This window comes from Amycolatopsis sp. NPDC043889 (assembly GCF_056435645.1).
In genome coordinates, this window is record NZ_JBWKEC010000028.1 from 1 (window position 1) to 56850 (window position 56850).

At 69.3% G+C, this 56850-nt stretch carries 52 protein-coding genes (1 of these 52 only partly in view); 32 read left to right on the forward strand and 20 right to left on the reverse strand.

Features of this window, described 5'->3' with window-relative positions; all coding sequences use genetic code 11:
* The first annotated feature begins 317 nt into the window (after window positions 1–317).
* The 6 genes from AC0685_RS33980 to folK all read left to right on the forward strand — a co-directional run bounded on the left by AC0685_RS33980 (window position 318) and on the right by folK (window position 6175).
* A complete protein-coding gene (locus AC0685_RS33980) occupies window positions 318–1151 on the forward strand; it encodes an ESX secretion-associated protein EspG (RefSeq protein ID WP_478229245.1) in 834 nt (277 codons plus the stop codon).
* 189 nt (window positions 1152–1340) lie between these two features.
* Window positions 1341–3746, forward strand: a complete 2406-nt coding sequence (gene ftsH, locus AC0685_RS33985; RefSeq protein ID WP_478229246.1) for an ATP-dependent zinc metalloprotease FtsH — start codon at window positions 1341–1343, stop codon at window positions 3744–3746.
* Window positions 3715–4329 carry a GTP cyclohydrolase I FolE gene (folE, locus tag AC0685_RS33990; RefSeq protein ID WP_478229247.1) on the forward strand — a complete coding sequence of 205 codons (615 nt, stop codon included), beginning with the start codon at window positions 3715–3717 and terminating at the stop codon, window positions 4327–4329. The genes ftsH and folE overlap by 32 nt, the downstream gene beginning before the upstream one ends.
* The gene (folP, locus tag AC0685_RS33995) at window positions 4326–5168 is read left to right on the forward strand and encodes a dihydropteroate synthase (protein ID WP_478229248.1); all 843 of its coding nucleotides are present in this window, start codon (window positions 4326–4328) and stop codon (window positions 5166–5168) included. The genes folE and folP overlap by 4 nt, the downstream gene beginning before the upstream one ends.
* Window positions 5161–5574, forward strand: a complete 414-nt coding sequence (gene folB / locus AC0685_RS34000) for a dihydroneopterin aldolase (RefSeq protein WP_478229249.1) — start codon at window positions 5161–5163, stop codon at window positions 5572–5574. Before folP ends, folB begins: the two co-directional genes overlap by 8 nt.
* Window positions 5575–5683: 109 nt before the next feature.
* Complete coding sequence (gene folK / locus AC0685_RS34005) at window positions 5684–6175, forward strand: 2-amino-4-hydroxy-6-hydroxymethyldihydropteridine diphosphokinase (RefSeq protein ID WP_478229250.1); 492 nt, start codon at window positions 5684–5686, stop codon at window positions 6173–6175.
* Between the two features lie 102 nt (window positions 6176–6277).
* Here folK and AC0685_RS34010 read toward each other — a convergent pair whose 3' ends face one another.
* Complete coding sequence (locus AC0685_RS34010) at window positions 6278–7219, reverse strand: MerR family transcriptional regulator (RefSeq protein WP_478229251.1); 942 nt, start codon at window positions 7217–7219, stop codon at window positions 6278–6280.
* A 60-nt stretch (window positions 7220–7279) separates the two neighbouring features.
* On the opposite strand from AC0685_RS34010, the gene AC0685_RS34015 reads away from it, so the two are divergent.
* From AC0685_RS34015 to AC0685_RS34045, 7 genes are all read left to right on the forward strand, one after another.
* On the forward strand, window positions 7280–7741 hold the full coding sequence (locus tag AC0685_RS34015) for a DUF3180 domain-containing protein (RefSeq protein WP_478229252.1): 462 nt from the start codon (window positions 7280–7282) through the stop codon (window positions 7739–7741).
* Between the two features lie 69 nt (window positions 7742–7810).
* Entirely contained in the window at window positions 7811–9808 is a 1998-nt protein-coding gene (locus tag AC0685_RS34020; RefSeq protein ID WP_478229253.1) for a DUF6779 domain-containing protein, read from the forward strand.
* A 142-nt stretch (window positions 9809–9950) separates the two neighbouring features.
* Window positions 9951–11120 carry a PrsW family intramembrane metalloprotease gene (locus tag AC0685_RS34025; RefSeq protein ID WP_478229254.1) on the forward strand — a complete coding sequence of 390 codons (1170 nt, stop codon included), beginning with the start codon at window positions 9951–9953 and terminating at the stop codon, window positions 11118–11120.
* Window positions 11121–11255: 135 nt separating this feature from the next.
* Window positions 11256–12182 (forward strand): Rossmann-like and DUF2520 domain-containing protein, encoded by a 927-nt coding sequence (locus tag AC0685_RS34030; RefSeq protein WP_478229322.1) that lies wholly within the window; start codon window positions 11256–11258, stop codon window positions 12180–12182.
* On the forward strand, window positions 12179–13087 hold the full coding sequence (panC, locus tag AC0685_RS34035) for a pantoate--beta-alanine ligase (protein ID WP_378442294.1): 909 nt from the start codon (window positions 12179–12181) through the stop codon (window positions 13085–13087). The genes AC0685_RS34030 and panC overlap by 4 nt, the downstream gene beginning before the upstream one ends.
* 12 nt (window positions 13088–13099) lie before the next feature.
* Window positions 13100–13594, forward strand: a complete 495-nt coding sequence (gene panD / locus AC0685_RS34040; protein ID WP_016337767.1) for an aspartate 1-decarboxylase — start codon at window positions 13100–13102, stop codon at window positions 13592–13594.
* Between the two features lie 4 nt (window positions 13595–13598).
* On the forward strand, window positions 13599–14378 hold the full coding sequence (locus AC0685_RS34045) for a type III pantothenate kinase (RefSeq protein WP_478229255.1): 780 nt from the start codon (window positions 13599–13601) through the stop codon (window positions 14376–14378).
* 38 nt (window positions 14379–14416) lie between these two features.
* Here the strand turns inward: AC0685_RS34045 and AC0685_RS34050 are convergent, their stop codons facing one another.
* Window positions 14417–15016, reverse strand: coding sequence for a class I SAM-dependent methyltransferase (locus AC0685_RS34050; protein WP_478229256.1), 600 nt, complete (start codon window positions 15014–15016; stop codon window positions 14417–14419).
* Entirely contained in the window at window positions 15013–15786 is a 774-nt protein-coding gene (locus AC0685_RS34055; protein WP_478229257.1) for a class I SAM-dependent methyltransferase, read from the reverse strand. Before AC0685_RS34055 ends, AC0685_RS34050 begins: the two co-directional genes overlap by 4 nt.
* 96 nt (window positions 15787–15882) lie before the next feature.
* On the opposite strand from AC0685_RS34055, the gene lysS reads away from it, so the two are divergent.
* A complete protein-coding gene (lysS, locus tag AC0685_RS34060; RefSeq protein WP_340685366.1) occupies window positions 15883–17394 on the forward strand; it encodes a lysine--tRNA ligase in 1512 nt (503 codons plus the stop codon).
* A 151-nt stretch (window positions 17395–17545) separates the two neighbouring features.
* Window positions 17546–17899 carry a histone-like nucleoid-structuring protein Lsr2 gene (locus AC0685_RS34065; protein WP_005165380.1) on the forward strand — a complete coding sequence of 118 codons (354 nt, stop codon included), beginning with the start codon at window positions 17546–17548 and terminating at the stop codon, window positions 17897–17899.
* A gap of 6 nt (window positions 17900–17905) precedes the next feature.
* On the opposite strand, the gene AC0685_RS34070 is transcribed toward AC0685_RS34065, so the two are convergent.
* Window positions 17906–18745: an AraC family transcriptional regulator gene (locus AC0685_RS34070; RefSeq protein ID WP_478229258.1), complete on the reverse strand. Its 840-nt coding sequence runs from the start codon at window positions 18743–18745 to the stop codon at window positions 17906–17908.
* A gap of 78 nt (window positions 18746–18823) precedes the next feature.
* On the opposite strand from AC0685_RS34070, the gene AC0685_RS34075 reads away from it, so the two are divergent.
* Window positions 18824–19405, forward strand: coding sequence for a TIGR03086 family metal-binding protein (locus AC0685_RS34075; RefSeq protein WP_478229259.1), 582 nt, complete (start codon window positions 18824–18826; stop codon window positions 19403–19405).
* On the opposite strand, the gene AC0685_RS34080 is transcribed toward AC0685_RS34075, so the two are convergent.
* Complete coding sequence (locus AC0685_RS34080) at window positions 19402–20160, reverse strand: (2Fe-2S)-binding protein (protein WP_478229260.1); 759 nt, start codon at window positions 20158–20160, stop codon at window positions 19402–19404. The two genes, AC0685_RS34075 and AC0685_RS34080, sit on opposite strands and share 4 nt — an antisense overlap.
* A 406-nt stretch (window positions 20161–20566) precedes the next feature.
* Here AC0685_RS34080 and AC0685_RS34085 point away from each other — a divergent pair, with 406 nt between their 5' ends.
* A complete protein-coding gene (locus AC0685_RS34085; RefSeq protein ID WP_478229261.1) occupies window positions 20567–23125 on the forward strand; it encodes an ATP-dependent Clp protease ATP-binding subunit in 2559 nt (852 codons plus the stop codon).
* A 278-nt stretch (window positions 23126–23403) separates the two neighbouring features.
* Entirely contained in the window at window positions 23404–25164 is a 1761-nt protein-coding gene (locus AC0685_RS34090) for an Hsp70 family protein (protein ID WP_478229262.1), read from the forward strand.
* Window positions 25165–25187: 23 nt separating this feature from the next.
* Here AC0685_RS34090 and pcp read toward each other — a convergent pair whose 3' ends face one another.
* Together pcp and AC0685_RS34100 are read right to left on the reverse strand one after the other, a co-directional pair.
* Entirely contained in the window at window positions 25188–25823 is a 636-nt protein-coding gene (pcp, locus tag AC0685_RS34095; RefSeq protein ID WP_340685372.1) for a pyroglutamyl-peptidase I, read from the reverse strand.
* A gap of 26 nt (window positions 25824–25849) precedes the next feature.
* Complete coding sequence (locus AC0685_RS34100; RefSeq protein WP_478229263.1) at window positions 25850–27265, reverse strand: M1 family metallopeptidase; 1416 nt, start codon at window positions 27263–27265, stop codon at window positions 25850–25852.
* A 150-nt stretch (window positions 27266–27415) separates the two neighbouring features.
* Between AC0685_RS34100 and AC0685_RS34105 the strand changes: the two genes are divergently transcribed.
* A complete protein-coding gene (locus AC0685_RS34105; protein WP_478229264.1) occupies window positions 27416–30601 on the forward strand; it encodes an AfsR/SARP family transcriptional regulator in 3186 nt (1061 codons plus the stop codon).
* Between the two features lie 61 nt (window positions 30602–30662).
* Here the strand turns inward: AC0685_RS34105 and AC0685_RS34110 are convergent, their stop codons facing one another.
* The gene (locus tag AC0685_RS34110; protein ID WP_478229265.1) at window positions 30663–31463 is read right to left on the reverse strand and encodes an ABC transporter permease; all 801 of its coding nucleotides are present in this window, start codon (window positions 31461–31463) and stop codon (window positions 30663–30665) included.
* Entirely contained in the window at window positions 31460–32437 is a 978-nt protein-coding gene (locus AC0685_RS34115) for an ATP-binding cassette domain-containing protein (RefSeq protein WP_478229266.1), read from the reverse strand. Before AC0685_RS34115 ends, AC0685_RS34110 begins: the two co-directional genes overlap by 4 nt.
* 137 nt (window positions 32438–32574) lie before the next feature.
* Between AC0685_RS34115 and AC0685_RS34120 the strand changes: the two genes are divergently transcribed.
* Together AC0685_RS34120 and AC0685_RS34125 are read left to right on the forward strand one after the other, a co-directional pair.
* On the forward strand, window positions 32575–33591 hold the full coding sequence (locus AC0685_RS34120; protein ID WP_478229267.1) for an endonuclease/exonuclease/phosphatase family protein: 1017 nt from the start codon (window positions 32575–32577) through the stop codon (window positions 33589–33591).
* A 25-nt stretch (window positions 33592–33616) separates the two neighbouring features.
* Window positions 33617–34453, forward strand: coding sequence for a hypothetical protein (locus AC0685_RS34125; protein ID WP_478229268.1), 837 nt, complete (start codon window positions 33617–33619; stop codon window positions 34451–34453).
* Here AC0685_RS34125 and AC0685_RS34130 read toward each other — a convergent pair.
* Window positions 34446–35258: an SIR2 family NAD-dependent protein deacylase gene (locus tag AC0685_RS34130; RefSeq protein ID WP_478229269.1), complete on the reverse strand. Its 813-nt coding sequence runs from the start codon at window positions 35256–35258 to the stop codon at window positions 34446–34448. The two genes, AC0685_RS34125 and AC0685_RS34130, sit on opposite strands and share 8 nt — an antisense overlap.
* Window positions 35251–35559, reverse strand: a complete 309-nt coding sequence (locus AC0685_RS34135) for an antibiotic biosynthesis monooxygenase family protein (protein WP_016337748.1) — start codon at window positions 35557–35559, stop codon at window positions 35251–35253. The genes AC0685_RS34130 and AC0685_RS34135 overlap by 8 nt, the downstream gene beginning before the upstream one ends.
* 60 nt (window positions 35560–35619) lie before the next feature.
* Between AC0685_RS34135 and AC0685_RS34140 the strand changes: the two genes are divergently transcribed.
* The gene (locus tag AC0685_RS34140) at window positions 35620–36810 is read left to right on the forward strand and encodes an FAD-dependent monooxygenase (protein ID WP_478229270.1); all 1191 of its coding nucleotides are present in this window, start codon (window positions 35620–35622) and stop codon (window positions 36808–36810) included.
* A gap of 362 nt (window positions 36811–37172) precedes the next feature.
* On the opposite strand, the gene AC0685_RS34145 is transcribed toward AC0685_RS34140, so the two are convergent.
* Window positions 37173–38612 carry a M1 family metallopeptidase gene (locus AC0685_RS34145; protein WP_478229271.1) on the reverse strand — a complete coding sequence of 480 codons (1440 nt, stop codon included), beginning with the start codon at window positions 38610–38612 and terminating at the stop codon, window positions 37173–37175.
* On the opposite strand from AC0685_RS34145, the gene AC0685_RS34150 reads away from it, so the two are divergent.
* On the forward strand, window positions 38611–39408 hold the full coding sequence (locus AC0685_RS34150; protein WP_478229272.1) for an alpha/beta fold hydrolase: 798 nt from the start codon (window positions 38611–38613) through the stop codon (window positions 39406–39408). The two genes, AC0685_RS34145 and AC0685_RS34150, sit on opposite strands and share 2 nt — an antisense overlap.
* Here the strand turns inward: AC0685_RS34150 and AC0685_RS34155 are convergent.
* From AC0685_RS34155 to AC0685_RS34165, 3 genes are all read right to left on the reverse strand, one after another.
* Window positions 39390–39824: a thioredoxin family protein gene (locus AC0685_RS34155; protein WP_478229273.1), complete on the reverse strand. Its 435-nt coding sequence runs from the start codon at window positions 39822–39824 to the stop codon at window positions 39390–39392. The genes AC0685_RS34150 and AC0685_RS34155 overlap by 19 nt on opposite strands.
* Before the next feature lie 12 nt (window positions 39825–39836).
* Window positions 39837–40187 (reverse strand): rhodanese-like domain-containing protein, encoded by a 351-nt coding sequence (locus AC0685_RS34160; RefSeq protein ID WP_478229274.1) that lies wholly within the window; start codon window positions 40185–40187, stop codon window positions 39837–39839.
* Window positions 40188–40279: 92 nt separating this feature from the next.
* Entirely contained in the window at window positions 40280–41206 is a 927-nt protein-coding gene (locus tag AC0685_RS34165; RefSeq protein ID WP_478229275.1) for a LysR family transcriptional regulator, read from the reverse strand.
* A 186-nt stretch (window positions 41207–41392) separates the two neighbouring features.
* On the opposite strand from AC0685_RS34165, the gene AC0685_RS34170 reads away from it, so the two are divergent.
* Genes AC0685_RS34170 through AC0685_RS34180 form a run of 3 tightly spaced genes read left to right on the forward strand, consistent with a single transcriptional unit; the run spans window position 41393 to window position 44360 of the window.
* Window positions 41393–42079, forward strand: coding sequence for a tRNA-dependent cyclodipeptide synthase (locus AC0685_RS34170; RefSeq protein WP_478229276.1), 687 nt, complete (start codon window positions 41393–41395; stop codon window positions 42077–42079).
* 2 nt (window positions 42080–42081) lie between these two features.
* On the forward strand, window positions 42082–43395 hold the full coding sequence (locus tag AC0685_RS34175; protein ID WP_478229277.1) for a purine-cytosine permease family protein: 1314 nt from the start codon (window positions 42082–42084) through the stop codon (window positions 43393–43395).
* Window positions 43392–44360 carry a LysR family transcriptional regulator gene (locus AC0685_RS34180; RefSeq protein WP_478229278.1) on the forward strand — a complete coding sequence of 323 codons (969 nt, stop codon included), beginning with the start codon at window positions 43392–43394 and terminating at the stop codon, window positions 44358–44360. The genes AC0685_RS34175 and AC0685_RS34180 overlap by 4 nt, the downstream gene beginning before the upstream one ends.
* Window positions 44361–44565: 205 nt before the next feature.
* Here AC0685_RS34180 and AC0685_RS34185 read toward each other — a convergent pair whose 3' ends face one another.
* Window positions 44566–46008: a M1 family metallopeptidase gene (locus AC0685_RS34185; RefSeq protein WP_478229279.1), complete on the reverse strand. Its 1443-nt coding sequence runs from the start codon at window positions 46006–46008 to the stop codon at window positions 44566–44568.
* Window positions 46009–46176: 168 nt separating this feature from the next.
* Here AC0685_RS34185 and AC0685_RS34190 point away from each other — a divergent pair, with 168 nt between their 5' ends.
* A complete protein-coding gene (locus AC0685_RS34190) occupies window positions 46177–47331 on the forward strand; it encodes an MFS transporter (RefSeq protein ID WP_478229280.1) in 1155 nt (384 codons plus the stop codon).
* Here the strand turns inward: AC0685_RS34190 and AC0685_RS34195 are convergent.
* From AC0685_RS34195 to AC0685_RS34210, 4 genes are all read right to left on the reverse strand, one after another.
* A complete protein-coding gene (locus AC0685_RS34195; RefSeq protein ID WP_478229281.1) occupies window positions 47276–48238 on the reverse strand; it encodes a peptidoglycan recognition protein family protein in 963 nt (320 codons plus the stop codon). The two genes, AC0685_RS34190 and AC0685_RS34195, sit on opposite strands and share 56 nt — an antisense overlap.
* 88 nt (window positions 48239–48326) lie before the next feature.
* On the reverse strand, window positions 48327–49202 hold the full coding sequence (locus AC0685_RS34200) for an HhH-GPD family protein (protein ID WP_478229282.1): 876 nt from the start codon (window positions 49200–49202) through the stop codon (window positions 48327–48329).
* Window positions 49203–49390: 188 nt separating this feature from the next.
* On the reverse strand, window positions 49391–49885 hold the full coding sequence (locus AC0685_RS34205; protein ID WP_340685390.1) for a beta-class carbonic anhydrase: 495 nt from the start codon (window positions 49883–49885) through the stop codon (window positions 49391–49393).
* A 51-nt stretch (window positions 49886–49936) separates the two neighbouring features.
* Window positions 49937–51037 carry a LacI family DNA-binding transcriptional regulator gene (locus tag AC0685_RS34210; RefSeq protein ID WP_478229283.1) on the reverse strand — a complete coding sequence of 367 codons (1101 nt, stop codon included), beginning with the start codon at window positions 51035–51037 and terminating at the stop codon, window positions 49937–49939.
* A gap of 200 nt (window positions 51038–51237) precedes the next feature.
* Here AC0685_RS34210 and AC0685_RS34215 point away from each other — a divergent pair, with 200 nt between their 5' ends.
* The 5 genes from AC0685_RS34215 to AC0685_RS34235 all read left to right on the forward strand — a co-directional run.
* Entirely contained in the window at window positions 51238–52170 is a 933-nt protein-coding gene (locus AC0685_RS34215) for a metal ABC transporter solute-binding protein, Zn/Mn family (protein ID WP_340685391.1), read from the forward strand.
* Window positions 52170–53003: a metal ABC transporter ATP-binding protein gene (locus tag AC0685_RS34220; RefSeq protein ID WP_340685392.1), complete on the forward strand. Its 834-nt coding sequence runs from the start codon at window positions 52170–52172 to the stop codon at window positions 53001–53003. The genes AC0685_RS34215 and AC0685_RS34220 overlap by 1 nt, the downstream gene beginning before the upstream one ends.
* Before the next feature lie 99 nt (window positions 53004–53102).
* Complete coding sequence (locus AC0685_RS34225; RefSeq protein WP_478229284.1) at window positions 53103–53978, forward strand: metal ABC transporter permease; 876 nt, start codon at window positions 53103–53105, stop codon at window positions 53976–53978.
* A gap of 110 nt (window positions 53979–54088) precedes the next feature.
* Window positions 54089–55945, forward strand: a complete 1857-nt coding sequence (locus tag AC0685_RS34230; RefSeq protein ID WP_478229285.1) for a serine/threonine-protein kinase — start codon at window positions 54089–54091, stop codon at window positions 55943–55945.
* 9 nt (window positions 55946–55954) lie between these two features.
* Window positions 55955–56850 carry the 5' end (the start) of a serine/threonine-protein kinase gene (locus AC0685_RS34235; protein WP_478229286.1) on the forward strand. The gene runs 943 nt beyond the window's last position, so the window shows 896 of its 1839 coding nt (coding positions 1–896); its start codon is at window positions 55955–55957; its stop codon lies beyond the right edge, outside the window.

Consider the following 56850-nt stretch of genomic DNA (forward strand, 5'->3'; position numbering starts at 1 on the left):
GGAGCGGGGTTTCGGGGTTCTTTGGCGAGCTGGGCGTGGTGGTGGGCACCAAAGACCTCGTGGGGGACGGCGGGGGGTTCGGCGCCCGGACCGGCGGGGGGGGGTGGGGGGGGGGGTTGGGGGGGAAACCCCAACCCCCCACCCACGACCACCGCAGCCATCCGACTTTGCCGGGAACCGGGTTCCGGAGCCGCGGCCGTGTGCCGGTCGTCGATGATCGGCCGATCCGGCCGCCGACCGTCGTACCCCTTCGCTATCGTGAACCTCTGGGCGTCCCGAGGCCCATGAAGCCGAGGTGCCGGGAGGGCACGGAGCACATGCACCAGGAACACTTCACACCGATGGCGTTCGACTTCCTCTGGGAGTCCGCCGAGCTCGGCGACCTGCCGTACCCGCTGCGCGTCCGGTCGCACGGCGCGACCGAGCTCGAGCGCCGGGCGCTGCGCCAGCGCGTCGACAACGAACTCCAGGCCCGCGGAATCCGCGACGGCCGGGGAAGGCTGGAGCGGAGGATCGAGGACTGGCTGTATCTCCTCGCCCGCGGTTCGCTGACCATCGACGCCCTGCACATCCCCGAATTCCAGGCCCCGACCATCGCCGTGCTCGGCGCCACCGACGGCCGCGACGCGGTGATCGCGATCCAGGACCAGTCCGGGATCTGGCTGCGTGAGGCACCCGCCGACGGGCTCCCGACGGCGGTCGTCGACCTGCTGCCCCCCGGGCAGCGCGGCTCGGAGGCGTCCGTCACGCTGCCGATCGACGACGCCCGCCGCACCGAGCCGATTCGCGCCGCCATCAACCCGACGAAGCAGGCCGAGGAGCCCGAAGCGGCGAAGCCCCGCCGCAAGGACAAGCCGCGTGTCTCGCTCAGTGAACGCATCACCGCGGACCCGCGCGAGGCGTTCGGCAAGCTCACCGGCCAGCCGAGGCTGCGCGGCGGTCAGCTCGCAGCGAACAGCCGGTCCCACGTGGGCGCCAAGCAGCGGTCCCGGGTCCTCGGCTGGTTCGACACCGCCAGCGGCCGCTATCTCAGCACGTCACAGGCCGGTCCCGACGGACGCGAGTGGGTCACCGTCTCGCCTGCCGACGTCAAGACACTCCGAATGCGGCTGGGCGAAATGGCCGCCGGTGTGGCGGTCGACACACGGTAGGGTCCCGCTCCGGGAACCCTCGCGCGACGTCCGCCGTTTACGTCCGAGAGGCTCACCACCCTCATCCGTCCAGGCGGGCGGTATCCTGAGGGGCGGGTGTCGGAGCACCATGGGTCGTCAAGATCGTGATGGCGGGTATCACAGGAGCCGCCCAACCAGGAAGGGTCGAGGCCACCAGGGCCGAGTCGTATGAACCGGAAGAGCGTGCTCAAGAACCCAGTGCTCTGGATTCTCGCGGCGGTACTGGCGTTTCTCGCATACAACACGATCTTCGACAGTGATCGTGGCTACACCCAGGTGCCGATCTCGATCGCGAACCAGCAGATCACCGCGAACAACGTCAAGGAAGCCTCGCAAGAGGACAAGGAGCAGCAGATCAAGCTGCTGCTGAACAAGAAGATCGAGGTCGACGGCCAGCAGGTCGACCAGATCATCGCGCAGTACCCGGCGAACGTCGCGGGCACCATCTACGGCCAGCTCATCGGCCTCAAGAGCGGTGACAACCCGGTCAAGTTCACCACCAAGGTCACCCAGCAGAACGTCCTCACCCAGATCCTGATCTTCGCCATCCCGCTGGCGCTGGTGCTGGGCCTGCTGATGTGGATGATGAACAACGCCCAGGGCGGCGGGAACCGCGTCCTCAACTTCGGCAAGTCGAAGGCCAAGCAGCTCAACAAGGACATGCCCAAGACGACCTTCGGGGACGTCGCGGGCGCCGACGAGGCCGTCGAAGAGCTGTACGAGATCAAGGACTTCCTGCAGAACCCGGCGCGCTACCAGGCGCTCGGCGCGAAGATCCCCAAGGGCGTCCTGCTCTACGGGCCGCCCGGTACCGGTAAGACGCTGCTCGCCCGAGCCGTCGCCGGCGAGGCGGGCGTGCCGTTCTACACGATCTCCGGTTCCGACTTCGTCGAGATGTTCGTCGGTGTCGGCGCCTCGCGAGTCCGCGACCTGTTCGAGCAGGCCAAGCAGAACGCGCCCTGCATCATCTTCGTCGACGAGATCGACGCGGTCGGCCGCCAGCGCGGCGCCGGCCTCGGCGGCGGCCATGACGAACGCGAGCAGACGCTGAACCAGCTCCTCGTCGAGATGGACGGCTTCGACGCGCGCGGCGGCATCATCCTGATCGCCGCGACCAACCGTCCCGACATCCTCGACCCGGCGCTCCTGCGTCCCGGCCGCTTCGACCGCCAGATCCCGGTGTCCGCGCCGGATATGCGCGGCCGCAAGGCGATCCTCGAGGTGCACGCCAAGGGCAAGCCGATCGCGCAGGGCACCGACCTGGGCAGCCTCGCCAAGCGGACCGTCGGCATGTCCGGCGCGGACCTGGCGAACGTGCTCAACGAGGCAGCGCTGCTCACCGCCCGCCAGAACGGGCACGTGATCACCGACGCCGCGCTGGAGGAGTCCGTCGACCGCGTCGTCGGCGGCCCCGCCCGCAAGAGCCGGATCATCTCCGAGAAGGAGAAGAAGATCACGGCCTACCACGAGGGCGGGCACGCGCTCGCCGCGTGGGCGATGCCGGATATCGAACCGGTCTACAAGCTGACGATCCTGCCGCGCGGGCGCACCGGCGGTCACGCCCTGCTCGTCCCGGAGGACGACAAGGAGTTGATGACCCGCTCGGAGATGATCGGGCGCCTGGTCTTCGCGATGGGCGGCCGGACGGCGGAGGAACTCGTCTTCCACGAGCCCACCACCGGTGCCTCCTCCGACATCGAGCAGGCGACGAAGATCGCCCGCGCGATGGTCACCGAATACGGTATGAGCGCCCGGCTCGGCGCGGTCAAGTACGGCCAGGAACAGGGCGACCCGTTCCTCGGCCGCTCGGCGGGCCGCCAGGCGGACTACTCCCTGGAAGTCGCGCACGAGATCGACGAGGAGGTGCGCAAGCTCATCGAGACCGCGCACACCGAGGCGTGGCACGTGCTGAGCACCTACCGCGACGTGCTGGACGAGCTGGTCATCGAGCTCCTCGAGAAGGAGACGCTGACCCGCAAGGACCTCGAGCGGATCTTCGCGACCGTCGAGAAGCGCCCGCACATCACCATCTTCAACGAGTTCGGCGACCGGAAGCCGTCCGACAAGCCGCCGATCAAGACCCCCGGCGAGCTGGCCATGGAGCGCGGCGAGCCGTGGCCCCCGCCGGAGGAGAAGAAGGAGCAGCCGGTGCTGCAGCCGGCGCCGACCCCGGTCGGCACCGCGCAGGGCGGCGGCGACCTTCCCGGTGGCCCGCCGTACGCGCCGCCGGACCCGAACGCCAACCCCTACGCTCCTCCGCCGCCGGGCGCCTACCCCAACGGTGGTCGCCCCAACGGTGGGCCGAACGGCACCGGTCACTGGCCCCAGGCATATGGTGGGCAGCAGCCGGGCGGACCGGCAGGCGGTTACCAGGGTGGGCCCGTAGGCGGCCCGCCGAACTACGGGGCTCCTCCCGGATGGACCCCGGCCACGCAGCCGGGCGGCCAGCCGAACCAGCCCTGGCGTCCCGCCGAAGACCGCCCGCGTGAAGGCTGGTTCCCTGACCAGCCCGGCGGTCAGCAGGACGAAGGACAGCAACGGCGTGACGACGGACAGGACGACACCAAGCGGTAACGGCGCAAGCCCGGTCTTCGACCAGGACCGGGCCGAGAAGGCCGTACGCGAACTCCTGCTCGCCTGTGGAGAGGACCCGGACCGGGACGGTCTCTTGGAGACCCCGGCCCGGGTCGCTCGCGCTTACCGGGAAATGTTCGCCGGGCTCTACACCGAACCGGACCACGTCCTGGACCGCACGTTCGACGAGGCACACGAAGAACTCGTGCTCGTGACGGACATCCCGATGTTCAGCACCTGTGAACACCACTTGTTGTCATTCCATGGCGTCGCCCATGTCGGCTACATCCCCAATGAGCACGGCAAGGTCACCGGCCTGTCCAAACTGGCTCGCCTTGTCGATCTCTACGCCAAGCGTCCCCAGGTCCAGGAACGCATCACTTCCCAGGTCGCCGACGCGCTCATGCGCAAACTCGCGCCCCGCGGCGCGATCGTCGTGGTCGAGGCCGAACATCTCTGCATGGCCATGCGTGGCATCCGCAAGCCCGGAGCCCGGACGACGACGTCGGCCGTGCGCGGTCTGTTGCAGACTTCGGCGTCCTCGCGGGCGGAGGCGCTGGATCTGATCAAGGGCCGTCGATGACCGCCCTGCCCCGGCCCGGACGGTGCGCGGTGATGGGGATTCTGAACGTCACCCCCGATTCCTTTTCGGACGGTGGCCGCTATCTCGGGGTCGAGCAGGCGCTGGAGCACGCGCGCGAGATGTGGGCGCGCGGCGCGGATCTGATCGACGTCGGCGGGGAGTCGACGCGGCCGGGAGCGTCCCGGGTGGACGCCGAGACCGAGATTTCCCGGATCATGCCGGTGATTCGCGCGCTCGCCGCCGACGGGATCGCGATGTCCGTGGACACCACGCGGGCCGAGGTCGCCCTCGCCGCGGTCGAGGCCGGCGCGTCCGTCATCAACGACGTCTCCGGCGGGCTGGCCGATCCGAACATGGCGAAGGTCGCCGCCGAGACCGGTGTCCCGTATGTCCTGATGCACTGGCGTGGGCACAGCAAGGACATGAACGCGCTGGCGTCCTATGAGGACGTCGTCGTGGACGTGCGCGCCGAACTGCTGTCCCGAGTGGACGAAGCGCTCGCCGCGGGTGTCGACGGCGGCGCGATCGTGCTCGACCCTGGGCTCGGGTTCGCGAAGAACGCCGAACACGACTGGGCCTTGTTGAACGGCCTGGATTCCTTCCTGTCATTGGGTTTCCCGGTTCTCGTCGGCGCGTCGCGCAAACGGTTCCTCGGGCGCCTTTTGTCCGGAAAGGACGGAAAACCCGCTCCGCCGGACGGCCGCGAGAACGCGACCGCGGCCGTGTCCGCGCTCGCCGCGGCGGCCGGCGCCTGGGGTGTGCGGGTGCACGAGGTCGGCGCGAGTATCGACGCGGTGACCGTCGCGGCGGCTTGGCGGAAGGGGAGTCCTGTTGTCTGACCGGATCACGTTGACCGGATTGCGGGTCTTCGGCAGGCACGGGGTCTTCGACCACGAGAAGCGGGACGGGCAGGAGTTCGTCGTCGACATCGTGGTGTGGCTGGACCTCGGCCCGGCCGCCGCGTCCGACGACCTGACCAAGACGCTGCACTACGGCGAACTCGCGGAACTCGCGGCCGGGATCGTGGCGGGCGAGCCGTACGACCTCATCGAGAGTGTCGCCGGGAAGATCGCCGACGAGGTGCTGCGCGACGAGCGGCTGACCGCCGTCGAGGTGACAGTGCACAAGCCGTCCGCGCCGATCCCGCTGAACTTCGACGACGTCGCCGTCACGGTGTTTTCTGCGCGCGCTGACGAAAACGCGCAGACGGGGCGCGGCCCGGAGTCACCCCGGCGGCCGACATGACCGGCGCCCCGGCAACGCGTTTTCGGGCGGCCCGGCGGCCGCGAAAGAGGGCGCGCGCGGTGAAGTCTCCGATCGTGCGCTGCGCGCACTCACAGAGACGGCGGGAGCGATGAGCCGCGCGCTGCTCTCGCTCGGTTCCAACCTCGGGGATCGGCTCGCGTTCCTTCAGGCCGCCGTCGACGCGGTCCGGCCCGCGGTCGTCGCGGTGTCGTCGGTCTACGAGACGAAGGCGTGGGGCGTCGAGGACCAGCCGGACTTCCTCAACGCCGTGGTCCTGGTCGACGACCCGGCGCGGGATCACTGGGACTGGCTGCGCACCGGGCAGGACGCCGAGCAGGCGGCGGAGCGCGTGCGCGAACGCCGGTGGGGCCCGCGCACGCTGGATGTCGACATAGTGACCGTGGACGGGGTGCGCTCCGATGACCCCCGGTTGCTGCTTCCTCATCCCGGCACGCCGGAGCGCGCGAGCGTGCTGATCCCCTGGCTGGAGATCGAGCCCGATGCGGTGCTCCCCGGCCACGGTCCGGTCGCCGACCTCCTCGCCGCCCGCCCCCCTGCGGACCGCGATTCCGTCCGGCTCACGTCCCTGCCCCTCGCCTGACCCCCGCATTTCGTCCTCTGAATGCGGTAGTTCGCGCCACGAACCACCGCATGCGGAGGACTAAGTGCGCGGCGAGCCGCGGGTGGTAGCAAAGGTCCCTTGCTACCCCAGCGCGGAGCGCAGGGCGGCGATGATCCACTCGGCCTGCGCCATCTGCGAGGGGAACGACGGCCAGCCGTTGATCCTCCCCAGCAGCATCCAGTACCGCTCGGCGCGCGGGTCGGAGCTGATCGCCATCCCGTCGGTCAGCCGCTTCCGCCAGGCGGGGTCGGCCGGGTCCTGGCCGTTCCGCGAAGACTGCGTGAAGATCGTCTCCGCCAGCTCCCGGCCCTCGGCCGAGTCGGGCGCGAGGCCGGCTTCGAGCGCTTCGGTCGCCTTCGCGCTCCACGCCATCCACAGCTCCTGCTGCTTCGCGCCGAAGTCCGCTCCGTCCTGCTTCCGGAGCTGCGAGTGCCACTCGCTCATCCGCCGGATGGACGCGCGGAACTCCTCGTCCTGCACGAGTTCGGCGAACTCGATCCAGGCCTCCAGCTGCTCGGGCGTCGGGTCGTCGGGCAGTTCCGGTTTCGCCGAGCGCATCCGCTCGTAGAACTCCGGATCCAGTTCGAGCCCTTCGACCATGTCCGCCCAGAACTCGTCGAGCAAACGTTTGCGGTCTTCATCCGACATCGACGCGAGTTTGTTCATCAGTTCGACCTCCTCCAGTGGTGAATCCCGTTTGGCCACCGCTCGCAGGACCGCCCGGCGCAGCTTCAGCCGCCGGATCTGCTCGTCCAGGGCGGCGACGTGCTGGACCGCGAGGTCCCCGATGGTCGCTTCCCTGGTCAGCGCCCGCTCCACGTCGGCGAGGCCGAGCCCGAGCTCCCGCAGCGTCCGGACCAGCTCGAGGCGCGCCATCGCGGTGGCGTCGTAGAGCCGGTAGCCGGAGCTGGTGCGGTCGGTCGGGGGCAGGAGCCCCTCGTCGGAGTAGAAGCGGATGGTCTTCACCGGCAGGCCGGTCCGTTTGGCCAGCTCCCCGATGGTGAAAACCGCTGCGGTGCCCATATGCTTCATCGTCGACTCTCCAGTTGGTGGAGAGTCAAGCCTGCCAGGTAGCGTTGGACCATGCACTTCACCCGGCCACGTGAGCTGGCGGTGGCCGGCCTCCTGGGTCTGGTCCTGGCCTATCTGGTCTTCCAGGTCGCCTACGGATCCATCCCCGCGCTTCCGCTCTTCGCCGGAGTCACGCTGCTCGTCCTCGCGCTCTGCGAGTTCGTGCTCGCCTTCATCATCCGGTCGCGGATCAAGGAGGGCCGCGTGCTCGCCGCGATCTCCGTCGCCCGATCGGTGGCCCTCGCCAAGGCCTCTTCGCTCGCCGGATCCGCCATGACGGGCGTCTGGCTCGCGGCCTTCGCGTATCTTTTTCCGCGACGTGACGAACTCCTCGCGGCGAGCGGTGATCTCCGCTCGGCGACGGTCGGGATCGTCAGCTCGGCGGCGCTGGTAGCTGCGGCTTTATGGCTCGAACACTGCTGCCGGACCCCCGAGGGCGGTGATCGGGACAGCGATCCCGCGCCGACCGGTTAACGCTCGGGAGCCACCGCTCGAAGTACCGACTAGGTCTCGTTCGGATTACTAGAAGGTACGGTGTTGGGCATGACCGGGGTGGGTGACGACTCGCGCGGCCGCCTTGCGGGTAGGCCGTGGCTTGTCGTCGGCTTGGTTCTCGCCGTCGGCGCGACTCTCGCATTGGTGCTTTCCGACGACCTCCGCTACTTGCGTCTGGGGATCGTCGCGGCGCTGTGGGCCGCCTTGATCGGTGCGTTCCTGGCGGTCCGCTACCGCAAGCACGTGTCACAGAGCGAGGACGCCGTCGCCGAGGCGCAGGCCGTCTACGAGCTGGAGCTGGAACGCGAGATCGCCGCCCGCCGCGAGTTCGAGCTCGAAATCGAGGCGGAGACCAGGCAGGCCGCCGAGAGCCGCTCCCAGGAAGAGCTCGAAGCGCTCAGAGCCGAGGTGAGCGCTCTGCGTGAAAGCCTCCAGTCGCTCTTCGGCGGCGAGGTCCTCCTCGAACGCGTCGCGCTCACCGCGCAAGCCACCCGGATGCGGTCCCTCGACAACAAGCAGCTGATGAGCGCCGGATCCGAGAACGGCAACGGAAAACCCCAGCTCATGGCGGCCAAAAGCACCACGATCGACGTCGACGAGCGTGAGCGCGACCGCCCGACCGAGATGATCGACCGCGTCCTCGAGCCCGCCTCCGCGCGGGCCGGGACACCGCCCGCCGCTCGCCGCAAACCGGCGAACGGCCAGGTCAACGGCACCAACGGCTACGGCCAGAGCAATCAGGTCCAGCGGCCGAAGCCGGTCGACGAGTCGACTCGCCGCAGTATGCGCAAGGCGGACGCCCGCGCCTCGAAGGCGGCCGAAGCACTCGCCGCCGAAGCCGCCCGTCGCGAGCGGCTCGAGATGTCGAACCCCGGGATGTCGCCCGCCGAGGTCTCCCGGCCGATGCCGAGGGTCGACCCCCAGCGCAAGACCCCGCCGCCGGTGACCCCGGCCGAGGTGTCCCGCCCGTCCATGCCGGGTGTGTCGCGCGCGGAGGTCTCGCAGCCGTCGATGCCCACCGTCGCCCGGCAGCCCCAGCGCCCGGAACCCCAGCGCAACGAACCGCCCCGCCGCCCGCAGCAGTCTTCGCTGCAGCAGCGGCTCGACGCCGGCACCGTGCAGCGTCCTCCCGCGACGCGGCCCGAGGAGCAGACCCGCAAGCAGACGCCGCCGGTGAAGCCCCCCGCGCAGGCGAAGCCGGTCAAGAAGGTCGAGCCGGACCGTCCCCGCCCGAACCGCGAGCTCGGCCTGACCCGCCCCGGTATGAAGCCGGTCGAGCGGTCCAGGCCGGCCGGCGGCACGCCGCCGCCCGCGAACAAGCCCGCCGCGCCGGAGCCGATGGAGGCCACCGGCGAGTGGAAGCCGTCGTGGACGCAGGAGCGCCCGGTCTCCGACCTGAGCGCGGCGTTCCCCAGGAAGGACGACTTCCAGGACCGGCCGCGTCCCACGCCGCCGCCGAAGCCCCAGCCCTCGGTCTCCCTGCCCCGGCCCGAGCCGAGGCCGGAGCCGCGCCGTGAGCCGGAGCCGCCGACGCCGCCGTCGATCCCGGCCGTGTCCGAGCCGCCTCGCCGGGCCGAGCCCGTGCGGAAGCCGGAGCCCGAACCGGTGCGCCGTCCGGCGGCCGAGGCGCCGTCGCGGCACAGCTCGCCGCCCGCCGAGGAGCCGCCCGCGGTCAACCCGACGCTGCCCGAAGAGATCCGCCTGGCGCAGAACGGCGGCGGTGGACGCCGTCGTCGCGCGGCGGAAGACTCCTCGGTTTCGCTCACCCCGGCCCCGAACGTCCCCGAGCCCACCGGTGGCGGTCGTCGCCGTCGTCCGGACGGGGAGCCCCCGGCCTGGCAGAGCACCGAGTCCACAGGTGGCCGTCACGGCGGCAGGCGGGCGAAGCCGGACGACGAGGAGTCGTCCCGCAACGGGTCCTCGCGCAGCCGTCCGGAGAACTCCGCCGCGGGTTCCCACGCCTCCGGCCGGTCGGTGATGGATCTGCTCGCCGCCAACGGCGCGAACGAATCCACTCCGCGGCGCAGGCGGCGCGCCGAAGACTGACCGCGTCCGACAGGTGAACCAGCGATCGGCGTCGGCAGGGCCAGGTCTTCGGCCGGACGGGTTCACACGTGTGGCCGGTACTGTGTCGAACTTCAGCTCCACGTCCCGCTCGTGTCCCGTACCGACGGTAGGGTGACCCGCTGTGAGCGAGCCTTCCTCCCCGGCGCCCGGTTCCGACCGGACCCGCCGGTCTCGGTCGATCACCGTGCTGCTGCCGGTGCTCGGGCTGATCGCCGTCGCGCTGTGCGGACTGTTCGTCTTCGGCACGGTGACCGAAAAGGTCGGCCCGCTCGCGGTGGGGATCGGCGTGCTCGCGGCGCTGGTCCCGGTCGCCGTGGTGGTCACCGCGTTCCTGTGGGTCGACCGCTGGGAACCGGAGCCGCCGAAGCTTCTGCTGCTGGCCTTCGTCTGGGGCGCGTGTGTCGCGACGATCATCGCGCTGCTGCTCAACAGCGGTGCCGAGGCCGTCGGTGACCTGCTGCTCGGCACCGGCGTCGGCGGCAAGATCAGCGGACTGGTCTCCGCGCCGCTGGTCGAGGAGGCCGCGAAGGCCGCTTTCATCCTGCTGTTGTGGTGGCGCCGCCCGATCGAGTTCGACGGCGTCGTGGACGGCATCGTCTACGCCGGGTTCACCGCGGCGGGCTTCGCCTTCACCGAGAACATCTATTACTTCGGCCGCGCCTTCGCCGAGCACGGCTTCGGCGACGGCACGAGCGCCGGTGTGCTCGCGGCGTTCTTCCTGCGCGGTGTGCTCTCGCCGTTCACCCATCCGCTGTTCGCCGTGATGACAGGGATCGGGCTCGGTGTCGCCGCGAGCAGCAAGGTGCGCTCGCTGCGGATCCTGGCGCCGATCGGCGGTTACATCGTCGCGGTGCTGCTTCACGCGCTGTGGAACGGTGCCGCGCTGCTCGGCGGCGCGAAGACCTTCCTGAACGTCTACTTCCTGATCATGGTGCCGCTGTTCATCGGGGTCTTCTCGGTGGTGGTCATGCAGCGACGCCGTGAGCAGCGGATCGTCGCGGCGGCGCTGCCCATGATGGTCGACGCACGCTGGATCGCCCCGTCGGAGGTCGCGCTGCTGGCCAGCCTCTCCGGACGCCGGTCGTGGCGGAAACAGGCGCGGAAGCAGTCGGGGCGGGAGGCCGCGAAGGCCGTCAGCCGCTACCAGGCCAGCGTGACCGAGCTCGCGTTCCTGCGGCGCGGACGCAAGCTCACCGAAGACGCGAAACAGCGGCAACGTGAGCTGCTCCAGGTGCTCAAGACGTCGCGGGCCGAGGCCGTGCGGCTGGCCGACGGCGCGCCGCGCGGGTGACCACTGTCAGGTGAAGCTGGTCACGGGGGCCGGTTCAGACGCGGGCCGGAGGGTTACCCTCGCGCCGTCGTCTGGTACCCGCGACCGCAGAGCGGGACTGGAACGAGTTGAGGAGTTTTCGACCATGAGCGTCCACTGGCGCACGCCATGATGAGGCCCGCTCGCCTGGCCGTCGGCGTCGTTTCCGCGGGGCGGGTCGGCAGCGTCGTCGGCGCCGCGCTCACCCGGGCCGGGCACACGGTCGTCGCCGCTTCGGGCCTTTCCGACGCCTCGGTGCGCCGGGCGGAGCAACTGCTCCCCGACGTGCCCCTCCTGCCTCCTGACGAGGTCGCCCGCCGTGCCGACCTGGTTCTGCTTGCCCTTCCGGACGACGCGCTCGCCGGGATGGTGCGCGGTTTCGTCGCCACCGGATCCCTCCGGCCGGGGCAGATCGTCGTGCACACCTCCGGCGCGCACGGTATCGACGTCCTCGCGCCCGCCGCCGAGGCCGGGGCGCTGCCGCTGGCGCTGCACCCCGTGATGACCTTCACCGGCCGCGCCGAAGACCTCGACAGGCTGGCCACCTGCAGTATCGGCGTCACGGCGACAGAAGGTGACGAAGCGGCGTGGAACGTCGGCGAGGCGCTGACCGTGGAGATGGGCGCGGAGCCCGTCCGGGTCCCTGACGAGGCGCGGGCGCTCTATCACGCGGCGTTGGCACACGGCGCGAACCACCTGATGACACTGGTCGCCGACTGCGCGGAACTGTTGCGGGAGGCGGGAATCGCCCAGCCCGAACGCCTGGTGGCTCCGTTGTTGTCGGCGGCGTTGGATAATGTTCTGCGACACGGGGACCGGGCGCTCACCGGGCCGGTGGCCCGTGGTGATCTCGGCACCGTGCGCAAGCATCTCGCGGTGCTGGCCGAACGTGGCCCCGACATCGCCCCGAGCTACCGCGCGCTGGCCAAGCGCACGCTGGCGCGTGGCGACGCCGCCGGGCTCCTGGACGCTTCGGCCGCCGCCGAGCTCACCGAACTCCTCAGTGATCCAGCAGATCCCGCCGAAGGGCAGCAAAACCAGTGACCACACCGAAATTCGCCCGAGGCACGCTGCACACCTTCCAGCCGCCCGAGCAGGTCAGCCAGGTGACGCGTGCCCTGCACGGCGTCGGCCGCAAGGTCGCGCTCGTGCCCACGATGGGCGCCCTGCACGCGGGGCACCGCGAGCTGATCCGCCGGGCGAAGCGGCTGCCGAACACGGTCGTCGCGACGTCGATCTTCGTGAACCCCCTGCAGTTCGGGGAGGGCGAGGACTTCGAGGCGTACCCGCGTCCGCTGGACAAGGACCTCGAGGTGCTGAAGGAGGACGGCGTCGAGCTGGGCTTCCTGCCCAAGGCGTCGGATCTGTATCCCGACGGGGCCACCATCACGGTGCATCCCGGCGCGCTCGGCGACGAGCTGGAAGGCGCGGTGCGGCCGGGGCATTTCGCCGGCGTGCTGACCGTGGTGGCGAAACTGTTCAACATCGTGCGGCCGGACTACGCCTTCTTCGGGGAGAAGGACTACCAGCAGCTGGTGCTGATCAAGAAGATGGTGCGTGACCTGAACTTCGACACCCGCGTCATCGGGGTGCCGACGGTCCGGGAACGCGACGGGCTGGCGTTGTCCTCGCGCAACGTCTACCTGACTCCGGAACAGCGCGAGGACGCGATCGTGTTGTCGGCGGCACTCACGGCGGGTGCCTTCGTCGGACGCGACGGCGCGGAAGCCGTGCTGGCGACCGCCAGGCAGACCCTCGCCGCGCGGCCCGCGGTCGAGGTCGATTATCTGGAATTGAGGGGAACCGACCTCGGGCCCGCGCCCGTGGACGGTGAGGCGCGGTTGCTGATCGCGGCCAGGGTGGGGAGTACCCGGCTGATCGACAACGTCCCGGTGGTGCTCGGCGCCGCCGCGGACCATCCGGAACACGCGCTGGACGCAGGGGAATAGGGAGAGTCCACGATGTACCGCACGATGCTGAAATCGAAGATCCACCGGGCGACGGTCACCCAGGCCGACCTCCACTACGTCGGCTCGGTGACCGTCGACGAGGACCTGATGGACGCGGCGGATCTGCTGCCGGGCGAACAGGTGTCCATTGTGGACGTCACGAACGGCGCGCGGCTCGAAACGTACGTGATCGCGGGCGAACGCGGCAGCGGGGTGCTCGGCATCAACGGTGCCGCGGCGCATCTGGTGCACCCCGGCGATCTGGTGATCCTCATTTCGTACGCGCAGATGGAGAACGCCGAGGCGGCCGCGTTCCGGCCGCGGGTCGTCTTCGTCGACGCGGACAACCGGATCGTCGAGAAGGGCGCCAACCCCGGGCACGCGCCGGAGGGCTCCGGTCTGCTGAGCGGCACCGTGACACTGGCCGACGACGACACGATGACCTTCCCGGTCGCCGAAACCGCCGACGCCCGCCGTCTCGACGCGCTGCTGCACGCCGAAAGCTGAGCCCTTGCTGCTCACGGTCGACGTCGGCAACACCAACATCGTGCTCGGGCTGTACGACGGCCGAGAGCTGATCGGTAACTGGCGCATGCGCACCGACGCGCGAATGACCGCCGACGAACTCGCGTTGACCATGCGCGGCCTCCTCGGCTCACACGCGGACGCGATCACCGGGATCAGCGCGCTGTCCACGGTTCCCGCCGTGCTGCGGGAGCTGCGCGTCATGCTTTCGCGGTACTACGCCAAAGTGCCGAAGATCGTCGTCGAGCCGGGGGTGCGCACCGGCGTGCCGCTCCTGGTCGACAACCCCAAGGAGGTGGGCGCGGACAGGCTGGTGAACACCCTCGCCGCGCACCATCTGCACCCGGACACCGCTTGCGTGGTGGTGGATTTCGGGACTTCGACCAATGTGGACGCCATCTCCGCCAAGGGCGAGTTCCTCGGTGGCGCCTTCGCGCCCGGCATCGAGATCTCGGTCGACGCGCTGGCCGCGCGGGCCGCGGCGCTGCGCAAGGTGGAGCTGGTGCCGCCGCGGTCGGTGATCGGGAAGAATACCGTGGAATGCCTGCAATCCGGCATCCTCTACGGTTTCGCCGGCCAGGTCGACGGCCTGGTGAAGCGGATCAAACGCGAGCTCTCGCCCGGCGGGGCGGATCCGGTCGCGGTGATCGCGACGGGCGGCCTCGCGCCCCTGGTGCTCGGCGAGTCCGAGACGATCACCGAGCACGTCCCGGACCTGACGTTGCTGGGCCTGCGGCTGGTCTACGACCGCAACCACCGCGGTTAGTCCTCTGAATGCGGTCCTTGCGTGTGCAACTACAGCATTCAGAGGACTAAACGCGGCGGCGGGAAGCGATCATCAGGACCCGCCGCTTCCAGTAGTGGCCGGTGGTCGGCCACCTGGGGCGGCCGGTTCACCGGTTGCCCGTCGAAGTCCCAGGTCGTGACGAGCAGGCGCCCGCCAGGCACGAGGATCCGCGCGAACTCCGCGCAGGCACGCCGCTTGTCGGGCGCGAACAGCAGCGCGTCGACGCTCATCACCGCCTCGAACGACGCGTCGTCCAGTCCGGTGTCCTGGAAATCGCCGACCAGGAACTCGGCCGCTTCGATGTCCATCGCCTCCGCGCGACGCCGCGCCGACGCCAGCGCCGTCTCCGCGATGTCGACGCCGGTGAGCGTCGCGTAGGTCCGCGCGGCGACCCACAGCCCGGGACCGCCGCGCCCGCAGCCGATGTCGGCGAGCCGCCCGCCCGGTTCGAGTCGCGCTTCGGACGCGATACGGCGCAGGTCCGTCCGGGTCACGAAGCTGTAGGTGTCCAGCTCGGCGGGGTACTCGTCGCCGTACACCTCGGCCCAGATCCGCGCGGACACCGCCGACGCGGGAGCGCCGAACGTCGCGGTGAACGCCGCCTTCCAGTCGGTCATCGCTTACGCGCCCGGAAGACGGTGGTGGTGATCGGCAGGTCGAATTCCCCCGAGGCGGTTTCCGGGTTCCGGTCGAGGAATTCCCGCGCCGTGCGAAGTTTGGCTTCGCGTTCCTCCGCCGGGGCCACCAGCATGTGCGAATGGGTGGCGAGAGTCGCCACCAGGGTCTCCGCGGTCCTCGGCTGTTTGTGGCCGAACGTCTTCTTCTCGAACGGCTCGAAGGCCTCGTGTTCCGGCAACGATTCGTAGTCGCTCAGCCAGCGCCTGCTCATCGAGGTCTTGATCAACGTGTTCAACTCGGCGAGCCAGCCCGCCGACTCGTCGTCGTGGTTCCACAGCGCGGCCACGACACCTCCCGGTTTCAGCACCCTGGCCATCTCCGGATACGCCCGGTCGAGGTCGAACCAGTGGACGGCCTGGCCGACGACCACGGCGTCCACGGAACCGCCGGGCAGCGGGATCTCCTCGGCCGTCCCGATGAGCGGGGTCACGGAGGGGAGCGCCTTCTTCAGTTCCGCGAGCATCTGGTCGTCCGGCTCCACCGCGGTGACCTCGACACCCAGCGCGAGCAGCCCTTCGCTGACCTTGCCGGTGCCGGCCGCGAGGTCCAGTACCCGTTCCGGCGCGTGCCGGGCGCCGGCGAGCCCCCAGGCCAGTGCCTTTTCCGGATAGTCGGGCCGATGCGCGGCATAGGCGGCGGCCCTCGCGCCGAACGAAGCGGCGCGGCGCGCGTGCAGTTCGGGTTCGATGCCGGGACTGGATGAGTTCACGCGCTCAAGGTTAAAGGACAGAAAACCAGCCGGTCCGGAGTCGGAAAAGGTAATCCGGTTGGCGTAGGGAAGCGGCGGGTTCGTACGCTGTGCGCCATGACTGAAATCCCCGCATCCGAGGGCGTGAGCCCCGACGAAGACCTGCCGGAACAGATGCGGGTGCGCCGGGACAAGCGCGACCGGATAATCGCGGAGGGTATCGATCCGTATCCGGTAGAGGTGCCCCGGACGCACTCGCTGGCCGAAGTGCGCGAGAAGCATTCCGGTCTTCCTGTCGACACCGCCACCGGTGAGATCGTCGGCGTCACCGGCCGGGTCATGTTCATGCGCAATACCGGCAAACTGTGTTTCGCGAGTCTTCGTGAAGGCGACGGTACCGAGTTGCAGGCGATGCTCAGCCTCGCGAAGGTGGGCGAGGACGCGCTCGCGTCGTGGAAGTCCGACGTCGATCTCGGTGATCACGTATTCGTCTCCGGCGAGGTCATCACCTCCAAGCGCGGTGAGCTTTCCGTGATGGCCGACTCCTGGCGCATCACGTCGAAAGCATTGCGCCCGTTGCCCGTGGCGCACAAAGACCTGGCCGAGGAAACGCGGATCCGGCAGCGTTATGTCGATCTGATCGTGCGTCCCAAGGCTCGGGACGTGGTCCGCACCCGCGCCGGTGTGCTGCGTTCCCTGCGTGACTCGTTTCACGGCCGAGGATTCCTCGAGGTCGAGACCCCGATGCTGCAAACGCTGCACGGCGGCGCGGCGGCCAGGCCATTCGTAACGCATTCGAATGCCTTCGACCTCGACCTCTACTTGAGGATCGCGCCGGAGCTGTACCTCAAGCGTTGTGTGGTCGGCGGTATCGAGAAGGTCTTCGAGATCAACCGGAACTTCCGGAACGAGGGCAGCGACTCGTCGCACTCGCCCGAGTTCGCCATGCTCGAGTACTACGAAGCGTATGCGACCTATGACTCCAACGCGGTGATGACGCGCCAGCTCATCCAGGAGGCGGCGCAGAACGTTCTCGGTACTCAGGTGGTCACTCTCGCCGACGGTTCGGAGTACGACCTGTCCGGCGAGTGGACCACACTCGGAATGTACGAGTCGTTGTCCGAGGCGTTGTCGGAAGAGGTCACTCCCGAGACATCGGCGGACAAGCTGCGTTCCTATGCCGAAGCGCGAGAGCTGGAGCTCGACCCAAAGTTAGGCCACGGCAAACTCGTCGAAGAACTTTGGGAACATCTCGTCGGCGATCATCTCCACGAACCTACTTTTGTCCGTGATTTTCCGGTCGAGACATCCCCGCTGACCAGGCAACATCGCAGCAAGCCGGGGGTCGCCGAGAAGTGGGATCTGTACGTGCGCGGATTCGAACTGGCCACCGGATACTCCGAGCTGGTCGATCCCGTCGTGGAGCGTCAGCGGCTGGTGGAACAGGCCCGGCTGGGTGCGCAGGGCGATAGTGAGGCCATGAACCTGGATGAGGATTTCCTCCGTGCGCTGGAGTACGGAATGCCGCCGAGCGGTGGTGTCGGAATGGGGATCGACCGGTTGCTGATGGCGCTGACCGGCCTTGGTATCCGGGAGACCATCCTGTTCCCGCTCGTCCGACCCGAATAACCCGTCCGCGTGACAGATACCTCGATCGTTCTCGTAAACAAGATTTGCGTTATGTCTCGGTAGCGGGTATTAATGTCGCTAGACAAAGTCTTCTGTCCGGGGCATGCCCCGTACCAGATCATTCGTGTAAGCCCCCAGCAGGAGGAAACAGATGGCACAGAAGGTGCTCGTCTCGCTCGTCGACGACCTCGACGGCACTGAGGCGGAAGAGACCGTCGAGTTCGGTTTGGACGGTGTGAGCTACCAGATCGACCTTTCCGCGGAAAACGCGGAAGAGCTTCGTGACGCGCTGGCCCAGTATGTGGAGCACGCCCGTCGTGCGGGTGGCCGTAAGCGCACCGCCATTCGTCCGGTCGCCGGTGTGAAGGCCGCCGCCCGTCCCGCCACCGTGGACCGCGAGCAGAACCAGGCCATTCGCGCCTGGGCCCGCAAGAACGGCTTCCAGGTTTCCGACCGCGGACGTATCCCGTCCGAGGTCGTGGAGGCCTACCACAAGAAGAACTGAGGTCTTTCAGACTCGCACGCCGCCGGGAATCCGTTCCCGGCGGCTTTCTTGTTCTTGTACACGGTTCAAGCGGGCGTACTCGGTGGGCGCCCATCCGGTCACGGAGCGGAAATCCCGGATGAAGTGCGCTTGGTCGCTATAGCCCAGCGTGGTCGCCAGTTCCGCGTAGTCCGGCCGTTCCTCGGCGGCGATCCGTGCCGCCGCTTCGTTCAAGCGGTATACCTGAATCGCCCATTTGGGGGCGGCGCCGACATGTTCGGCGAACAGGCGTTGCAGGCTCCGGCGAGACAGGCCCGTCCGGCTTGACAGCTCGCCGACTCTGGTAATGGCCGGATCGGCCGCGATTGTTTCGGCCGCTTCGACGGCCGTCCTGGCCGCGGCGGTGAGCACGGGATCTTTCGCGAGGAGCAGTTCCTCGCACCGGCGGACCATTTCGAAGTCGTCCGTCGCATTCCGTACCGATTCCGTCACCGATCCGGCACCGGGGAAGAGGTCGGTGAGTGGAACGGAACCGCCGGAGATCATCGAGACCGGACCGGTGAGGAATGCCCGGAAAGCCCCCGGCCGGAATCGCACGCCGATACCGTGGTCCGTGCCCGCGACGGTGTAGCGGAAAGGTCGTTTCCCCGGGCCGAACGCGCCCGCCGCGTCGCGGAAGAACGTGACGTTCACCGCGAGATTGGGCAGAACCACCTGTTCATGGGGCGGACGGCCGCTCAGGTCCCAGCGCAGCACCCAGTGGTGGTCGACGAACGGGCGCAGCTCCGGCGCGGGGCGATGCCGGACCAGGCTGAACTTCGCCTCCCGCACGGTGACGATCCCGGCCGGGATCCGGTGCCTGCTCACCGGAACAACCTAGGCCACGGCCTAACCCTGTCGCGTTTCTTCAAGACGGCGCGCCGGGTTCCGTGAACTCATGCCCTCATGTCCGAACACGCTGCCCTGATCGCTCCCGCCGCGGCGGAATTCGCCGGAATCCTGCGCGGGATCGGCGAGTCCGACCTCTCCGCGCGAACCCCGTGCGCCGAATACGACGTCCGCGCGTTGCTGAACCACCTTCTCTACTGGGGCCCCTGGCTCGAAGCCGCCGGGCGCAAGGCGCCACCGCCCGAGGTGTCCTCCGGCGAGGCCGAGGCGGATCTCGTCGGCGACGGGTGGCTCGACGGCATCGAAAAGCAGACCGCGCGGCTCGTGGACGTCTTCGGGGCGCCGGAGGCATGGCGGGGGCAGACCACTTTCGGCGGCAACCCGATGCCCGCGTCGATGGCGGGGTACATGGTGCTGGACGAGTTCGTCTTCCACGGCTGGGACCTCGCCAGGGCGACCGGCGCGGAGTTCACCGTTCTCCCCGAAGTCGCCGACGCCGTGTACGCCATCGCACTGGAGATCGGTGACCAGGCGCGCGCGATGAAGGTGTACGGCGAAGAAGTGACCGTCGCGGATGGCGCGACGGCGTTCGAGCGCGCCTTGGGCGTGACGGGACGTAATCCCGGCTGGACGCCTTAACGAACTCTGGGGCAGCCGCCGCATTCCGATTCCGCGGGAAGCAGATAGTTGAAGCAGCAGCTTTCGCGGGTTCTCGCCCACTCGCGGCGTCCGTCGGCTCCCGCGGTCAGCGTCAGCTTCGACGGCGATGTCAGTGGCGGGAACCGGGCTTCGAGGACCAAGGCGGCGTCCGCGACGCCGGCGCCCTCGGCTTCCGGGGTCCCGCCCAGCCGTCCCGCCGACCACAGCGCGTTGTCGAGCGCGTCCGTGGCCGCCGCCCACAACTGCCGTCGCCCGAGCCTCGTCAGCGGGCCGTAGACGTCGATGAACCGGCTCGCGTGGGCGACGAACCTGCCCCGCAGCACCGTCGCCAGTGCCCGCTCGTCCGGGACCACGACGGCACTCGGATGCGCCGAGCCCGGGTCGGTCGGCAGGCAGTGGAAGCCGTCACCGAGGACGGCGACGGAGTCCGGGTGCGGCCGTCCGGCGCCGATATGGAACGCCAGCGCGGACGGCGCCAGCGACGGGACGCGACGTCCGTGGTGGAGCAGCATCGCGCCGGCGAGGGCCGGAACGTGCAGGTACCAGGACAGGATCCAGCTCGCCGGGGTCCGTTCGGGGATCACAGGGGCGTCCCGATACGTCTCGGCCAGCCAGCAGGCGAGCCGCTCCCGCCACCGCACGAGCCGGGCCGGTTCGCCGAGCAGGTCGCCGCAGAGGACCCAGTCCGGCTCGCCCGCCGGGACGTCCGCGCGGAGCCGGGCGTCCTCGGGCATCCTGGAGAGTGAGGCCCTCAGTCCGCCTTCGGGTGACGCCAGCGTCCGAGGATATGACACGCCGCCCTCCCGTCCTTAGGTACGGCTAACCTTACATACGATCCGTGGCTACTCCGGACGGGTGCCCATTCACCGGGCAGGCCCGTGTTCGCGCTCAGCGGACAACCCTCGTCCGGCGGAATCCGGGCGCGCGTTCGCACGTTGGGCTTGACGTAAAGGTGCAGGGCAACCGGAAGATGAAAGAGCGCACGGCCGGAGAACGGCCGGGGCGCGAACGGGCCGCAATCAGCCGTAGTGGTACGCCAGCGCGACCACATGGCTACTAGAGTGGTCTCACGGTGCTGAATCCATCGCGGTGAAAGCACGATGGAAACGGGCCGCCGTCGCAGCAGTCGAGGGAGTGCACATGTTTGAGAGGTTCACCGACCGCGCGAGGCGGGTGGTCGTCCTGGCCCAAGAAGAGGCCAGGATGCTCAACCACAACTACATCGGCACCGAGCACATCCTCCTGGGTCTGATCCACGAGGGTGAAGGTGTCGCCGCCAAGGCGCTGGAATCGCTGGGCATCGCGCTGGAGGGCGTCCGCCAGCAGGTCGAGGAGATCATCGGCCAGGGGCAGCAGGCCCCGAGCGGGCACATCCCCTTCACCCCGCGGGCCAAGAAGGTGCTTGAGCTGTCCCTGCGCGAAGCGCTGCAGCTCGGCCACAACTACATCGGCACCGAGCACATCCTGCTCGGGCTGATCCGCGAGGGTGAGGGCGTCGCCGCGCAGGTGCTCGTCAAGCTCGGCGCGGACCTCAACCGGGTGCGTCAGCAGGTCCTGCAGCTGCTGTCGGGCTACCAGGGTGGCAAGGAGTCGGCCGAGACCGGTTCCGGACGCGGTGAAGGCACCCCGTCGTCGTCGCTGGTGCTCGACCAGTTCGGCCGCAACCTGACCGTGCAGGCCCGCGAAGGCAAGCTCGACCCGGTCATCGGCCGGGGCAAAGAGATCGAGCGGGTCATGCAGGTGCTGTCGCGGCGCACCAAGAACAACCCGGTCCTGATCGGTGAGCCCGGCGTCGGCAAGACCGCCGTCGTCGAAGGGCTCGCGCAGAACATCGTCAAGGGCGAGGTCCCCGAGACGCTGAAGGACAAGCAGCTCTACACCCTCGACCTCGGCTCGCTGGTCGCCGGTTCCCGGTACCGCGGTGACTTCGAAGAGCGCCTCAAGAAGGTGCTCAAGGAGATCAAGACCCGCGGCGACATCATCCTGTTCATCGACGAGCTGCACACGCTCGTCGGCGCGGGTGCCGCCGAGGGCGCGATCGACGCCGCGTCGATCCTGAAGCCGATGCTGGCCCGTGGTGAGCTGCAGACGATCGGCGCGACCACGCTCGAGGAGTACCGCAAGTACATCGAGAAGGACGCCGCGCTGGAGCGCCGCTTCCAGCCGATCCAGGTCGGCGAGCCGTCGCTCGAGCACACGATCGAGATCCTGAAGGGTCTCCGTGACCGGTACGAGGCGCACCACCGCGTCTCGATCACCGACGGCGCCCTGGTGCAGGCGGCGACCCTCGCGGACCGCTACATCAACGACCGCTTCCTCCCGGACAAGGCGATCGACCTGATCGACGAGGCAGGCGCCCGGATGCGCATCCGCCGCATGACCGCGCCGCCGGACCTGCGCGAGTTCGACGAGAAGATCGCCGACGTGCGCAGGGACAAGGAGTCCGCGATAGACGCGCAGGACTTCGAGCGCGCCGCCCGCCTCCGCGACGAGGAGAAGACCCTCCTCGGCCAGAAGGGCGAGCGGGAGAAGCAGTGGAAGGACGGCGACCTCGACGTCGTCGCCGAGGTCGACGAGGAGCAGATCGCCGAGGTCCTCGCCAACTGGACCGGCATCCCGGTGTTCAAGCTCACCGAGGAGGAGACCACGCGTCTGCTCCGCATGGAGGACGAGCTGCACAAGCGGATCATCGGCCAGGAGGACGCGGTCAAGGCCGTCTCCCAGGCGATCCGCCGCACCCGTGCCGGCCTGAAGGACCCGAAGCGCCCCTCCGGCTCGTTCATCTTCGCCGGCCCGTCCGGTGTCGGTAAGACCGAGCTGTCCAAGGCGCTCGCGGCGTTCCTGTTCGGCGAGGACGACGCGCTCATCCAGATCGACATGGGCGAGTTCCACGACCGCTACACCGCTTCGCGGCTCTTCGGTGCCCCTCCGGGCTACGTCGGCTACGAAGAGGGCGGCCAGCTGACCGAGAAGGTGCGGCGCAAGCCGTTCTCGGTGGTGCTGTTCGACGAGATCGAGAAGGCCCACCAGGAGATCTACAACACGCTCCTGCAGGTCCTCGAAGACGGCCGTCTCACCGACGGTCAGGGTCGTACGGTCGACTTCAAGAACACCGTGCTCATCTTCACCTCGAACCTGGGTACCTCGGACATCTCGAAGTCCGTTTCGCTCGGGTTCTCGTCCGGCGGTGACAGCACCAACCGGTACGAGAAGATGAAGCAAAAGGTCAACGAGGAAATGAAGAAGCATTTCCGGCCCGAGTTCCTGAACCGGATCGACGACATCATCGTCTTCCACCAGCTGACCAAGGAACAGATCATCCAGATGGTCGATCTGATGATCGCCCGGGTCGAGACGCAGCTCAAGGCCAAGGACATGGAGCTCGAGCTCACGCCCAAGGCCAAGTCGCTGCTCGCCAAGCGCGGCTTCGACCCGGTGCTGGGCGCGCGGCCGCTGCGCCGCACGATCCAGCGCGAGATCGAGGACCAGCTGTCGGAGAAGATCCTGTTCGGCGAGGTCCAGCCCGGCCAGATCATCCTGGTCGACGTCGAAGGCTGGAACGACGAAGAGGGCGAGAAGGACGACAAGGCGCACTTCGTCTTCCGCGGCGAAGCCCGGCCCTCGTCGGTCCCGGACGCCCCGCCGGTGAGCATCGGTGCCGGCTCGACCGAAGAGAACGGTGAAACCGAGGGCGAGTAAGTCCTCTCGGTTCCGGAAGTGCCCGTCGCGGTTCGCCGCGGCGGGCACTTTCGCGTGTTCGCCCTCCAATCACGCGAGTTCCGCCTCTGATCACGTGAGTTACGTGTCCACGCACGTGAGTTACGTGTCCAAGCACGTGAGTTCGACCTTCCGGACCGAGCGCCTGCGTGCGTGGAGGGCGAACTCGCGTGATCAGGCACGTAACTCGCGTGATCAGAGGCGGAACTCGCGTGATCAAGGGGCGTGAGACGATGCCCTCGGGTCCGGGAGGGGGTCAGGTGGACGTTCTGGCGATCGATTTCGGTACCTCCAGCACGGTGGGGGTGCTTTCGATCCACGGCAGGGGGACGCAGGTCGTCGAGATCGACGGGTCGGTGACGATGTCGTCCGCGATCTACGCAGACAAGGACGGCACGGTCTTCGTCGGTCGTGACGCCGAACGCCGGGCCCGGCTGGATCCGAGCCGGTTCGAGGCGAATCCGAAGCGGCGCATCGACGAGGGTGCCCTCCAGCTCGGTGACGTCTCGCTCCCCATCGCCGACGCCTTCGCCGCGGTCCTGCGCCGGGTCGGCGAAGAGGCCGAGCTGCTCCTCCAGCGTCCGCCCGCGCAGGTGCGCATCTCGCATCCCGCGGGCTGGGGCCCGGATCGCAAGCAGATCCTCCGCGACGCCGCGCTCAAGGCCGGTTTCGGTACGACGACGCTCATTCCCGAGCCGGTCGCCGCCGCCGCGCATTACGCCTCACTCGGCAACGGTCACCGGCCGCCCGGTCCGATCGCGGTGTACGACCTCGGGGCGGGCACCTTCGACTGCGCGGTGGTCGGTGTCAGCGCACAGGGGTTCGCCGTGCTGGCCGAGGACGGTCTGCCCGACCTCGGCAGTCTCGACATCGACCAGGCGCTGCTGGTGCACATCGGCCGCGAGGTTTCGCATTCCGAACCCGCGCGCTGGCAACGGATCCTGCGTCCCCAGTCGGTCAGCGACCGCCGGACGCGCCGGTCGTTGCTGCAGGACGTCCGTGACGCCAAGGAAAGCCTGTCCCGCCACCAGCAGACCGAGATACCGATGCCGGAGCCGTTCGGCGACGTGCGGGTGACGCGGACGGAGCTCGAGGCGCTCGTCCGGCCGAGTTTCCTCCGCAGCGCCGAGCTGCTGGCCACCACGATCCGCCGTGCCGGGCTGTCCCCGGACCGCCTCGGTGGCGTCTACCTCGTCGGCGGGCCGAGCCGGATGCCGTTGCTGGCGAGCCTGCTGGCGAATCAGCTCAGGATCGCGCCGACGACGCAGGACCAGCCGGAGACGGCGGTCGCGTTCGGGCTGCTCCACGTGCCGGCCGGTGGCGAGGATTCCCAGCTGACCGTGCCCGCCTTCGCGCCGGTCGCGCCGCCAGTGCGGCAGCAGCCCGTGCAGCAACAGCCGCCGCGGCGCCCGCAGCCGCCGCGCTGGACACCGCCCGCGCCCCCACCGGGCCGGAACTGGCGGAAGCCCACGGCCTACGGCGTCATCGTGCTCGCTCTCGCGGCGATCGTGACGACGGTCGTCCTGCTCAGCGGCGGCGGAGACGAGCCGGTCGCCGGACCGGCGCCGGCGAAACCGGTCAGCTGTGCTCAGCCGGGGGACAAGGACGCGCAGGGGTTCACGGACTGTCTCCGCCGGATCGCCGCCGTCATCCCGCGGCGGGACGACTGCCGGGACGCGCCGGACGCGGCCGCCACGGTGGGCGCGGCGTCGGCGGTCACCTGCGTGTTCAAGGACGGCAAGGGGTCGAACGCGATCAACTACTACCAGGGCATCGCGATGACCGGCCTGGAGGACGGTGTCCGGCAGCGGATGACCAAGGGCAAGCCCGCCGAGGGCACCTGGGCGGCAGACGGTCTCCGGGGGCGCTACTTGGCGGGTGTGGGCGCGCGAAGCGGCATCGTGCTCTTCGGGACCGAAGACGCGCCGTTGAGCGCGATGCTCGTCTCGACCCGCAGCGACGGCTCCGCGCGGACGACCGCGGAGATGGTCGAGTTCTTCACGGCGCAGCTCAAGCCCTGACATTTCCGAAGGCCGAACCTTGATCAGTGCAGGGTGCCCGCCGGGGTCGAAAGATCCTCGGTCACCGAAAGCGAGGTCTCCACGATGATCTCCAGCGCTTCCGCCGCGCGGTGCACGGCCAGGCTCGGCGCGGTCGTCCGCGCGGCCTGCTCCGGCGTGTACGGCACGTGCACGAAACCGCCGCGCACCCCGGGGAAGTCGTTGTCCAGCAAGTGCATCAGACCGTAGAAGACCTGGTTGCACACGTAGGTCCCGGCGGTGTGCGAGACCGACGCCGGAAGTCCCGCGTCCTTGATCCCCGTGACGCACGCCTTCACCGGCAGCGTGGTGAAGTACGCGTTGGGCCCACCGGGGATCACCGGGACGTCGACGGGCTGTGAGCCCGCGTTGTCCGGGATGCGGGCGTCGATCAGGTTGATCGCGACCCGTTCCGGGGTGACGTCGGGGCGTCCGCCCGCCTGCCCGACGCAGATCACCAGTTCCGGCCGGTATTCGTCGATCGCGTCGCGCAAGGTGACCAGCGAACGCGAGAACACGCACGGCAGTTCGACGGCGACGGTGTCGTGCCGCCGTCCGGTGAGCAGGGAAACCGCCTGCCACGACGGGTTCACCCGCTCACCGCCGAACGGTTCGAAACCGGTGAGGAGCACGGACGTCATGCCCTCACCCTAACGTGTGACGACGGTCAGGCGGCCGGCTTGAGGTCCCCCGGGTAGAGGAACTCGGGCGCCGGTTTGGTGTCGCCGTAGAACCACGCGTCGAAGAAGCCCTGGAGGTCCTTGTGCGCGACGCGTTCGGCGAATTTCCGGAACTCCGGCAGGCTCGCGTTGCCGTCGCGGTGGATGGCGGGCCACGTCTTCAGGACGCGGTCGAACGACGCCGCGCCGATGTAGTTCTTCAGCGCGTGCAGCGCCACCGGGCCCTTCGAGTAGACGTACGTGAACTCGTTGCCGGGCCCCATGTCATACAGCTTCCCGGCCCAGAAGCGGTCCGTCGCCTTCTGCACGGCGGTCAGGTAACGCGCCTTGAGGTCCTGGCCCGACTTCGCCTCCGACCACAGCCATTCCGCGTACGAGGCGAAGCATTCGTTGAGGCAGACGTCCTTCCACTTGTCGACGGCGACCGAGTCGCCCCACCACTGGTGGGCGTTCTCGTGCACGATCGTCGGGATGTTGCCCGCCGCACCCGAGTAGATCGGCCTGCTCAGGGTCTCCAGCGAGAACCCGATCGGCTCGGCGAGGAAGATGCCGCCCGCCGCGTCCACCGGGTAGCGACCGAACTTCGACGCCAGGAAGTCGATGATCTCCGGCAGCCGCGCCTCGGCCTGCTTGGTCGACGCGGGGGTGCCGGGGGCGTAGGCGTTGACGACCGGGGTGCCGTCGGACAGCTTCGTCCGCTCGAACTCCCATTTGTCGATCGCGACCGTCGTCATGTACGGCACGGCCGGGGTCTCTTCTGCCCAGACGTACGTGGTGTTCTTCCCCGAAGCGAACTTCCCGCGCTCGCGGCCGTTCGAGATGACGCCCCACTCCGAGGGCACGGTGACGGCGAGGTGGAAGGTCGCCTTGTCGCGCGGGGTGTCGTTGACCGGGTACCAGGTGGTCGCGGATTTCGGCTCGCCCGCGACGAACGCGCCGCCGGATTTCGCGTACTGCCAGCCGTTCTCGCCCAGCGCCGGATCTTCGATCGGCTGCGGGACACCGTGGTAGGCGACCTCGGCGGTGAACCGCTCGTGATTCCGCAGCGGACGCGCCGGGGTGAACACGAGTTCGTGGTCACCGGTCCGGGTGAAGGCCGCCTTCCGCCCGTCGATCTTGACCGAGTCGACGGTCAGCCCGTGCAGGTCGAGGTTGAACGAGCTCAGCGCCTGGGTGGCCCGGCCGGTGATCGTCTGCAGGCCGGTGAGCTGCCTGGTGGCGGGCTCGTAGCCGATCTTCAGGTTGTAGTCGGCGACGTCGTAGCCGCCGTTGCCGTCCTGCGGGTAGTAGCTGTCGCCCGCGCCGTCGGCGCCGGGTCGCCCGGTGCCGGCGAGAGCGGTCCCGCCGCCGAGGACACTCGCGGCCAGAACGGCGGCGATGACGGCCGTACTCCGGTACCTCATTCACGCTCCCAGTCGATCGGCTGCGACTCGGTCACGAACGTAGCGCCGTGACCTCGGCCGTCCGCCCGGAAAGATCCTTCGTGCCCGGATAATCCCCACTTCCGTCGCCTATGGGGCTATCCGTTTGCGGCTTCTGGAAAGCTGGGGGTCGTGCGTGTGACGCTGCTGGGCCCGGTCGGAGCGGAGGCCGGAGACGGAACCCCGGTCGACATCGGCGGTGCCCGCCTCCGCATGCTCTTGGCCAGGCTCGCGCTGGAGCCCGGCCGCGCCGTCCCGGCGGCGGCCCTCATCGACGGTCTCTGGGGTGCGGAGCCGCCCGCCGACGCGGCGAACGCGCTGCAGTCCCTGGTCTCGCGGCTGCGCAAGGTCCTGCGTGCCGACGACGTCGCCCTCGACTCCGGCCCCGGCGGCTACCGCCTGGACGTCGCCCGCGAGGACATCGACGTGTTCCGTTTCGAACGGCTGGCCGCGGAGGGCCGCGCGGAACTGTCGGCGGGACGGGACGCCGGTGCGGCCGCGGTTCTCGCCGAGGCGCTCGGCCTCTGGCGTGGTCAGGCGCTGTCCGACGTGCTCGATGCCCCGTTCGCGCAGGCGCCGGCGACCCGGCTGGAGGACCTGCGCCTGGAAGCCGCCGAAGATCGTTTCGAGGCGGAGATCCGGCTGGGCGGGCACGACCGCGTGCTCGCGGATCTCAAGGAGGCCGCCACGCGGCACCCGTTGCGTGAGCGGCTTGCCGGGCTGTGGATCCGGGCACTGTGCGCGGCCGATCGCCAGTCCGACGCCCTCGCCGTCTACGAGGAGGTCCGGGCGGCGCTGGCCGATCAGCTCGGCGTCGACCCGTCGGCCGAACTCCGGGAGATCCATCTCGCCGCGTTGCGCGGTGAGCTCGGCCCGCCGCCCGCGGCCACCGATCATCTCCCGGTCCGGCTCACCAGTTTCGTCGGCCGTGACGACGAGTTGAAGCTGGTCGCCGAGCTTCTCGCGGGTGCGCGGCTGGTGACGCTCGTCGGGCCGGGCGGCGCCGGGAAGACGCGGCTGGCCACCGAGGTCGCGACGCGGCATCCGGCGCACGCACGCGGACGCGTCTGGTTCGTGCCGCTCGCCGGCGTTCGCGACCCGGGTGACCTGCCCGGCGCGGTCTTCGCCGCGCTGGAGCTGTGGGATCTCGGTCTTTCGCACGGCGGCGATCCGATGCGCCGCCCGGTGGACGCGCTGGCCAGGGCCGTGGAGACGCTCGGCGCCGGTGAATCGGTGTTGGTGCTGGACAACTGCGAGCATCTGGTCGACGCGGCCGCGGAGCTGGCGAACACCCTGTTGCGCCGCGTGCCGGCTCTGCGCATCCTCGCGACGAGCCGTGAGGCGCTGGCCATCGACGGCGAGACGCTGTGCCCGCTCGGCCCGCTGTCCGTCCCGGAAGGCACGCCGACCGTTTCCCAAGCCGCCGAGGCGGGCGCGATCCGGCTGTTCGTCGACCGGGCGGTGGCCGTCCGCCCGGACTTCGTGCTCGACGAGTCCACTGTGGACGAGGTCGCGCAGATCTGCCGCAGGCTGGACGGGATGCCGCTGGCGCTGGAACTGGCCGCCGCGCGGCTGCGGTCGATGACCGTCGGGCAGATCTCGCGGCGGCTCGACGACCGGTTCCGCCTGCTGACCTCCGGCAGCCGGACCGCGTTGCCGAGGCAGCGCACGCTGCGTGCCGTCGTCGAGTGGAGCTGGGACCTGCTCGACGACGCCGAACGCGTGCTCGCCAGGCGGCTGTCGGTCTTCGGGGCAGGCGCCGAGGTCGAAGCGGTCGAAAGCGTCTGCGCCGGTGACGGCCTGCCCGCCGAAGACGTCCTGTACGTCCTCGGCTCGCTCGTCGAGAAGTCCATTGTGGACGCCATCGCCGGAGACCACGGCGAGCCGCGGTACCGCATGCTGGAGACCATCCGGGCGTACGCCGCGGAACGGCTCGACGAAGCCCAAGAGCGAGAGCAGCTCACGAAGGCCTATCACCGCTATTACGCCCAGCTCGTCGAACGGCTGGAGCCGATGCTGCGGACGGCGGATCAGCTCGTCGCCATCTCACGGTACGACGCGGAGCACGGCAACATCGTGACGGCGCTCCGGCAAGCCATCGACGCCGGCGACGCGGAAATGGCGACTCGGCTGTTCGGCGGCACCTTCTGGTACTGGCTGGTCAAGGGGGACAGCGACCGGGGCGAGGCCTTCGTCGACGAAGTGCTCACCTTCGGAGAACGCCTGGAGGACGACTTCGCGGCCGCGTTCCGGGCGATGCGTGCGATCACCGGCATGGTGCCGGGCGTCGGCGATCCCGAGGCCGTGCGGGAACTCATCGACGACTGTGTGCGGACGAACGCGCACACCCGGTTCGCCGGGCTGGCGATCGGCCTGCCCATGCTGGCCTTCTTCAGCCAGAACAAGGAACTGGCGCACCGTGAGGTCGAGCGGGCGCTGGCGAGCCCGGATCCGTGGGCCAGGTCGGCGGGGTCGTGGGCGCGGAGTTTCCTTCTCGTCGACGACGGAGACCCCGAGGGCGCGGACAGGGCCAGGGACAAGGCGTACGAAGGGTTCACAGCCGTGGGCGACCGCTGGGGCACCGCGATGGCCGTGGGCATGAAGGCGAGCGACATCTCGATGTCGGGTGATCACGAGGCCGCGATCGCGCTGTACCGGCGAGGTCTCGCCCTCGCGCTCGAGCTGGGATCGCAGGACGATGTGATCCAGCAGCGCTGGCGGCTCGCGACGGAGTACGCGCGGGCCGGGGACCTCGAGACGGCGATGCGCGAGATGCGCGACGCGGAGCGCTACGCGATCGACACGGGCAACGACCAGCTCGCGGTGATGGTGCTGGTGGGCAAGGCCGATCTGCTCAGTCGCGCCGGACGGATCGACGAGGCGCGCGCGGTCGGCGCCCGGTTCCGGGAGCGGATGGCGACGGTGCCGATGCCGGGCCTCTTCGGCGACGAATTCGGCGGGTACATCGACACCGAGATCGCGCTGGCCGCCGGAGAGCCGGCCGAGGCCGCGCGCGGTGCCGCGATCGTCGTGAAATCCACCGCGGAACGCGGCGACATGGCCGACCTGGGCCGGATCGTGGAGGTCTGCGGCCTGATCCGGTTCCGGCAGGGGAAGCCCGAGACGGCCGTCCGGCTGCTCGGCGCGGCGAAGCTGCTGCGCGGCAGGCTGGACCTCGGGGAACCCGGTATCCGGCAGCTCATCGACGACCTTCGCGAGCATTTCGGCGAGGAGCGTTACGAAGAGCTCCTCGTCCAGGACGCCGGTCTGTCGCGTCCGGACCTGGTCGCCTGGATCTGTCAGGAAACGAGCGCGTGAAGAAGGGCTCCTCGCCCGGCAGAGGCGAGGAGCCCTTCACGCGCGTTCCCCCTGACCCCCGTCAGACGCGCTTCCGGTAAGCCCACGTGGCGAGCGGGAAGAAGACCGCCAGCGCGGCCGCCATCCAGATCAGCGCCCCGGTCAGCGGCCCGGCGACCGGCCCGCCGTTCATCAGCCCGCGCAGGACGTCGGACATCTGCGTCACCGGGCTGATGTCGGCCCAGGCCTTCAGCCAGCCGGGCATGGTGTTCGTCTGCACGAACACGTTGCTGCCGAAGGTCAGCGGCATCAGCACCACGAACATCAGGCCCTGCACCGCGCCCGGGCTCTTCACCAGCATCCCGACGAACACCGACGCCCAGCAGAACGCCAGCGCGAACGCGATGACGAGCACGATCGCCAGCGCGAACTCGGCGGGCCCGGTCTGGATCCGGTAGCCCATGATCGTCGCGACGACCATCAGCACGACCAGGCACACCAGGTACCGCACGATGTCGGCCAGTACGGCGCCGATCAGCGGCGCGGACCGCGCGATCGGCATGGCCCGGAACCGGTCGAACACGCCCTTGGTGACGTCGGTGTTCAGCTGGACGCCGACGGTCATGCTGGCCTGGAGGATGTTGAACACCATGATGCCGGGCACGATCATCTGGAGGTAGCCCTCGGTGCTGCCCATGATCGCGCCACCGAACAGGTAGACGAACATGACCAGGAAGATGATCGGCGCGAGCGTGACGTCGGCCAGCTGCTCCGGGTTCTTGCGGATCTTCAGTACGCCGCGCCAGGCAAGGGAAAGCCCGTGCCGCACGCTGCTCGACGGGGAAACGCGCCGTGGTGGCGCGGGTACCGCGATGGTCGTCATACCAGGCTCCCTTCCGGAGTCGTGTCCTTTGTGGACTCGTCGGTCTTCCTGCCGGTGAGCGCGAGGAACACCTCATCGAGGCTCGGCAGCCGCAGCGCCAGCTCGTCCGCGGTGATCCCGGCCTCGTCCAGTTTGCGGACCAAAGTGGACAGCAGGACCGGGTCGGCGACGGGTGCGGTGAGCAGCCCGGTGTCGTCGTCCCGGTGCGGCCGGGCGCCGGTGAGCCCGGCCAGGATGCGCTCGACGGCGTCGAGGTCGGCGAGCGCGGACGGCCGCACCTGCAGCGTCTGGCCGCCGGTCCGGCGCTTGAGCTCGTCGGCCCGGCCGTTCGCCACGACGTGCCCGTGGTCGAACACGGTGATCGTGTCGGCCAGCTGGTCGGCCTCCTCCAGGTACTGCGTGGTGAGCAGCACCGTCGTGCCGTCGGCGACCAGCGTCCGGACCACGGCCCAGACCTCGTTGCGGGCGTGCGGGTCGAGCCCGGTGGTCGGCTCGTCCAGGTACAGCACCTTGGGACGGCCGACCAGGCTCGCGGCGAGGTCGAGCCGCCGCCGCATCCCGCCCGAGTAGGTCTTGATCGCGCGGCCCGCGGCGTCGGTCAGCTCGAATCGCTCCAGCAGTTCGGCCGCGCGCTTCTTCGCGTCCGCCCTCGAGAACTCCAGGAGCCTGCCGATCAGGACGAGGTTCTCCGTACCGGAAAGGTCCTCGTCGACCGACGCGTACTGCCCGGTCAGCCCGATCATGCTCCGGACCGCCATCGGGTTCTTGACGACGTCGTACCCGAAGACACTCGCGTGGCCGCGGTCCGGCCGGATCAAGGTGGCCAGGATCCGGACGGCGGTCGTCTTCCCCGCGCCGTTCGGCCCCAGCACCCCGACCACCTTGCCCGCGGGGACCTCCAGATCGACCCCGTCGAGCGCCTTCGTCTCCCCATAGTGTTTGACCAGGCCCTCGGCCCTGATCGCGTGAGTCATCGCTTTCCTCCTGTGGATCTCGCCCCGCGGACAAAGGTGCACCCGGCGCCTGGCAGACCGCGCACAGCGCGCTGGCAGCGGCTGACAGGACCTGATAAGGGCTGGTAGACGCGGTGTGAGGAGGTTGTGAAGGTGTTGTGGAGACGGCCGCCACGACGTCCTTGATCGGCATACTCGACGGCATGGTGATCGAAGAACGCGTGGTGCCCCACGGTGCCGGGCGGAAGCTGGTCAGCGGGCTGCTCGTCGCGGCGGTCGTGCCGTTCGCGGTGCTGACGGCGTTGCGGCTGGTGGGCTACGACGGCAACACGTACACGATCGCGGCGCTCGCGCTCACGCCGTACGCCGGGATCGCGACGCTGGTGCTCGGTGTCCTCGCGCTGGGGCTCCGCCGCTGGTGGACCGGGGTGGTCGCGCTGGTGCTGACCTGCACGATCGGATCTCTGGTGCTTCCGCGAGCGTTCGCGAACGAGCAGAAGGCGCTCGACGGGAAGCACGTGCGCGTGCTGGCGTCGAACATGCTCGGCGGACAGGCCGATCCGGACCGGATCGTCGGCTACGTCAAGGAGCACCGGGTCGACGTCCTGAGCCTGACCGAGATGACGCCCGAGGCGATCACCGGGCTCGAGCGGGCCGGGTTGTTCCAGGTCCTGCCCTATCACGTGCTGAACCCGGCCGAGTGGGCGTCGGGCTCTGGGCTGGTGTCGAGGTATCCGCTCACACCGCTGAGGCTGAGCGGTGATTCGGACTACAAGCAGCCCAGCGCGAGCGTGGACCTCGGCGACGGCGTCCGGATCGAGGTCGTCGCGGTCCATCCGGCGGCGCCGATGTGGGACCGGCACGCGTGGGTCGACGAGGCCAAGGACCTGCCCTACGCCGACGCCGAGCACGACATCCGGATCCTGGCGGGCGACTTCAACGCCGGCCTGGACCACGCGCTCTTTCGTGAGCTGCTGACCAGGGGATACGTGGACGCGGCCGATCAGCTGGGGAAGGCGTTGGAGGGGACCTGGACGAACGGACTGGTGCCGCCGGTGCCGATCGACCACGTGCTGGCGGACAAACGGACGGCCATCGCGGACTTCAAGGTGCTGGAAACGCCGGGCAGCGATCACGACGCCGTCTACGCGGAGGTCGTGCTGCCCGGAAAGTGACCTTCCGCTGGCAGGCTTCCCGCTCATGAAGAAGCTCTGGGGAGTGCTCGCGCTTTCGCTGGTCGCGGCGTGCGTCCCGGGGCAGTTGCCGCCGGCCGAGGCGAAGAGCGCGCTGGGCTTCGCCGCCCGGCCCGGTGAGGCACGGTCCGTCGGCCTCCAGGACCCGGTCGCCGAAGTCCAGCGGCTGTTCCGGCCGGGGCCCGGCAGGACCGGGGTCGCGCTGGCCCGCGCGGGCGGGAACGTGATCGGCATCGGCTTCCGGGAGCTCCCCGGTGAGAGCCGGTCGGAACCGATCGCGTGGGTGTCCGGGGACGAAGGTCGCAGCGTGCGGGAGATCGTGTTGCCGCAAGACAGGCCGGGGCATTGGGCGCCGACGGCGATCGCGGCCGACGGCGATCGGGTGCTCGTGGCCGGTGCCCTCGGCGGCGACGTACGGGTGTGGGCCTCCGGCGACGCGGGCGCGACCTGGACGGTGTCGCCGGTTCACGTGCGGGGAAGCGACCTCTGGCTTTCCACGGTGCTCCGGACGGGCGGGAAATGGCTGCTGGCCGGGGGTTCCGCGGCCGGGGCGCTGGTCGTGGCCGGCGAGCCCGGCGCCTGGGAGATCGTTTCCCTCGGGGATGGCCGGATCCTCGGCGGGACGGTCGACAAGGCGGGCGAAGCGGTGTTGTTCGGCGACCGCGTGGAGTGGAACCGGGCCCAGACCTCGAACCGGTCGTGCCTGGTGGTGTGGGTCGCGGAGGGAGGCTGGCAGCGGGGTGAGCTCGGCTGCCCCGCCGACCGGCTCATCGCCGCGGTGACCCTCGACGACGGACGGGTGATGCTGAAGGGCGGCCGAGACCTGTGGATCCGCCCTAGCTGAGCAGGGCGTCCAGCGCTTCGAGTGTTTCCAGGCCGTTGCTCGCCAGGGAAACCCCGCGGCCGTGCCGGACCTGTGGCTCGCGCGGGTTGATCCGGACCAGCGCGCCGGTCGCGGCGCTGGCCAGCTCCGAGTACCGCCGCACCGTCGGCACGGCCTGTCCGGCGCCCAGTTCCACCACCACGAGGTCGCGATGCGCGCGACGCCACGTGTTCAGCTCGTCGAGCTGGGCCTGGCTGCGCTGACCGAGCCAGTCGTAGTCGCCGAACATCAGGATGTTGGGCCGGGCGAGGCCGCCACAGCGCGGACAGGACGGCAGTGGTTCGAGCGCGCGCATGCTGTCTTCGCCGACCGGCACCGCGACGTCGTCCGCGGGCCAGATCTCCTTGGTGCACCTGGCGAGGCACTGCAGATGGTGGATGGACCCGTGCGCCTCGGCGACGTGGGGGTAGCCCGCCTTCTGGAACTGTCCGTCCACATTGGACGTGAACGCGCGCGTGCCGCCCGGTTTGCGCGCTCCCCAGGACCGCAGGAGACGGAACCCGTCGTGCGGGACGGTGGCGCGGTACAGCGCGAGCCGGTGCCCGTAGAAACCCCAGGCCAGCTCGGGGTCTTCGGCGAAATGCCGCGGGTCGGCGAGCTCGACGAAGCTGATGCCCAGCCGTTCGTACGGCGGATACGCCTTCCAGAAACCTTCGTCGCCCCGGAAATCGGGCAGGCCGGAGTCGACACCCATCCCGGCACCGGCGCAGACGAGCAGCGCGCCGGCGCCGTCGATCAGTTCCGCGGCTCGTTCGAGCTCACTCACCCGGCTTCGAAGCCTGGACGACCTCGAATTCCAGCAGGTTCGCGCCGGTGGAAACCGGCTTCGCGCGCTCGCCCGCGTGCGCCTCACGCGCCGGGCCGGACGCCCACGCCTGATACGCCTCTTCGGACTCCCACTTGGTGTAGACGAAGTAGCGCGACTCGCCGGAGACCGGGCGGAGCAGCTCGAAGCCGAGGAAGCCGGGCTGGTTGTCGACGGCGTGCAGCCGCGCGGCGAACCGCTTCTCCAGCTCGGGGCCTGCGCCTTCGGGGACCTCGATCGCGTTGATCTTCACGACAGCCATGCCGCCAGCCTACGACGAAACTCTTTTGCGCCGCGATGTGATGCGTGGGACCTTCCCAAGGTGGCCGACACCAAGATCCTCATCTCCGGGGCGAGCGTCGCCGGGCCGGCGCTGGCCTTCTGGCTCGCCCGGTACGGCTTCCAGGTGACCGTCGTGGAGCGCGCGCCTTCGCTGCGCCCCGGCGGTCAGGCCGTCGACCTGCGCGGAACGGCCAAGGAGGTCGCGCGCCGGATGGGCCTGGACGAACGTATCCGCGCCGCCTGCACGGACACGAAGGGCGAGACGCTCGTCGACCGGGAGAACCGCACGAAGGCCACGATCCGCGCCGACGACTTCGACGGTGACGGCGTCGTCGCCGAGATCGAGATCCTCCGCGGCGACCTGACCGAAGTGCTCTACGAGGCGACCAAGGAGACGACGGAGTACGTCTTCGGTGACCGGATCACCGCGCTGGACGAGCGGGCCGACGGTGTCGACGTCACCTTCGCCGTCGGTGCCCGGCGGACGTACGACATGGTCATCGGGGCGGACGGGCTGCATTCGGGAGTGCGGGCGCTGGCCTTCGGCGAAGAGTCCCGGTTCGTCCGGCATCTGGGCTCTTACCTGGCGTTCTTCACCGTGCCGAATCGGCTGGGCCTGCGGAACTGGGCCGTCGGCTACGACGACGTCGGCCGGTCCGCCGGGATCCGAGCCGTCCGCGACGGCGACGAGGCGATGGCCTACTTCGGGTTCGCCTCGGAGAAGATCGACTACGACTATCGCGACGTCGAGGCGCAGAAGGCGCTGGTGCGCGAGCTCGCGGCCGGGATGGAGTGGGAGGCGCCCTGGCTGCTGGACCGGATGGACGAGGCGTCCGACTTCTACTTCGATTCGTGCGCCCAGGTGATCATGGAGTCCTGGTCGCGCGGCCGCGTCGGGCTGCTGGGTGACGCCGCTTTCTGTCCCTCGCCGCTTTCCGGGCAGGGCACGAGCCTGGCGTTCGTCGGAGCGTACGTCCTCGCCGGAGAGCTCGCCGCCGGTCTCGATACCGGGCTCAAGCGCTACGAGGCGGTCATGCGCGAGTTCGTCGAGAAGACGCAGGAGATGGGGCGGGAGAACGCGGAGTCGATCTTCGCGAAGTCGCGTACCGCGCTGCGGATGCGCTACGTGATGATGCGGGTGATGCGGCTCAAGCCGTTCGCCGCGCTGGCTTCGCGGAAGATGCGGGATGTGGTGAACGGCATCGACCTGCCGGACTACCCCGGCGCCTGACCGCATTTAGAGGACTAAATGCGGGGGTGGTGGCCTCGCGGTAGGTAGCCTGGCGCGCTTTTGACCGTCCATAAGGGACGCCGGCCCGGTGACGGTGTCCTCTTTGCGCGGGGGTCGTGAGTGGTAAGGACGGTTAGACAGAGCGTTCTAACCCTCATTACCACTCACGACCCCCGCACCGAACTGCGTATACAGGCATCAATCAGGCATTTCGCCGCCCGAATGGGTCCTTACGGACACTCAATGCGAGGTCGGCTCGCCGTGAAGGCCTCCTTCACTACCTTGAGGGTAGGGAAGGGGCCCTTCACGGACAGCCGCGTTGGCCTGGCACTCTGCATTCAGAGGACTAAATGCGGGAGTTTTCAGCCTCGCAGGGTGCCCGGCAGCAGCTCGGCGTCCGGCGGGATCGTCGTGCCGTGGAACCAAGCGTCGAAGAACGGCCGCAGGTTCTGCTCCGAAAGCCTGATCGTGAACGCCTCGAAATCCGCCCAGGAGGCGTTGGCGTTCCGGTACGCGGCAGGCCATTCCTTCAGCAGGCGCCCGAACGCTCCTTCGCCGATCTTCCGCCGCAGCGCGTGGATGGCCAGGATCCCCTTGTCGTAGACGCCGTGGAACTCCTGCCCGGCGCCCATGTCGACCAGTTTCGGTGTCCAGAAATCCTGGCTGCCGCGCATGATCTCGAGGGCGGCGCGGTAGCGGTCGTCCAGGTTCTCGTTGTCCCGCGACTCCTGCCACAGCCATTGCGCGTACGACGCGAGGCATTCGTTGAGGCAGATGTCGGACCACGATCTCAGGGTCACCGAATCGCCGAACCACTGATGCGCGGTTTCGTGCACCACGGTGATCAGGTCGGCCCATTTCGCGTAGGTCGGCCTGGTCTGGGTCTCCAGCGAGAAATGGATGTCCTCGTCGAGATAGATGCCGCCCGCCGCGTCCACCGGGTACGGCCCGAACTTCGAGCTCAGGAAAGCGATGATCTCCGGCAGCCGCCTGCCGGTGTCGCGCCGGTCCTCGGCGCCCGGCGCGTACGCGTTGACCACCGGGGTCCCGTCCGGAAGCGCCATCCGGTCGACGGTGAACTTGTCGATCGCCACCGTGGTCAGATAGGACGCCACGGGCGTGCGCTCCTGCCAGGACGCCGTGGTCCAGCCGTTCGTCGAGGACTTCTGGATCTCGCGCCCGTTCGAGATGACGGTCCAGCCGTCCGGCACGCGGGCGGTGAGGGTGAACATCGCCTTGTCGCGCGGGGTCTCGTTGACGGGATACCAGAACGACGCCGAATGCGGCTCGCCGACGATGAACGCGCCGCCGTCCTTCGACTTCTGCCAGCCGTTCTCGCTGCCGCCCGCCTTGGGTGTCGCCGACGGGTCGCCGCCGTAGACGACCTTCGTGCGGAAGGGGGTCCCGTTCCGGATCGGCTCGGCGGGCGTCACCACCAGTTCGAATTCGCCCTCGCGCGCGAACTTCGCCGGTTTCCCGTCCACTTCGACGGATTGCACGGTCAGGCCGCGTAAGTCCAAGTTGTATCGATCGAGGTCCTGTGTCGCGTTCGCGATCACCGTGGTGTCGCCGTCGAGACGTCCTTTCGCGGGGTCGTACGTGATACCCACCTGGTATTCGGTCGCGTCGTAACCACCGTTCCCGTCCATCGGGTAGTACGGGTCGCCCGCGCCGGAAGCGCCAGGAGCCGGGTTCATCGGCGGCGGCGGGGGCGCGGCCGGAGGCGGATCGGCGGTGCAGCCGATAATCAGGGCGCAGACGGCCCCCAGTACCAGACCGGCGGCGGGGACACGGCTGCGCATGGAGGGGAGCTTAGTGGTGATCCAGCGCGACGGGTTGGTCACTTTCGGCGGTGACGGGCCGCCGATCGTCCTTCTGCACGGGCTGATGGGCAGGGCGACGACGTGGTGGCGGGTCGCGCGAAGGCTCCAGCCGTACGGGCGTGTCCACGGCCTCGACGCGCGAGGTCACGGACGCGGACCGCGTGGCGGGCCCTGGCGCACCGAGCGGTTCGCCGACGACGTCGCCGCGGTGCTGCGGACCTTCGACGAACCCGCGGTCCTGATCGGACATTCGATGGGCGGCCTGCACGCGTGGGTCACCGCGGCCACCCATCCCGAGCTCGTCCGCGCCGTGGTCTGCGAGGACTTCGCGCCGGACCAGCGCGGCCGGACCGTGGACACCTGGCGCGGGTACTTCGAATCGTGGCCGGTCCCGTTCCGGTCACTGGCCCACGTTCGCGAATTTTTCGGCGACACCGGCGACTACTTCATCGAATGCGTCGAGGAGCGCGAAGACGGCTACCACCTGATCGCGTCCCTCCCGGACCTGTACGAGATCGCGGCCGAATGGGGCAGGCGCGACTTCTGGGAGTTCGTCGAACGCGTGAAATGCCCGCTGCTCGCGATCGAAGGCGAACGCACCGCGATGCCGCACGGCCAGCAGGCCGAGCTGGCCGCACGCGTGCCCGGCGGCCTCGGACGGCACATCGTCGTCCAAGGCGCCGGGCACGTGGTGCACGACGAAGCACCGGAGACCTACCTCGGTGCCGTCGAAGCTTTTCTCTCCGACATCCTCGGTCAGCCCTTCGCGAGCTGAGCGTCGATCCAGGCGCGCAGCCGTGCTTCGCCCGGGTAGCCGATGTTCCGCGAGGACGGCAGCTCGGCGGCGTTCCGGACACCGACCAGCGTCGGGAGGTAGCGGATGTTGTACCGGCTGGACAGGTCCCGGCTCTGGTCGACGTCGACCTCGCCCAGGAGGAACCGGCCGCCGTATTCACCGGCGAGCCGTTCGATCACGGGCTTCATCTGGCGGCACGGCGGGCACCAGGTGGCGCCGAAGTCCATGATGACCAGCTTCTGCCGCGAGATGTTCATGACCTCGGCGTAGTTGGCCGAAGTCACCGTCATCACGTTCTCTGCCGCCGGCGCGGCCGAAGCCACGCCGCTGCCGAAGCCGGTGATGAGCGCCAGCACACCGGCCAGCACGCAGACGAACCGTTTGCACTTGGACAAGACGATCTCCTTTCAGGATGAAGACCAGGTCGGCAACCCGTTCGCGACCCAGTCTTCGATGCCTTCGCGGTATTTGCGGACGTTCGTGTACCCGAGCTCCAGCAGCCGCCGCCCGACGAATTCACTGTTGCGGCACGGCGTGTTCGCGCAATAGACGACGATCGCGGCGGCCTTGTCCGGAAGCACCATCGGTGCCAGGCGGTCGGTGAATTCGGCGGCCCGTTCGTACGGGAAACCCGGAATGTTGCGTGCTTCCGGAAGATGTTCCTTCGCGAAATAGGCGACCGGCATCGTGTCCACCACGACCACCGATCCGGACTCCATCCGGGAGAGCAGTTCCGTACGGGTGATCAACGGCAGCATGGTGCCCCTTCTTTCGGCGACCGTGATTGACGATTCCCATCGTCGGGCGCCTCGTGGGACACGCTCTAGTGCCGCCTCGGCATGCCGAAGGGTTATCCGGCGGCCGGCCTGCCGTGGCGGTGCAACCAGGCTCGGTACGGCGCCGTCCGCCCGGCGAGCCGCCAATATCCGGCCCTCGCCGAAGCGGCGAGTTCCGGGACGCCGGGCGCGCACCGGCCGTCCTCCCGCCAGGCCAGCACATGCCGCACGCACATCGGCGCGCCCACGAGCGGCCGGATGGCCAGCCCGTCCGCCGACGGCCGGGTCGGCTGGATCAGCCCGACGCCGTATCCGCCGCTGACCAGATCCTCGCGCGTGGTGTCGAGGTCGGCGTCGTGGGTGATCCGGGGGTCGAAACCGTGCGCGAGACACATTTCGCGGAACACCACCCGGCAGCCGTCGCCGCCACTCGACACGATCCAGTCCTCCCCGGCCAGCTCGGCGAGCTCGATCTCCTCTTCGGCGGCGAGCGGGTGTTCCGCGGGGACCGCCACGAACGACGGCTCCTCCACCAGGGTCAGGGTCCGCACTTCCGGCGGCACCGGGAGGCCGCGCCCGCCGCAGATCATGATCAGCGCGAGGTCGATGCCCCGGTTCGCGACCTGCGCGAGCAGCCGCGTGCGCGAGGTGTCCGCGCGTGTGCGGAACGGCTCGCCCGGGCGCAGGTCGCGCAGTCCGCCGAGCAGCGAACCCGTGATGGCGCTGTCGTTCCAGCCGATCCTGATCGATTCGCCCGTCTCCGGTTCCTGACGGTGGAAGTCGTGCTCCAGTTCGTCGAAGGTGAGCACGATCGCCCGCGCCCGCCGCAGGATCAGGGCGCCGAGTTCGGTGGGCCGCACCCCGTGCTGGTCGCGGTGGAACAACGGGCCGCCGACCATCCGCTCGATCCGGCGCAGCTGGTGGCTGAGCGCGGGCTGGCCGAGTCCCAGTCCGGCCGCGGCACGGTTGAGGCTGCCGGAGGCGGCTATCTCACAGATCACGCGAAGATGCCGAACCTGAATCTCCATGACTTCGTATACCGCGACCCGTTCGCGCCCGGCACCTCCGAAAGTCGAGACACCCGATTTCTCATAACCCGGTGACAACATTCGGTGGCAATACCCGTGCCATCCGGCCGTGGCTACGTTCGGTCGACGCCCCGCATATCACGCGAATCAGGAGCCGTCTTGCCGCGACCACTGCCGCTCACGGAGCATTGCGCTGATCCGCTGGCGCGAGCCGAACACGTTTGCCTGGGTGTCAGCCCGTTCAACAGCCATTTCACCGTGGACCGTATCGCCGATCTCGCCCGCTGGGCCATGTCGGCCTTTCACGGTTTCCATTTCTTCGTCCCCGACGGCCCGTCCGCGTTCACCCTCGAAGCGCTCGGCTACGACCCGGTCCGCGCCGCGCAGAAGGCGCAGCGGCAAGGAAATTACACGCGGAACAAGATCGTCCGCGCGCTGGAGCAGGTCTGTTCGCCGGATCCACGCACTTTGATCCTGGATTCCGCGGCGCTCGAAGCCGACAGCGCGTACCTCGCCCTGCTTTCCGAGGCACACCACCGGTTCGCCACCGATCCGGAGTTCGCCGAGCAGTGCCTCGGCGCCACGGGCTGGGTGCTGGACCGGCGGCTGCCCGAGGGCGAACATCCCACGCGCGACCAGTTGCGCAGCGCGGTCCGGTACTTCCTCGCCGAGTTGCCGATGTTCGTCGGCACCGTCGCGGTGGCCGGGGTCGAAAGCTCCGTGTTCGCCTATCACCAGCGGGTCGCCTTTCTCGAACGGCTCTACCGCGGCGAACTCTCGTGGCGGCCGCTGCCCGGCCAAGGTTTCGTCGTCCTCGAACAAGCCGTCCCGGAACGAGTGGAGTGACCGTGGAACACGACGACTTCTCCCTTCGCCGGGTGCCCGCCGACCGCCGCTACTCCTGGATTTCCGTCGCGTTGCAGCGGTTCGGTCAGGTGTCCTCGTTCCACCAGTTCCTGCTCGGCGCGGTGCTCGGCTTCGGCATGACGTTCTGGGAAGCGGTACTGGCCATCACGATCGGTTCGGTATTGCTGGAGGTCATCACCATCCTGATGGGCATCGCCGGCACCCGCGAGGGGCTTTCGACGTCGGTGCTCGCGCGCTGGACCGGATTCGGCACCGGCGGGTCCTCGCTGGTCGGTCTCCTGATGACCTTGAGCCTGGCAGGCTGGTTCGGGGTGCAGAACGACGTGTTCGCCCACGGCCTCCACGCCCTGATGGGCGGCCCGCCGGTGTGGGTGTGGGCGCTCGCGGGCGGCGCGCTGGTCACCGCGATCGTCGTGTTCGGCTTCCACGCGATGGCCTGGACGGCGTATCTGACGGTGCCCGCTTTCCTCGCGCTGGCGGGGTTTTCGATCATCTCGGCGCTCGGCGACCATTCCCTGCCGGCACTGCTGGCTGAGCCGCCGCCGGGACCGTCCATGTCGCTGGCACAGGGCACCACGCTGGTGGCGGGCGCGTTCATCATGGGCGCGATCATGACGCCGGACATGACCCGGTTCAACCGGACCGCGTCCGACGTGGTGAAGCAGACCCTGGTCAGCGTCACCCTCGGCCAGTACCTCATCGGCCTGATCGGGGTCCTGCTCGCGCACGCGGCGAAAAGCGCCGACGTGGTCGGGATCATCACCTCGTCGTCCGGTGTGCTCGGCACGCTGATCCTGGTCACCGCGATCCTGAAGATCAACGACTGGAACCTGTATTCGTCCTCGCTCGGGCTGGTGAACACCGTGCAGGTGCTGCTGTCCCGGCGGCTGGACCGCACCACCGCGACCCTGCTGCTCGGCGGTCTCGGCACGGTGCTCTCCGCGATCGGCGTCCTCGACCACTTCACCACCTTCCTGACCTGGGTCGGCGTGCTCACGCCACCGGTGGCCGGGGTGGTGATCGCCGAGTACTACGTGGTCCGGCGCTGGAAACCGGAGCTGGACGCCACCCGCGCGTCCGGGGAGCTGCCGTCCACCTGCCCGTCCTGGGTTCCTTCCGCGCTGATCTGCTGGGCGTCCGGAGCGGCGGTGGGGGCCTGGCTGCCGTGGGGAATCCCCACCGTGAACTCCGTTCTTGGTGCTTTTCTCCTGTATATTCTTCTCGGCAGACGGACCGCGGCCGCGGTGTCCTCCACGGCCATGACTTCTTCCGGCGGGTCGAAAACCCGTTCGTGACAAAGGAGTTCGACGTCGTACAGCTGGATGTCCACCACCTGCGGGTGATCAGGGCGATCGCGGACACGGGAAGCCTTTCCCGGGCCGCGATCGCTCTCGGTGTCACCCAGCCCGCGGTTTCCGCGCAACTCAAACGGCTGGAGAACATGCTGGGCTACCGGTTGTTCGACCGGTGCGAGGGCGGTGTGACCCCAACGCCGATGGGCGAACTGCTCTTGCGCCGCACCGCCGCTTTGTTGCCACAGCTGGACAAACTGCTCGAAGACATCGAGCAGCGCGGCTGCCCCAGCGGCCCGCCCGACGTGGTCCGGGTGGTGGCGGTGGCCAGCGCGCTGGTGGCGCATCTGCCCTCACTGGTGACGGGATTGTGGCCCGAGGTCTCCGAAGTGCAGGTCGTGCACGACGACCACCCCGAACGGCTGCTGCCACTGCTGGCCCAGCGGCGCGCGGAATTGGGGCTGGTCAAGGACTATCCGGGATACGAGCTCGAACTCCCCGCGAACGTGGACACCGCGGTGGTGGTGACCGAGCCGACCTTCGTCCTGCTGCCGGAGTTCCATCCGCTGGCGCGCGAGAAGGTCGTCGACCTGCGCGACCTGCGGGACGAATCGTGGGTGATGGTGTCCGATTCGTCGGCGGCCACGTTCACCAAGTACTTCGCCGACACCTGCGCGCGGCACGGCTTCAGCCCGTCGTTCACCCATCAGGTGACTTCGCAGCAGGTGGCGCTGTTGGTGGTCAAGGCGGGCGCGGTCGGGCTGTCGCAACCGATCTGCGATCCGGGGAACCACGGCATCGTGCCCCGGCCGCTGCGCGGGGATGTGTTGCCGCGCAGGCACATTCTCGCGTGGAACAAGGAGACCTTCGTGGCGGGGCGGCGGGAGGAGCTGATCTCCGCCGTGGTCGAAGCGTACTGGGCCGAAGCGAGGATGGCACCCGTCTACGCCGAGTACCTGGACTCGTGAGTGGTAAGGACGGCTTAGGTACGTACTGCCGGTGCGCGGACGGCGGTTTCGCGTGATTGACCGGACGACACGCGTGTCGTCCGGTCAATCACGCGAACTCGCCGCATCGGTACGGAGACTCACGAGCCTTGACGTCAGGTGCCAGTGTCATCGCCCGCCCGGAATCCACGGAGGTACCAAAGACGCGGACGGTTCGTACGAGGCCCTACGTCCCGGGAAAGAGGAGTTCGTCCGGCGGCCGCACCGTCCCGTCCAGCCAGGCCTGGTTGAACTCGCCGAGGTCGCGCTGGGTCATCGCGGAGACGTAGAGCTCGAAGTCGTGCCAGTTCTGATTTCCCTGCGGGTTGATCATCGGGAAGCCCGCCATGATCTGGAAGAACGCTTCGTCGCCGATGTGACGGCGCAGCGCGTGCACCATCAGCACCGCCTTGGTCGTCGGCGCGAATTCGGTGCCCTTGCCCGGATCGGTGAGCTTGGGCGCCCAGAAAGCCGGGTCGTCGCGCACCGCGGCCACCATCTCCCGGTAGCGACGGTCCAGGTCGGCACCGTTCTTGGTCTCGTCCCACAACCAGACGGCGTACCGCGCGACGGACTCGGGCATCAGCGCGTCGCGCCACATCTTGCCGCTCACTCCGGCTCCCCACCATTGGTACGCGACGGCGTACACCAGATCGGCGATGGTGGCGGTGCGGCCGTACACCGGCCGGGTCTGCGCTCCGTGCGTGTAGCCGAGGGAGCGGTCGAGGAACAGCCCGCCCGCCGCCGATTGCGGGTAGTCGCCGAACTTCCCGGTGAGGAATTCCAGGACCTCGGGCAGCCGCCCGCCGATCTGCCGCTTGTCCACGGCGCACGGGTGGTAGGCGTTGACCGCCGTCCGTCCACCGGGAAGAGCGATCCGCTCGACCTCCCAGCGCCCGATGCCGAGCATCGCCGTGCTCGGCGCGAGGGCGGTTTCCTCCGACCAGGTGACAGTGTGCCGTCCCGGGCCCGCGGGCACGTCGGAGACCTGGAAACCGTTGCCCAGTACGGAGAATTCGTCTTGGACGGTGACGGAGACCTGCAGCGCCGCCTTGTCGGCTTCGGTGCCGTTGACGGGGAACCAGGTCATCGCCGAACGCGGCTGCCCGGTGGCCACGGCCGAATCGCCGTAAGCGGCGAGCCAGCCGACCCGGCCCCGCGCGGTGGGAATCGGTTCCGGGCGGCCGTCGTAATCGACCACCACGGTGAATGTCCTGCCGTCGGCCACCGGGGTCCGCGGGGTGATCACCAGCTCGTGTTCACCCGCCCGCCGGAACGTGGCGGCCAACCCGTCGACGGTGACCGACCGGACGGTGAGCCCGCGCAGGTCGAGGTCGAACCGGCTCAGGTCCTGAGTCGCCGTCGCGGTGATCGTCGCCCTGCCGCTCAGCAGCATCGAGTACGGCGCGTAACGCAGCGCGAGTGAGTACTTGCCGACGTCGTAACCGCCGTTGCCGTCCTTCGGGTAGTAAGGATCGGGTCCGAGGACGGTCCCGTCGGGCGAGACGTGCACGTATCCGTCGCTGCCGGGTGCCGGCTGGGCCGCCGCCGAAGCCGGGCAGGTGCCGATCATCGTGGTGGCGAGCAACGCGGTGCACAGTGGCTCCTGCCACCGAAGCCGCACGGTCATGAACGAGCCTTCTCTCTCAAGGGGAGGATGTCCGGTCATCGTGCGTACGTGCGCGCCGCGCGCGGCACTGCCAGCCGGTCATGCCGCCGGGTTATCCCCGGCCGATAACCCCTCGGCATACCCGCCAGGGACTATCGCGCGCCGCGAGGGAGAGGAGATCGTCGAGGCATGCTGCCTCTCCCGGCGCTGCTCGCGCTGACGACGACGGTCTTCCTCGGCTGCCTCACCGAAGTGCTGCCCGCCGGGCTGCTGCTGGGCATGTCCGAGGATCTGGGCGTTTCCCCGTCGGCCACCGGGCAGCTGGTGACGGTCTACGCGATCACGACCGCGCTCACCGCCGTCCCGCTCACCGGCGCGACCCTCCGGGTGCCGCGCAAACGCCTGCTGCTGGCGCTGATCGCGGGCTTCCTGGTCACCAACCTGGTGATCGCCGTGGCCTCGTCGTACCCGCTGATCCTGGCCGCGCGGGTCGTTTCCGGGGCGCTGACCGGGGTGATGTGGTCACTCGTGGCCGGCTACGCGATGCGTCTCGCCCCGCCGCGGCTCACCGGGCGGGCGCTGGCGGTGGCCATGTCCGGCACACCGATCGGCTTCGCGCTGGGCGTGCCCGCCGGTACCGCGCTCGGCGAACTCGCCGACTGGCGCTGGGCGTTCGCCGCGATGGCGCTGATCACCGTGCCGTTGCTGGTTTGGGTGCTCGTCGCGGTGCCCGCCGTGCTCGCGGATCCGGCGGGCCCCACCCGGCCGCTGGCCGCGTCACGGCTGCCCGGGATGCGTCCCATGCTCGCGACGGTGGCGCTGTTCTCGTTGGGGCACAACGTGGCCTACACCTACGTCGGTCCGGTGCTCGCCGGTCTGGAGGCGGAAACGTTGCTGGGCGCGGCGTTGCTGGTGTTCGGCTGCGCCGCGGTGGGCGGGATGGCCGCGGTCGGCTCCGCCCTCGACAGCCGTCCGCGCGCCGTGCTGCTGTCCTGCACCGCCGTGACCGCCGCCGCCATCGTCCTGCTGGGGATCAGCGACGGTGTCCACGGTCTGGTGCTCGCGGCCGCCGGCCTGTGGGGCCTGGGGTTCGGCGGCGCGCCGACCGCTTTCCAGGCCGTCACCGCCTTGCTGGCGGGCCCCACGGCCGACGCCGCCCAGTCGCTCACGATCGCGGCCTGGAACGGCGCCGTCGCCGGGGGCGCGCTCATCGGCGGACTGCTGCTGCCGCTGGGAACGGGTCTGCTCCCTTGGTGCGCCGCCTTGGTGATCCTGTCGCCGCTGCTGTTCAGCCGGCGAGTCGTGCTTTCAGCGCCCGGAGATCGGTGCCGGACCCGACGATGAGCGGCCAGACGTCGGAGCCGAGGAAGCCGGTCTCGTCGGTCGCCGCGGTCGCGCCGCAGGCGTCGCGTTCCAGCCCGTGCCGGGCCGCCACCGCGGCGACGGCGTCCTTTGTGGACTGTCCGAAGAGTCCGTCGGCGGGTACGGCGAAACCGCGTGCCCGCAGGAGTTCCTGTGCCATCCGTACCCGCGGCCCGCTGTCGCCGGGTTTGAGCAGCGGCCACTCCGGCAGCTCCACCTTCGGCGACGCGGATCCCAGCAGCTTGCCGACCTCGGTGCGCAGCTCCGGAAGCCGGTTGTACAACACGGTTCCCGGGCATTCGGTCGAGTTGAAGTCCCGGTGTCCCTTGATGAACTCCGGCGAGATCCCGTACTGCGAAGCGATGTACGCGACCAGCTTCACCAGCGAGTCCCAGAGCGCCGGCGTGACGTCCTCTTCGCTGTAGAGGCCTTCGTTCTCGATCCCGATGCAGGTGCTGTTGTTGTTGCCCACGTTCGCGCCCAGCACGTGCTGGGTACCGCCGCGCAGGATCTCCAGGCTGCGATGCCGGCCTTCGGTGATGTGCCCGCCGCGGCTGTTCGTGAACTGCTGGCCGGTGTCGATCCAGCCACGGGTGTCCATATGGAAATTCTGGATGGAGCGCGACGCCCAGAAGGCGTGTTCGAGCGTGTAGTCGGTGACGTTCCCCGGCTCGACCGTGTGGTGCACGACGATGTACGTCGGCTTGTGGTTCTGCACCTCGATCGCGCCGTTCGGCGGCCGCGCGCTCCACGCCGCGGTGCCGTAGATCTTCGGTTCTGTCACCCCGGACGCCGCGTCGGCGGCGGAAATCGTTGCTGTCCCCAGTAGCCCGACGGCGCTTACCGTCAGGCCGCCCTTGAGCGCGGTACGTCGGTCGAAGTCGGCCACGGGCGAAACTCCCATCATGCGCGTTGGCCGGAAAACTAACCCGCCATCGCGCCTATGACAACCATTGACCAACTTTTGTCGTAATGCGTTAGTGTTCGCCAGGGAGTGCGAACAGGCCGTCCCCGGTCTGTTCGAGCAGCCCGTCCGCCAGCAGGGAGTCGAGACAGCGGTCGCGCTGCCCGGATTCGTGCCAGACGAGATCGAGCCGCGCCTTCTCGACCGGGCCTTCGCTGCCACGCAGGACGTCGAGCAGCAGCCCGCGCACTTGGCGGTCGGTGCCGGCGAACTTCTGGACCTGCTTCGCGGGCCCGGCGTATGCGGGCCTTCCCGCGTGCTGCCACGCGCAGTCGTCGTAGATCGGGCAGTCCGCGCATCGCGGCGAACGCGCGGTGCAGACGAGCGCGCCGAGTTCCATCAGCGCGGCCGAGAGTTTCGCGGCGGGCGCGTCGTCCGGCGGCAGCAGCGCTTCGACGTCGGCCATGTCGCGGGTATTCGACGGCGGCCCGGCGTCACCGGCGCCGTGCACGGCCCTGGCCACCACGCGCCGGACGTTCGTGTCCACCACCGGTGCCCGTTTGCCGTAGGCGAAGGCCGCGACGGCGCGCGCGGTGTACGCGCCGATGCCAGGCAACGCGAGCAGAGTGTCCACATCGGACGGAACGACGTCACCGTGTTCGGCGGCGATGACGGCCGCCGCGGCGTGCAGCCGCAACGCGCGCCGCGGGTAGCCGAGTTTGCCCCAGGCGCGCACGACCTCGCCCTGCGACGACGCCGCCAGCGCCGACGGCACCGGCCAGCGCGCCATCCAGTCGAGCCAGATCGGCTGGACCCGCGCGACCGGTGTCTGCTGCAACATGATCTCGCTGACGAGCACACCCCACGCGGTGCATTCCGGCTCACGCCAAGGGAGGTCGCGCCCCACTTCGTCGAACCACTCGGTCAGCACATCCGCGTCGACGCCCACCGAGCCAAGCTTAAAGGTGCGACCCATCGGGCCCAAAGGCGTCTCCCCAAGGGCGCTCCGCGCCCGACGGAGACTTCACCCGTCGCGCATCCTCTTTTGGGCCGGAGGCCCACGGAAACACGATGAAGGGGCGTCTCCTTGCTCAACGTGACGTTCAGCGGGATCGGCGCCCCTTCGGCGGGTTTCCGTCAGTGCGCGACCTCATGCAGCTGCCCCAGCTTCACGTCGTAGACGAACCCGCGCACGTTGTCGGTGTGCGGCAGGAAGTCGCTGCGCCGGACGCGCTGCACCGACCGGCGCACGCTGTCCTCGACCTCCCGGAACGCCTCGACCGACCATGTCGGGCGCAGCCCGCTGGCGGCTTCGAGTTCGTCCTTGAAATCGTCTTCGGTGACCATGGAGAGGCCACAGTCGGTGTGCTGCACGATCAGCACCTCGCGCGTGCCGAGCTTCCGCTGGCTGAGCGCGAGCGAGCGGATCATGTCGTCGGTGACGACCCCGCCCGCGTTACGCAGGATGTGGGACTCGCCCTGGATCAGGCCGAAGATCTCGAACACCCGGATACGGGCGTCCATGCAGGTCAGAATCGCCACCTGGAGTGATGGCCTCGGAGACGACCGGTCACCAGGAGTGACATCGCCCAGCTCCTGGTTGCGCTTGAGCAGTACGTCGATTGAGGTCACACGCTCATTGGAACCGACACGCCGGGGGAGAGCAACGTGTGCGGGCGCAGATCACGGCCCGAACCAGCGTTCTTCCGCCGTTCGTGGCGGCGCCGACGTGCGGCCGACCCGTAGTTCCGTCTGCAGGGTGATCACCTTCGGCCCGACCCGGTCGGCCGAGCTGAGCAGCAGCTTGCCCGCCGCCTTGCCCTTCTCGAGCACCGGCTGGTGGACCGTGGTGAGGCCGGAGCGCTCGGCCTCGGTGATGCCGTCGAACCCGGTGACCGTCAGGTCCTGCGGTACGCGCAGGCCCCGGCGTTCCGCCTCGGCCAGAGCGCCGAGAGCGAGGATGTCCGAGGTACAGATCACGGCCGTGACCTGCGGATACGCGTCGAGCAGCTGGCGTGCGGCCGACGCGCCGTCGTCCACGGTGTGGTCGAAGCGCTCGACCACCGGCACCGTCGCCCAGTCGACCCCGGCCGCCGAGAACGCGGCGGCCAGCGCCTCCAGCCGGATGCGCTGGACGTGGAAGTGCGCGGTGCTCTGCCGCTGGATGGAGACGAAGTCGTCGTTGCGCTCGCGGGCCAGCCGCATGCACAGCACGCCGATCTGCCGGTGGCCCAGCGAGATGAGGTGTTCGGCCATGGCGGTGACCGCGGCCGCGTCGTCCGGGCCGACCCGGTCGACCCCGTCCACCCGGGGCTGGTCGACGATCACCGTCGGCACCGGGCGTTCCAGCACGGCACCGAGATGCGGGTCGTCGTCGGGCACCGAGTAGACGACGAAGCCGTCGACGCCGGCGCGGTGCACGGCCGCGACGTCCTCTCTGCCCGGGCTCGCCGGGACCAGGTGCAGGCCGACGCCCGCGTCCTCGCAGGCCAGCGCCAGCCCTTCGAGCACGCCGACGGCGGCGGGGTCGCGGAAGGCGTAGGAGAGGTTCTCGGTGAGCAAAAGACCGACAGCGCCGGCTTTGCGCGTCCGCAGTGAACGGGCCACCGGGTCCGGGCCCGGGTAGCCGAGGCGGCGTGCGGTCTCGAGGACGCGACGGCGCAGCTCAGGGGACAACTGGTCCGGTCGGTTGTAGGCGTTCGAGACGGTGGTCCTCGACACACCGAGCTCTGCGGCCAACGACGCCAGTGTCGCCTGCCTCCTGGTGCGGATAGGACGGCCCATCCGCAAACCGTAACGGTTCAGAACGTTTTGCAGAAGCATCACCCGACGTGTGGCAGGTCTCGATTCAGAGTGACCCTGGGTACAGCTCGGACCTGGACCGGAGGCGTCGTCATCCTGATGGGGTACAGTTGAATCTGACAACGGTTTCCATTACCCGGCATTGGGGACACCTGGCCAGGGCATCCGCAGGAGTGCAGTAGATGAATTCCCGCCGTACCAAGAGTGTTTTCGCGGCCGTGTCGGCCCTGGCCGTCCTCGCGCTCGGCGCGACGGCCTGCGCGTCGAGCGACAAGGCGTCGACGGGCTCCGGTTCGCAGAACGCGTCCGCCGCGAACCCGGGCGGCGGCGAAAAGATCAAGGTCGTCGCCTCGACCGACGTCTGGGGCAGTGTCGTGACCGCCGTCGGCGGCGACAAGGTCGAGGTCACCTCGATCATCCACGACCCCTCGGCCGACCCGCACTCCTACGAGACCACCGCGAGCGACGCCGTCGCCGCGAAGAACGCGAAGCTGACGCTGTCCAACGGCGGCGGCTACGACGACTTCTTCTCCAAGCTCGCCGACCAGGCCACCGGCGCGCAGAAGCTGGTCGCCGTCGACATCGCCGCGACCGGCAACGAGAACGAGCACGTCTGGTACAGCCTGCCCGGCGTCGAGAAGGTCGCCGACCAGGTCGCCGCGAAGCTCGGCGAGATCCAGCCCGCCTCGAAGGACGCCTTCACCGCCAACGCGACCGCGTTCAAGGGCAAGACCCAGGAACTCCTGAAGAAGGTCTCGGGGCTGGGCGCCTCGGGCGCGAAGGTCGTCGCGACCGAGCCTGTCGCGCACTACCTGCTCGACAGCGCGAAGGTCACCGACGCGACGCCGCCGGCCTTCGCCGAGGCCGTGGAAGCGGAGCAGGACGTGCCCGCCGCCGCGCTCAACGAGGTCAAGCAGCTGATCTCCGGCAAGCAGGTCAAGGCGCTGGTCAACAACGCGCAGACCACCACCCCGGTCACGCAGCAGGTCGTCGGCGACGCCAAGAACGCCGGTATCGCGGTCATCGACGTCACCGAAACGCTGCCCCAGGGTGTGACGGACTACATTGCATGGATGACCAAGGAAGTGGACGCGCTGGCCGGAGCACTGAAGTAGTGACCTCCGTACCCGCCGAAGCTCGCCCCGCGGTCCGTGTCCGCGGGGCGAGCCTCGCGTTCGGCCCCAGGACCCTCTGGTCCGGGCTCGACCTCGACGTCGAACCCGGCGAGTTCCTCGCGATCCTCGGGCCGAACGGCTCCGGGAAGAGCAGCCTGCTCAAGGTGCTGCTCGGCCAGCAGGGGCTGCCCGAGGGCACGGTCGAGATCGCGGGGCGGCGCCCCGGCGGGACGAACCGGCGGATCGGCTACATCCCGCAGCAGCGCGCCCTCGACGAGGGCCTGACGATGCGCGGCGTGGACCTGGTCGGCCTCGGCCTGGACGGGCACCGGTGGGGCACCGGTCTCTTCGGGATCTCGAAGCGGCGTCAGCTCGTCGCGCGGGCGATCGAGTCCGTCGGCGCGCAGGCGTACGCGAAGCAGCCGGTGGGGCGGCTTTCCGGTGGCGAGCAGCAGCGGCTCCGTGTCGCGCAGTCCCTGGTCGGTGACCCCGAAGTCCTGCTCTGCGACGAGCCGCTGCTCTCGCTCGACCTCGCGCACCAGCGCGCGGTCAGCGAACTGATCGACGAGCGGCGGCGCTCCGCCGAGACGGCCGTCCTGTTCGTCACCCACGAGATCAACCCGATCCTGTCCTATGTGGACCGGGTGCTGTATCTGGTGAACGGCCAGTTCCGGGTCGGCAAGCCGGACGAGGTGATGAACTCGGAGACCCTGTCCGAGCTGTACGGCACCCGCATCGAGGTGCTGAAGGTCGGCGGGCAGATCCACGTCGCCGGTGCGCAGAGCGCGCTGTGCGAGGACGAACCCCACCACATCGACGAACAGGCTTGTTAGCGCCGTGGTAGACGAAGTGAGGTCATTCGTGCGGTCCGGACCACACGCGGAACCCGCCCTGGCGACGCGATCCCGGTCGCGGGTTCTTGGATAGACACCGTGGACAAGATGTTCGACTTCGCCCTGACCGGTGAACTCCTCGGTCTCGACTTCGTTCAGACGGCGCTGCTCGCGGCCGCCGTTCTCGGCCTGGTCGCCGGGGTGCTCGGCCCGCTGGTCGTCATGCGGCGGATGTCGTTCGCCGTGCACGGCACGGCCGAACTGGCCTTCACCGGCGCGGCGGGCGCGCTGCTGCTGGGAGTCGGCGTCGAACTCGGCGGCCTCGCGGGCGCCGTCATCGCCGCCCTGCTGATCGGGCTCCTCGGCGGCCGCGAGTCCGAACGCGACTCCGTGATCGGCGTGATCCTCGCCTTCGGTCTCGGCATGGGCGTCCTGCTGCTGTCGTTCTACGAAGGCCGCAGCGCCAACAAGTTCGGCATTCTGGTCGGGCAGATCATCACCATCGACTCGACCAACCTGAACCTGCTCGTCGGCGCCTCGGTCGTCGTGCTGGTGGTGCTCGCGGTGATCTACCGGCCGCTGCTGTTCGCCACGGTCGACCCTGCGGTAGCGACGGCGCGCGGCGTCCCGGTGCGGCTGCTGTCGCTGATCTTCGCGGTGCTGGTCGGGATTTCGAGCGCGCTCGGGGTGCAGATCGTCGGCGCCCTGCTGGTGGTCTCGCTGATGGTGACCCCGGCCGCGGCCGCCGCGCGGGTCACGGCGAGCCCGTGGAAGGCGACCGTGCTGTCGATCGTGTTCGCGGAGATCGCCGCGCTCGGCGGGATCGTCCTTTCGCTGGCGCCGGGCAAGCCGGTGAGCGCGTTCGTCACGACGATCTCGTTCGTGATCTACCTCGTCTGCCGTCTCATCGCGTGGCTGCGCGGCCGGAGCTCACGGGTCCGCGTCGAGCCGACGGCACGGCCGGCTCTGCGCTAGTTTCCCGAGTCGCTTTCGGCGGCGATTTCATTCGACGAGGTCAATCCGGCCGTAACCGGATATTCCGCGCGCCCGCCTTTTGTATCATCGCCCTTGAAAAGGGGGCTTTGGTGCAAGCATTGAACGCCGGGGAATCCGCTCAGGTGGGTCGCTACCGGGTGTTCGCCGTGCTCGGCGAGGGTGGAATGGGCCGGGTGCTGCTGGGGCGTTCGTTCGACGGGCGGCTGGTCGCCCTCAAGCAGGTGCGTCCGGCCTTCGCCAACGACCCCGGATTCCGGGAGCGGTTCCGCCGCGAGGTCATCACTTCGCGCATGGTGTCGGGCGCCTTCACCGCTGCGGTGATGGACGCCGATCCGGACGCCCCGACACCCTGGCTGGCGTCGGTGTTCGTACCGGGCCCGTCGTTGTCGGAGGCGGTGGCCGCCGGCGGGCCGCTGCGTCCGCCGTCGCTGCGGTACCTGGCCGCCGGGCTGGCGCTGGCGCTGGGGGAGATTCACCGGGCCGGTCTGGTCCACCGCGATCTCAAGCCGGGCAACGTCATCCTCGCCGCCGACGGCCCACGGGTGATCGATTTCGGCATCGCGCGCGCGATCGAGGGCGACTCGGAACTCACCCACACCGGATCGATCATCGGCTCACCCGCGTTCATGTCGCCGGAGCAGGCGGAGGGGAAGCCGCCGACTCCGGCAGGCGACATGTTCTCCTTCGGGGCGTTGCTGGTGATGGCGGCGACCGGGCAGAGCCCGTTCACCGGATCGTCCACCCCGCACACCCTCTACAACGTCGTGCACGCCCGGCCGGACCTGAGCCGGCTGCCGGAGGACCTGCGAACGATCGTCGAGCCCTGCCTGGCGAAGGATCCCGAGGACCGGCCGACCCCGGCATGGGTCATGCGGCAGCTCGGTCCCGTCGCGCCGGCTTCCTCGCCCTGGCCTCCTCCGGTGCCGCAGCTGACCGAGACGCAGCAGGCCGAGGTGTGGGGGCTGCTGAACCCGGTCCCGCCCAAGCGGTCCCGGCGCCGGCTCCGCGCGGGGCTCGCCGCGGCGGCCGTGGTCCTGCTGGCCGTCTCCGGGGTCGTGGCGGTCAAGCTGCTGACCCGGCCGGACCCGGCACCCGAGATCGCGTCGGCGCCGCAGTCCGGGGTGCCACCGACCACGCCGGTCAACCCGGACCCGCTCGGCCCGGACAACCTGCGCCGCGTGGACCTGTGCGAAGTACTGGCCGGCTGGACGGCGCCCGTGCTCGGCACCCTCGCCGCGACGTCGCCCGGACGGCGGCTGGACTGTCTTTACAACGCGCTGACCCTCGCCGTCGGGCCACGGCTGCTCGACGGGGTACCGGCCGGGGAACTGGAAGGGCTGCCGATGAACACCAAAGCCGTCGGTGGTTCGTGCTCGGCGGCCGTGCCCGTCGCCGGCCTCCAGAACGTCGTGCTCTTCACCAAGGTCGGCGCCATGGTCTCGTCGGACGAGGAGTGCGTGGTGGCGAAAGCCGGGCTCGGTGAGGCGGTGCGGCGGATCCGCGCCGGCGGCCACGCACGCGACCTGCCGCCGGGCTCACTGATCGGGCTTGATCCCTGCGCGCTGCTCCCGAACGACCGGGTCGACCGGTCGATCGGTCCGGTACGGGCCACCGCTCTCGAGGACCTGCACCACTGTGTCCACCAGGGCGACGGCACCTTCGAGCTGCTCGTGGAGCACGGATATCCGCCTCACGGGCCGGAGCAGGTCAAGGCAGGAGGCTTCCTGCCGGTGGAGGTCGGGGGCACCACGGTGTATCGGGAGGAAAACCCGCCGGCGGGTGTCCGCGGTTGCGTGCTGACCTGGCAGCACCGGGCGATGAGCGAGAACGTCGGCGAAAACGTCAAAGTGACGTACGAGCCCCAGGGCGCCAAGACCATACAGCAGGCCTGCGCCAAGGCCGAGGAGCTCGTCAGGGCGCTTCTGCCCGCGCTCCCGAAACCCTAGGACAGACCAGTGAAGCCGTTGAATCCCGGCGAACCCCGGCAGGTCGGGCCCCACCGGATCATCGCCGCCCTCGGGGAAGGCGGCATGGGCCGGGTCGTTCTCGGGCTCGCACCCGACGGACGGCTCGTGGCCGTCAAACAGATCCATGCCCAGTTCGCCCACGATCCCCGCTTTCGTGAACGGTTCCGCCGCGAGGTCACCACCTCGCGCATGGTCTCCGGCGCGTACACCGCCGCCGTCATGGACGCCGATCCCGAAGCCGAAACCCCTTGGCTCGCCTCGGTTTTCGTCACCGGTCCCGATCTGCGCGAAGCCGTCGACGAGTTCGGCCCGCTCCTGATGGCAGCGGTGCGCCCGCTCGCCTCCGGACTGGCCGCGGCCCTCACCGAGCTGCACCGTGCCGGGCTGATCCACCGGGATCTCAAGCCCGGCAACATCATCCTCGCCGCCGACGGCCCCCGCGTCATCGACTTCGGCATCGCCCGTGCCGTCGAAGAGGCCCAGCACCTCACCGGCACCGGCTCCATCATCGGTTCACCCGCGTTCATGTCGCCGGAACAGGCCGGAAGCGGCCTCATCGGCACAGCCTCCGACGTGTTCTCGCTCGGTGCCATCCTGGTCATGGCGTCCACCGGACGCGGACCTTTCAGTGGCACTTCGGCTCCTCAGACGCTCTACAACGTGGTCCACGCCGAACCTGATCTGTCAGCCGTGCCGGCGGAAATCCGGCCGCTCGTCGAAGGGTGCCTCGCCAAGGACCCGGCTCGACGGCCCACACCCGAGCAGATCCTGGACTTCTTCGGCCCCGTGCCGCCGGGGATCGCGCCCTGGCCGGACGTCGTGCACGCCCGCATTCAGCGGCAGGACGCCGAAGTACGTGCGGCGCTCTCCTTGCCGATTCCGGC

What these genes read in the sequence shown, in the direction of transcription:
- AC0685_RS34185 (WP_478229279.1), bottom strand. Translation starts at nt 46,008, where the DNA reads ATGACCGTGCGGCTTCGGTGGCAGGAGCCACTGTGCACCGCGTTGCTC.
- AC0685_RS34015 (WP_478229252.1), top strand. Translation starts at nt 7,280, where the DNA reads ATGCACTTCACCCGGCCACGTGAGCTGGCGGTGGCCGGCCTCCTGGGT.
- ftsH (WP_478229246.1), top strand. Translation starts at nt 1,341, where the DNA reads ATGAACCGGAAGAGCGTGCTCAAGAACCCAGTGCTCTGGATTCTCGCG.
- AC0685_RS34150 (WP_478229272.1), top strand. Translation starts at nt 38,611, where the DNA reads ATGGAGGGGAGCTTAGTGGTGATCCAGCGCGACGGGTTGGTCACTTTC.
- lysS (WP_340685366.1), top strand. Translation starts at nt 15,883, where the DNA reads ATGACTGAAATCCCCGCATCCGAGGGCGTGAGCCCCGACGAAGACCTG.
- AC0685_RS34050 (WP_478229256.1), bottom strand. Translation starts at nt 15,016, where the DNA reads ATGACCGACTGGAAGGCGGCGTTCACCGCGACGTTCGGCGCTCCCGCG.
- AC0685_RS33980 (WP_478229245.1), top strand. Translation starts at nt 318, where the DNA reads ATGCACCAGGAACACTTCACACCGATGGCGTTCGACTTCCTCTGGGAG.
- AC0685_RS34145 (WP_478229271.1), bottom strand. Translation starts at nt 38,612, where the DNA reads ATGCGCAGCCGTGTCCCCGCCGCCGGTCTGGTACTGGGGGCCGTCTGC.
- AC0685_RS34115 (WP_478229266.1), bottom strand. Translation starts at nt 32,437, where the DNA reads ATGACTCACGCGATCAGGGCCGAGGGCCTGGTCAAACACTATGGGGAG.
- folP (WP_478229248.1), top strand. Translation starts at nt 4,326, where the DNA reads ATGACCGCCCTGCCCCGGCCCGGACGGTGCGCGGTGATGGGGATTCTG.
- panD (WP_016337767.1), top strand. Translation starts at nt 13,100, where the DNA reads ATGTACCGCACGATGCTGAAATCGAAGATCCACCGGGCGACGGTCACC.
- AC0685_RS34210 (WP_478229283.1), bottom strand. Translation starts at nt 51,037, where the DNA reads ATGGGCCGTCCTATCCGCACCAGGAGGCAGGCGACACTGGCGTCGTTG.
- AC0685_RS34135 (WP_016337748.1), bottom strand. Translation starts at nt 35,559, where the DNA reads ATGGCTGTCGTGAAGATCAACGCGATCGAGGTCCCCGAAGGCGCAGGC.
- AC0685_RS34190 (WP_478229280.1), top strand. Translation starts at nt 46,177, where the DNA reads ATGCTGCCTCTCCCGGCGCTGCTCGCGCTGACGACGACGGTCTTCCTC.
- AC0685_RS34100 (WP_478229263.1), bottom strand. Translation starts at nt 27,265, where the DNA reads ATGAGGTACCGGAGTACGGCCGTCATCGCCGCCGTTCTGGCCGCGAGT.
- AC0685_RS34065 (WP_005165380.1), top strand. Translation starts at nt 17,546, where the DNA reads ATGGCACAGAAGGTGCTCGTCTCGCTCGTCGACGACCTCGACGGCACT.
- pcp (WP_340685372.1), bottom strand. Translation starts at nt 25,823, where the DNA reads ATGACGTCCGTGCTCCTCACCGGTTTCGAACCGTTCGGCGGTGAGCGG.
- folK (WP_478229250.1), top strand. Translation starts at nt 5,684, where the DNA reads ATGAGCCGCGCGCTGCTCTCGCTCGGTTCCAACCTCGGGGATCGGCTC.
- AC0685_RS34010 (WP_478229251.1), bottom strand. Translation starts at nt 7,219, where the DNA reads ATGGGCACCGCAGCGGTTTTCACCATCGGGGAGCTGGCCAAACGGACC.
- AC0685_RS34075 (WP_478229259.1), top strand. Translation starts at nt 18,824, where the DNA reads ATGTCCGAACACGCTGCCCTGATCGCTCCCGCCGCGGCGGAATTCGCC.
- AC0685_RS34085 (WP_478229261.1), top strand. Translation starts at nt 20,567, where the DNA reads ATGTTTGAGAGGTTCACCGACCGCGCGAGGCGGGTGGTCGTCCTGGCC.
- AC0685_RS34020 (WP_478229253.1), top strand. Translation starts at nt 7,811, where the DNA reads ATGACCGGGGTGGGTGACGACTCGCGCGGCCGCCTTGCGGGTAGGCCG.
- AC0685_RS34160 (WP_478229274.1), bottom strand. Translation starts at nt 40,187, where the DNA reads ATGCTGCCGTTGATCACCCGTACGGAACTGCTCTCCCGGATGGAGTCC.
- AC0685_RS34080 (WP_478229260.1), bottom strand. Translation starts at nt 20,160, where the DNA reads ATGCCCGAGGACGCCCGGCTCCGCGCGGACGTCCCGGCGGGCGAGCCG.
- AC0685_RS34215 (WP_340685391.1), top strand. Translation starts at nt 51,238, where the DNA reads ATGAATTCCCGCCGTACCAAGAGTGTTTTCGCGGCCGTGTCGGCCCTG.
- AC0685_RS34110 (WP_478229265.1), bottom strand. Translation starts at nt 31,463, where the DNA reads ATGACGACCATCGCGGTACCCGCGCCACCACGGCGCGTTTCCCCGTCG.
- AC0685_RS34125 (WP_478229268.1), top strand. Translation starts at nt 33,617, where the DNA reads ATGAAGAAGCTCTGGGGAGTGCTCGCGCTTTCGCTGGTCGCGGCGTGC.